The sequence below is a fragment of the Sphingomonas sp. genome, from assembly GCF_013812825.1.
In the GTDB taxonomy this organism is placed as follows: domain Bacteria; phylum Pseudomonadota; class Alphaproteobacteria; order Sphingomonadales; family Sphingomonadaceae; genus Sphingomicrobium.
On the sequence record NZ_JACCSU010000035.1, the window covers coordinates 1 to 48,748 of the forward strand.

48 protein-coding genes, 1 tRNA gene and 1 pseudogene are annotated in these 48,748 nt (G+C 64.9%); 35 read left to right on the forward strand and 15 right to left on the reverse strand.

Annotated features, from left to right (window positions below):
• From H0T81_RS12755 to H0T81_RS04530, 3 genes are all read right to left on the reverse strand, one after another.
• On the reverse strand, positions 1–166 hold a 166-nt coding region (locus tag H0T81_RS12755), incomplete at its 3' end, for a hypothetical protein (RefSeq protein ID WP_366474086.1).
• Between the two features lie 6 nt (positions 167–172).
• A complete protein-coding gene (gene cobS, locus H0T81_RS04525; protein ID WP_294010324.1) occupies positions 173–1,177 on the reverse strand; it encodes a cobaltochelatase subunit CobS in 1,005 nt (334 codons plus the stop codon).
• A gap of 73 nt (positions 1,178–1,250) precedes the next feature.
• Positions 1,251–1,925, reverse strand: coding sequence for a winged helix-turn-helix transcriptional regulator (locus H0T81_RS04530; RefSeq protein WP_294010326.1), 675 nt, complete (start codon positions 1,923–1,925; stop codon positions 1,251–1,253).
• A gap of 64 nt (positions 1,926–1,989) precedes the next feature.
• On the opposite strand from H0T81_RS04530, the gene H0T81_RS04535 reads away from it, so the two are divergent.
• From H0T81_RS04535 to H0T81_RS04570, 8 genes and pseudogenes are all read left to right on the forward strand, one after another.
• Positions 1,990–2,445, forward strand: coding sequence for a VOC family protein (locus H0T81_RS04535; RefSeq protein WP_294010328.1), 456 nt, complete (start codon positions 1,990–1,992; stop codon positions 2,443–2,445).
• Between the two features lie 11 nt (positions 2,446–2,456).
• Complete coding sequence (locus H0T81_RS04540; RefSeq protein ID WP_294010330.1) at positions 2,457–3,131, forward strand: glutathione S-transferase family protein; 675 nt, start codon at positions 2,457–2,459, stop codon at positions 3,129–3,131.
• Positions 3,128–3,481: pseudogene (locus tag H0T81_RS04545) on the forward strand (DUF1428 family protein); the annotation flags it as partial. The gene H0T81_RS04540 and the pseudogene H0T81_RS04545, both read left to right, overlap by 4 nt.
• Positions 3,467–3,865 (forward strand): DUF1428 domain-containing protein, encoded by a 399-nt coding sequence (locus H0T81_RS04550; protein WP_366474087.1) that lies wholly within the window; start codon positions 3,467–3,469, stop codon positions 3,863–3,865. The pseudogene H0T81_RS04545 and the gene H0T81_RS04550, both read left to right, overlap by 15 nt.
• A 25-nt stretch (positions 3,866–3,890) precedes the next feature.
• Positions 3,891–4,388: a VOC family protein gene (locus tag H0T81_RS04555; protein WP_294010332.1), complete on the forward strand. Its 498-nt coding sequence runs from the start codon at positions 3,891–3,893 to the stop codon at positions 4,386–4,388.
• Positions 4,381–5,046 carry a dihydrofolate reductase family protein gene (locus H0T81_RS04560; protein ID WP_294010337.1) on the forward strand — a complete coding sequence of 222 codons (666 nt, stop codon included), beginning with the start codon at positions 4,381–4,383 and terminating at the stop codon, positions 5,044–5,046. The genes H0T81_RS04555 and H0T81_RS04560 overlap by 8 nt, the downstream gene beginning before the upstream one ends.
• Positions 5,043–5,723, forward strand: coding sequence for a glutathione S-transferase family protein (locus tag H0T81_RS04565; RefSeq protein ID WP_294010339.1), 681 nt, complete (start codon positions 5,043–5,045; stop codon positions 5,721–5,723). The genes H0T81_RS04560 and H0T81_RS04565 overlap by 4 nt, the downstream gene beginning before the upstream one ends.
• A 64-nt stretch (positions 5,724–5,787) precedes the next feature.
• The gene (locus H0T81_RS04570; RefSeq protein ID WP_294010341.1) at positions 5,788–6,519 is read left to right on the forward strand and encodes an SIMPL domain-containing protein; all 732 of its coding nucleotides are present in this window, start codon (positions 5,788–5,790) and stop codon (positions 6,517–6,519) included.
• Between the two features lie 30 nt (positions 6,520–6,549).
• On the opposite strand, the gene H0T81_RS04575 is transcribed toward H0T81_RS04570, so the two are convergent.
• Entirely contained in the window at positions 6,550–7,095 is a 546-nt protein-coding gene (locus tag H0T81_RS04575) for a J domain-containing protein (protein WP_294010421.1), read from the reverse strand.
• Between the two features lie 68 nt (positions 7,096–7,163).
• On the opposite strand from H0T81_RS04575, the gene H0T81_RS04580 reads away from it, so the two are divergent.
• The 15 genes from H0T81_RS04580 (at position 7,164) to H0T81_RS04650 (ending at position 21,143) form a co-directional block, all read left to right on the forward strand.
• On the forward strand, positions 7,164–7,460 hold the full coding sequence (locus H0T81_RS04580; RefSeq protein WP_294010343.1) for a BolA family protein: 297 nt from the start codon (positions 7,164–7,166) through the stop codon (positions 7,458–7,460).
• A gap of 5 nt (positions 7,461–7,465) precedes the next feature.
• A complete protein-coding gene (locus H0T81_RS04585; protein ID WP_294010344.1) occupies positions 7,466–8,323 on the forward strand; it encodes a DUF4349 domain-containing protein in 858 nt (285 codons plus the stop codon).
• Positions 8,320–9,222 (forward strand): pirin family protein, encoded by a 903-nt coding sequence (locus H0T81_RS04590; RefSeq protein ID WP_294010345.1) that lies wholly within the window; start codon positions 8,320–8,322, stop codon positions 9,220–9,222. Before H0T81_RS04585 ends, H0T81_RS04590 begins: the two co-directional genes overlap by 4 nt.
• A 62-nt stretch (positions 9,223–9,284) precedes the next feature.
• Complete coding sequence (locus H0T81_RS04595; protein WP_294010347.1) at positions 9,285–10,265, forward strand: alpha/beta hydrolase; 981 nt, start codon at positions 9,285–9,287, stop codon at positions 10,263–10,265.
• A 13-nt stretch (positions 10,266–10,278) separates the two neighbouring features.
• Complete coding sequence (gene nusB, locus H0T81_RS04600) at positions 10,279–10,743, forward strand: transcription antitermination factor NusB (protein WP_294010349.1); 465 nt, start codon at positions 10,279–10,281, stop codon at positions 10,741–10,743.
• On the forward strand, positions 10,743–11,705 hold the full coding sequence (gene thiL / locus H0T81_RS04605; RefSeq protein WP_294010351.1) for a thiamine-phosphate kinase: 963 nt from the start codon (positions 10,743–10,745) through the stop codon (positions 11,703–11,705). The genes nusB and thiL overlap by 1 nt, the downstream gene beginning before the upstream one ends.
• Before the next feature lie 172 nt (positions 11,706–11,877).
• Positions 11,878–14,046 (forward strand): sodium-translocating pyrophosphatase, encoded by a 2,169-nt coding sequence (locus H0T81_RS04610; RefSeq protein WP_294010353.1) that lies wholly within the window; start codon positions 11,878–11,880, stop codon positions 14,044–14,046.
• A 120-nt stretch (positions 14,047–14,166) separates the two neighbouring features.
• Entirely contained in the window at positions 14,167–14,415 is a 249-nt protein-coding gene (gene infA / locus H0T81_RS04615) for a translation initiation factor IF-1 (protein WP_037551703.1), read from the forward strand.
• 10 nt (positions 14,416–14,425) lie between these two features.
• Positions 14,426–14,998 (forward strand): nucleoside triphosphate pyrophosphatase, encoded by a 573-nt coding sequence (locus H0T81_RS04620; protein WP_294010358.1) that lies wholly within the window; start codon positions 14,426–14,428, stop codon positions 14,996–14,998.
• A 13-nt stretch (positions 14,999–15,011) separates the two neighbouring features.
• Entirely contained in the window at positions 15,012–15,935 is a 924-nt protein-coding gene (locus tag H0T81_RS04625) for a ribonuclease (protein WP_294010359.1), read from the forward strand.
• Positions 15,919–16,104 (forward strand): DNA gyrase inhibitor YacG, encoded by a 186-nt coding sequence (yacG, locus tag H0T81_RS04630; RefSeq protein ID WP_294010362.1) that lies wholly within the window; start codon positions 15,919–15,921, stop codon positions 16,102–16,104. The genes H0T81_RS04625 and yacG overlap by 17 nt, the downstream gene beginning before the upstream one ends.
• Positions 16,105–16,159: 55 nt before the next feature.
• A tRNA-Phe gene (locus tag H0T81_RS04635) sits at positions 16,160–16,235 on the forward strand.
• Between the two features lie 55 nt (positions 16,236–16,290).
• On the forward strand, positions 16,291–17,391 hold the full coding sequence (locus H0T81_RS04640) for an NAD-dependent epimerase/dehydratase family protein (protein ID WP_294010364.1): 1,101 nt from the start codon (positions 16,291–16,293) through the stop codon (positions 17,389–17,391).
• Positions 17,392–17,464: 73 nt separating this feature from the next.
• Positions 17,465–18,721 (forward strand): glycosyltransferase family 4 protein, encoded by a 1,257-nt coding sequence (locus H0T81_RS04645; RefSeq protein WP_294010366.1) that lies wholly within the window; start codon positions 17,465–17,467, stop codon positions 18,719–18,721.
• A 472-nt stretch (positions 18,722–19,193) separates the two neighbouring features.
• A complete protein-coding gene (locus tag H0T81_RS04650) occupies positions 19,194–21,143 on the forward strand; it encodes a nucleoside-diphosphate sugar epimerase/dehydratase (protein ID WP_294010369.1) in 1,950 nt (649 codons plus the stop codon).
• Here H0T81_RS04650 and H0T81_RS04655 read toward each other — a convergent pair.
• Positions 21,140–22,114, reverse strand: a complete 975-nt coding sequence (locus H0T81_RS04655; protein ID WP_294010371.1) for a UDP-glucuronic acid decarboxylase family protein — start codon at positions 22,112–22,114, stop codon at positions 21,140–21,142. The genes H0T81_RS04650 and H0T81_RS04655 overlap by 4 nt on opposite strands.
• 92 nt (positions 22,115–22,206) lie before the next feature.
• Between H0T81_RS04655 and H0T81_RS04660 the strand changes: the two genes are divergently transcribed.
• From H0T81_RS04660 to H0T81_RS04670, 3 genes are all read left to right on the forward strand, one after another.
• The gene (locus tag H0T81_RS04660; RefSeq protein WP_294010373.1) at positions 22,207–23,016 is read left to right on the forward strand and encodes a TylF/MycF/NovP-related O-methyltransferase; all 810 of its coding nucleotides are present in this window, start codon (positions 22,207–22,209) and stop codon (positions 23,014–23,016) included.
• Between the two features lie 107 nt (positions 23,017–23,123).
• The gene (locus tag H0T81_RS04665; RefSeq protein ID WP_294010375.1) at positions 23,124–24,638 is read left to right on the forward strand and encodes an O-antigen polymerase; all 1,515 of its coding nucleotides are present in this window, start codon (positions 23,124–23,126) and stop codon (positions 24,636–24,638) included.
• Between the two features lie 39 nt (positions 24,639–24,677).
• The gene (locus H0T81_RS04670) at positions 24,678–25,799 is read left to right on the forward strand and encodes a glycosyltransferase (RefSeq protein WP_294010378.1); all 1,122 of its coding nucleotides are present in this window, start codon (positions 24,678–24,680) and stop codon (positions 25,797–25,799) included.
• Here the strand turns inward: H0T81_RS04670 and H0T81_RS04675 are convergent.
• Positions 25,769–25,966, reverse strand: a complete 198-nt coding sequence (locus tag H0T81_RS04675; protein WP_294010381.1) for a hypothetical protein — start codon at positions 25,964–25,966, stop codon at positions 25,769–25,771. The two genes, H0T81_RS04670 and H0T81_RS04675, sit on opposite strands and share 31 nt — an antisense overlap.
• Here H0T81_RS04675 and H0T81_RS04680 point away from each other — a divergent pair.
• The 3 genes from H0T81_RS04680 (at position 25,928) to H0T81_RS04690 (ending at position 29,036) form a co-directional block, all read left to right on the forward strand.
• On the forward strand, positions 25,928–26,923 hold the full coding sequence (locus tag H0T81_RS04680) for a glycosyltransferase family 4 protein (RefSeq protein ID WP_366474088.1): 996 nt from the start codon (positions 25,928–25,930) through the stop codon (positions 26,921–26,923). The two genes, H0T81_RS04675 and H0T81_RS04680, sit on opposite strands and share 39 nt — an antisense overlap.
• On the forward strand, positions 26,923–28,260 hold the full coding sequence (locus H0T81_RS04685) for a lipopolysaccharide biosynthesis protein (RefSeq protein ID WP_294010386.1): 1,338 nt from the start codon (positions 26,923–26,925) through the stop codon (positions 28,258–28,260). The genes H0T81_RS04680 and H0T81_RS04685 overlap by 1 nt, the downstream gene beginning before the upstream one ends.
• Before the next feature lie 65 nt (positions 28,261–28,325).
• On the forward strand, positions 28,326–29,036 hold the full coding sequence (locus tag H0T81_RS04690; RefSeq protein ID WP_294010388.1) for a TylF/MycF/NovP-related O-methyltransferase: 711 nt from the start codon (positions 28,326–28,328) through the stop codon (positions 29,034–29,036).
• Between the two features lie 33 nt (positions 29,037–29,069).
• Here the strand turns inward: H0T81_RS04690 and H0T81_RS04695 are convergent, their stop codons facing one another.
• Together H0T81_RS04695 and H0T81_RS04700 are read right to left on the reverse strand one after the other, a co-directional pair.
• Positions 29,070–30,518, reverse strand: coding sequence for a hypothetical protein (locus H0T81_RS04695; RefSeq protein WP_294010391.1), 1,449 nt, complete (start codon positions 30,516–30,518; stop codon positions 29,070–29,072).
• Between the two features lie 51 nt (positions 30,519–30,569).
• A complete protein-coding gene (locus tag H0T81_RS04700; protein WP_294010394.1) occupies positions 30,570–31,724 on the reverse strand; it encodes a glycosyltransferase family 4 protein in 1,155 nt (384 codons plus the stop codon).
• Between the two features lie 58 nt (positions 31,725–31,782).
• On the opposite strand from H0T81_RS04700, the gene H0T81_RS04705 reads away from it, so the two are divergent.
• Positions 31,783–32,961 (forward strand): DegT/DnrJ/EryC1/StrS aminotransferase family protein, encoded by a 1,179-nt coding sequence (locus H0T81_RS04705; protein ID WP_294010396.1) that lies wholly within the window; start codon positions 31,783–31,785, stop codon positions 32,959–32,961.
• A gap of 222 nt (positions 32,962–33,183) precedes the next feature.
• Positions 33,184–34,005 (forward strand): class I SAM-dependent methyltransferase, encoded by an 822-nt coding sequence (locus H0T81_RS04710; RefSeq protein ID WP_294010399.1) that lies wholly within the window; start codon positions 33,184–33,186, stop codon positions 34,003–34,005.
• Between the two features lie 95 nt (positions 34,006–34,100).
• Here H0T81_RS04710 and H0T81_RS04715 read toward each other — a convergent pair whose 3' ends face one another.
• Complete coding sequence (locus H0T81_RS04715) at positions 34,101–34,766, reverse strand: sugar transferase (RefSeq protein WP_294010402.1); 666 nt, start codon at positions 34,764–34,766, stop codon at positions 34,101–34,103.
• Between the two features lie 356 nt (positions 34,767–35,122).
• Here H0T81_RS04715 and H0T81_RS04720 point away from each other — a divergent pair, with 356 nt between their 5' ends.
• Together H0T81_RS04720 and H0T81_RS04725 are read left to right on the forward strand one after the other, a co-directional pair.
• Positions 35,123–35,827, forward strand: a complete 705-nt coding sequence (locus H0T81_RS04720; protein ID WP_294010405.1) for a polysaccharide biosynthesis/export family protein — start codon at positions 35,123–35,125, stop codon at positions 35,825–35,827.
• Positions 35,828–35,839: 12 nt separating this feature from the next.
• Positions 35,840–38,101 carry a polysaccharide biosynthesis tyrosine autokinase gene (locus H0T81_RS04725; protein WP_294010408.1) on the forward strand — a complete coding sequence of 754 codons (2,262 nt, stop codon included), beginning with the start codon at positions 35,840–35,842 and terminating at the stop codon, positions 38,099–38,101.
• Between the two features lie 60 nt (positions 38,102–38,161).
• Here H0T81_RS04725 and H0T81_RS04730 read toward each other — a convergent pair whose 3' ends face one another.
• From H0T81_RS04730 to msrA, 4 genes are all read right to left on the reverse strand, one after another.
• A complete protein-coding gene (locus tag H0T81_RS04730; protein WP_294010410.1) occupies positions 38,162–39,163 on the reverse strand; it encodes an NAD-dependent epimerase/dehydratase family protein in 1,002 nt (333 codons plus the stop codon).
• A 131-nt stretch (positions 39,164–39,294) separates the two neighbouring features.
• Positions 39,295–44,970, reverse strand: a complete 5,676-nt coding sequence (locus H0T81_RS04735; protein WP_294010411.1) for a M10 family metallopeptidase C-terminal domain-containing protein — start codon at positions 44,968–44,970, stop codon at positions 39,295–39,297.
• An 88-nt stretch (positions 44,971–45,058) separates the two neighbouring features.
• Positions 45,059–45,439, reverse strand: a complete 381-nt coding sequence (locus H0T81_RS04740; protein WP_294010412.1) for a hypothetical protein — start codon at positions 45,437–45,439, stop codon at positions 45,059–45,061.
• A 181-nt stretch (positions 45,440–45,620) separates the two neighbouring features.
• Positions 45,621–46,232, reverse strand: coding sequence for a peptide-methionine (S)-S-oxide reductase MsrA (gene msrA / locus H0T81_RS04745; protein ID WP_294010414.1), 612 nt, complete (start codon positions 46,230–46,232; stop codon positions 45,621–45,623).
• Positions 46,233–46,364: 132 nt separating this feature from the next.
• Between msrA and H0T81_RS04750 the strand changes: the two genes are divergently transcribed.
• Positions 46,365–46,556: a DUF3008 family protein gene (locus H0T81_RS04750; protein WP_294010415.1), complete on the forward strand. Its 192-nt coding sequence runs from the start codon at positions 46,365–46,367 to the stop codon at positions 46,554–46,556.
• A 10-nt stretch (positions 46,557–46,566) separates the two neighbouring features.
• Here the strand turns inward: H0T81_RS04750 and H0T81_RS04755 are convergent, their stop codons facing one another.
• Together H0T81_RS04755 and H0T81_RS04760 are read right to left on the reverse strand one after the other, a co-directional pair.
• Positions 46,567–47,292: an anti-sigma factor gene (locus H0T81_RS04755; RefSeq protein ID WP_294010416.1), complete on the reverse strand. Its 726-nt coding sequence runs from the start codon at positions 47,290–47,292 to the stop codon at positions 46,567–46,569.
• Positions 47,289–47,783 carry an RNA polymerase sigma factor gene (locus H0T81_RS04760; protein ID WP_294010418.1) on the reverse strand — a complete coding sequence of 165 codons (495 nt, stop codon included), beginning with the start codon at positions 47,781–47,783 and terminating at the stop codon, positions 47,289–47,291. The genes H0T81_RS04755 and H0T81_RS04760 overlap by 4 nt, the downstream gene beginning before the upstream one ends.
• Before the next feature lie 71 nt (positions 47,784–47,854).
• Between H0T81_RS04760 and H0T81_RS04765 the strand changes: the two genes are divergently transcribed.
• On the forward strand, positions 47,855–48,748 hold an 894-nt coding region (locus H0T81_RS04765), incomplete at its 3' end, for a S8 family serine peptidase (protein ID WP_366474085.1).

Genomic DNA, 48,748 nt, shown 5'->3' on the forward strand with positions numbered 1-48,748 from the left:
GCCGCGGCTCGAGCGACGGCCCGGGCAGCGGCACCCGCGCGATCTTGCCCGACGGCGGCGCGACCTCCGAGGCGAACACCACCTCGACCTCGGGATCGCGGGCGATCGCCCGCGCCGCGCCGGCCAGCGCTCGGCGGAACTTGTCGAGTGGAGCCGGCTGGGTCATCGACCCTTACGCCTTTCCGACCACGCTCTCCGGCAGGTCGGTCCCGAAAACGCGCTGATAATATTCGGCGATCAGCGGCCGCTCGGACTCGTCGCACTTGTTGAGGAACGACACTCGGAAAGCGAAGCCGATGTCGCCGAAAATCAGCGCATTCTGAGCCCAGGTGATCACCGTTCGCGGGCTCATCACGGTCGAGATGTCGCCGTTGATGAAGCCCTGCCGCGACAGCTCGGCGACCTTGATCATCTTGTCGACCTCGGCCTTGCCGTCGGGGTGGTCATATTCGCCCGACTTGGCGAGCACGATCTGCGCCTCGACCGCCGCCGGCAGATAGTTGAGCGTGGTGACGATGTTCCAGCGGTCCATCTGCCCCTGGTTGATCGCCTGGGTGCCGTGATAGAGGCCGGTCGTGTCGCCAAGGCCGATGGTGTTGGTCGTCGCGAACAGCCGGAACCAGGGGTTTGGGCGGATCACCCGGTTCTGGTCGAGCAGGGTCAGCTTGCCCTCGACCTCCAGCACCCGCTGGATGACGAACATCACGTCCGGGCGGCCGGCGTCATATTCGTCGAACACCAGCGCGACCGGATGCTGCAGCGCCCATGGCAGCAGCCCTTCGCGAAACTCGGTCACCTGCTGGCCGTCCCTGAGGATGATCGCGTCGCGGCCGACAAGGTCGATGCGGCTGATGTGGGCATCGAGGTTGATTCGGATGGTCGGCCAGTTCAATCGCGCCGCGACCTGCTCGATGTGGGTCGACTTTCCGGTGCCGTGATAGCCCTGGATCATCACCCGGCGGTTGCGGGCAAAGCCGGCGCAGATCGCCAGCGTCGTGTCGGGGTCGAACACATAGGCCGGGTCGAGGTCGGGGACTCGCTCGTCGGCTTCGCTGAACGCCGGCACTTCCATGTCGCTGTCGATCCCGAACAGGTCGCGCACCTTTGCGATCTTGTCGGGCGACGCCATCACGGTGTCGCTTCGGCTCTCGGGATCGACGTTGGAAAGATCGTTCATGACTCGGGGCCTTAAGCCAGGGGCGCCTTTGCCTCAACAAGCGTACGCCTCAATAAGGCGCCTCAATGTGGGATCAGCCTACCTTTGGCGGCAGCGGGAAGAGCGTTGTGAAACGCTTCCCAAGCTCCATGTCTCCCTCGACCCCGATCGAGTCAAGCGGAGCGCCGCCATAGACCACCGCGGCGAGAGCGGTCGGGGCGGCCGTAAAGACCACGTCGCAGCCGTCGGGCGGACCGCGCTCCACCGTGATTTCCCCGTCATGCAGGCGAGCGACATAGCCGCTTTCGCCGAAGCGGAAGCCGATCCGGGCGTCGATGCCGCGGGCGTTGTCTCGGTCGATCATCGTTCGGAACGACAGCAGGATCGAGACGCCGCTGATCGGCAGAGTCGGGTCGTGCCGCGGCGAGCGCGCCGCCCAGCGGCCGAGCGCCTGGACGATCGGCTCGGCCTCGAGCCCCCAGTCGGTGGCCCCGTAAACCTGGACCGAGGCCGGCGGCGGCAGCCGCGACTTTCGCGCCAGGCCGCGCCGTTCGAGCTCGACCAGCCGCTGGGCGAGCACATTCGAGCTGATCCCGGGAAGGTCGGCCTTGAGCTCGGAAAAGCGCCGGGGTCCAAGCATCAGTTCACGCAGCACCAAGAGCGCCCAGCGCTCGCCGATCAGATCGAGCGCGTGGGCGGTTCCGCAGGCGTCGTCATAGCAGCGCTTTGCCTCGCTTTGCCGCTCCTCGGTTAGTTTATCTAACTGCACGGTTGCAATTTAGGAGCAACGCCGCCAAAAGGCAAGCGAATCGAGTCGCACGAAGGGGAAGCCAATGTCCCGAATGATCTTCATCAACCTGCCGGTCACCGACCTGGCCCGGTCAATCCGCTTCTACGAGGCGATCGGCGGCCGCAAGGAGCCGAAATTCTCCAACGAGCAGGCGGCGATGATCATGTTGTCGGACAGCATCAACGTGATGCTTCTGACCCGCGACTTCTATGCGACCTTCACGGCCAAGCCGATCGCCGACGCGAATCGCACCAGCCAGGTGATCCTGGCGCTGTCCGCCGACAGCCGGGAATCGGTCGACGCAATGGTCGACGCCGCGGTGTCGGCCGGCGGCAAGGCCGACCCGGGCCCGAAGCAGGACATGGCCGGGCTGATGTACGGCCGCAGCTTCGAGGATCCGGACGGCCACCATTGGGAGCCGATGTGGATGGACTCCAAGGCCGCCGAGCAGGGCGCGTCGGCGTTCGACGAGACCATGGCCACCGCCGATCGCCACTGAGGAGCACGCCAATGCCCGTCGATCCCAGTGCCGAGATTGAAATCACCGCCTTCGCCTGGGTGCCGGATTTCGCCAAAGGGCTGGTCCGCGACCTTCGAGTCCGCTGGGCGCTGGAGGAGATCGGCCTGCCCTATCGGGTGCGCCTGCTCCACGGCGAGCGGCCGCCGGAATATTATCTCGAACAGCCGTTCGGCCAGGTTCCCGCGTACCGGGATCCCGAAGTCCAGCTGTTCGAGAGCGGCGCCATTCTGATCCACCTCGGCCTGAAGGACGAGCGGCTGCTGCCGACGGCAATCGAGCCGAGGATGCGCGGCATCGCCTGGCTGATCTCGGCGCTCAACAGCGTCGAGCCGATGTTCTTCGAGCTCATCAACATCGACATTTTCAACAAGGGCCAGGCGTGGACCGAAGAGCGCCGGCCGCAGGTTCTCGACCGCATCCGAGCGCGGCTCGCGCTGCTCGCCGAGGCGCTCGGCGACCGCGACTGGTTCGAGGGCCGCTTTTCAATCGGCAATCTGATGATGGCGACCGTCCTTCGGAACCTGCGCCACACCGACCTCGTCGCCGAGCAGCCCAGGCTCGCGGCGTTCCTCGAGCGAAGCCAGCAGCGCCCGGCGTTCCAGCGGGCGCTCGCCGACCAGCTCGAAGTCTTCAAGCAACACCAACCGGAAGGAGCAGCAGCATGACCTATTTCGAGGGATTCATCGCCCCCGTCCCCGAGGCCAACAAGGAGGCTTATCGCAAGCATGCCGCCGACGCGGCGCCGATCTTCCAGGAGTTCGGAGTGAAGCGGCATGTCGAGGCCTGGGACAGCGATATTTACGAAGGCAAGGTCACCGACTTTCGAATGGCGGTGAACGCCAAGCCGGACGAGAAAGTGGTCTTCGCCTGGTTCGAATATCCGTCGAAGGAAGTTCGCGACTCGGTCAACCAGAAGATGATGAGCGATCCGCGCATGAAGGAGATGGGCGAGACCATGCCGTTCGACGGCAAGCGCATGATCTACGGTGGCTTCGAGGCCATTGTCGAGGAAGGCAGCGAGCGCGGCGATTATGTCGACGGGTTCGTCGTCCCGGTCCCCGACGGCAAGGTCGACGCCTATCGCGAGCTCGCCTCGAGAATGGCGAAGGTCTTCCGGGATTTCGGCGCGACCCGCATCGTCGAGGCGCTGTCGAACGACGTCCCCAAGGGCGAAGTCACAGATTTCTATCGCGCCGTGAAGGCCGAGGACGGCGAGAAAATCGTCTTCTCCTTCATCGAATGGCCCGACAAGGAAATCCGCGACCAGGCCTGGAAACAGATCATGGCCGACGAGAGCCTGAAGCCCGAAGGCGAGATGCCGTTCTCCGGCCAGCGCATGTTCTGGGGCGGCTTCGAGACCATCCACGACACCGCCGAGGCGCAATTGGCGCACGCCTGACCCGCTCGGGCGAAGGAGACGAGACATGTCCGACAAGCTTGTGACTTGCCTGTGGTTCGACAAGGGCGAGGCGCGCAAGGTCGCCGAATTCTACGCATCGGTGTTTCCCGACAGCCGCGTGGGCAAGGTCAACACCGCGCCCGGCGACTTTCCGGGCGGCGAGCAGGGCGAGGAGCTGACGGTCGAATTCACGGTGCTCGGCCGGCCATTCATCGGCCTCAACGGCGGCCCCAACTTCAAGGCCAATGAGTCGGTGAGCTTCATGGTCATGACCGACGGCCAGGCGGAAACCGACCGCTATTGGGATGCGATCGTTGGTCAGGGCGGCGAGGAAAGCGCTTGCGGCTGGTGCAAGGACAAATGGGGCTTTTCCTGGCAGATCACGCCGCGCGTTCTGATCGACGCCACCACCAATCCCGACAATGCCGTCGCCAAGCGCGCGTTCGAAGCGATGATGACGATGCGCAAGATCGACGTCGCCAAGATCGAGGCGGCGGTGCGCGGCGAAGCGGTCGATGCGTAAGATCATCGGCGCCGCGTTCGTCTCGCTGGACGGGGTCATGCAGGCACCCGGCGGTCCGACCGAGGACCCGACCGGCGGGTTCGACAAAGGCGGCTGGCTGGCGCCGTTCTTCGATCAAGAAACCGGCGAGGCGATCGACAGGATTTTCCACGAGCCGTTCGACCTGCTGCTCGGCCGCCGGACCTATGACATCTTCGCCGCTTACTGGCCCTATGCGGAAGGCGAGAGCAAGCCGATGGGCGAGATGTTCGACCGCATCGGCAAATATGTGGTCACGCGCAGCGGCGCCCCACTCGAGTGGCAGAACAGCCATAGGCTCGAGAGCCTGGATGCGCTGGCCGAGCTCAAGCGAACCGAGGGGCCGGATCTGGTGATCCAGGGCAGCAGCACGCTCTATCCGCAGCTGCTCGCCGCCGGCCTGCTCGACCGGCTGACGCTGATGAGCTTCCGCCTGGTTCTCGGTAAAGGGAAACGCCTGTTCGGCGAGGGCACCCCGGCCCGGACAATGAAAATTGTCGACCACAAAGCCTCCGCGAACGGAAACATCATCGCCACCTATGAACCGGACGGCGAGGTCGAGACCGGCAGCTTCGCATCGCCCGACCCCTCCGCGGCCGAGCTCGAACGGCGCGAGAAGGTGGAGGCGGGCAGCTGGTGACGCTCGCGCTCTACGGCCACCCTTTCTCGTCCTACACCTGGAAGGCGCTGGTCGCGCTTTACGCCAACGGCACGCCGTTCGAGTTCCGCGAAATCGATCCGTCCGTGCCGAAGTACGAAAGCTTCACCGGCAAGGCGCATCCGTCGGGCCAGTTCCCGGTGCTGGCGGACGGCGACGCGGTCGTCGTCGAGACGAGCGCGATCATCGAGCACCTCGCGGTCCATCACCCTGGTCCCGCCCCGCTTATCCCGGCCGATCCGGCCAAGGCCGCGGTGGCGCGGATGATCGACCGGGTGTTCGACCAATATGTGATGGGCAACATGCAGCGGGTCATCGCGGCCTACTTCGTCGACAAGGACGATCCTGCAGCGGGCGGGATGAGGGACGAGCCGTTCGCGCCCGAGATTGCGGCTGGAAAGGCGGGGCTTCGGCGGGCCTATGCCTGGCTCGAGCGGTGGCTGTCCGAAAACGCGCTGCCGCCGCACGTCTCGCTCGTGACCTGCGCCGCCGCGCCATCGCTGTTCTACGCCGACTGGATCGAGCCGATCCCCGGCGACTGCCCGCGCCTCGCCGCCTTGCGCACCGAGCTGCTTGCCCTGCCGGAGGTGGTGCGCTGCGTCGAGGATGCGCGCCCCTACCGCCCCTTCTTCCCGTTTGGAGCGCCTGACCGCGACTGATGATCGGCAGCGGTTGACCACCCCGTGTTACACTATATCATGCAGGCTTTTCGGGGAGCTTGCCATGCGCATCGTCGTCGTCGTCGCCCTTGCCGCCGCATCCCTGGCCGCCTGCGACCGGGCGGCACCCGATCCACGCGGAGTGGGCCGCAACGAAACCCTGCTGACGGTCAGCGCCAGCGGCCGAGCCGACACCCGCCCCGACGAGGCGCGGCTGCAGCTCGGGGTCCAGTCGCAGGCGGGCAGCGCCGGCGAAGCGAGCCGCCGCAACCGCGAGAAGATGGACAAGGTGACCGCCGAGCTCACTCGCCTCGGGGTCAAGTCCGAAGCAATCCAGACCCGCAATCTCAGCCTGCAACGGATCGATCATGGCCCCGAGCGCGGCCGATTCCGAGCCTACAACACGGTCGAGGTCATGCTTCGCGACATGACCAAGGTGGGTGATGCGGTAACGGCCGTCACCGAGGCCGGCGCCAACGTGCTGTCCGGGCCCGACCTTCGGGTGTCGAACCGCGAAGCCGCCAACCGGTCCGCCTACGCCGAAGCCTACAAGGCCGCGCGGGCGCGAGCCGAGGCCTATGCGTCGGCGGCCGACCTCGAGATCGCGCGCGTGCTGGCGATTTACGACGGCGGCGAGAGAAATGTGCCGCCGCCTTATGCGCGCTACGGCAGCAGCATGGACGCGGTCGCCCAGACCGCCGCTCCGCCACCGCCTCAGGAGGCGGCGCCGTTCAGTCCCGGAGTCAACATAACCGAGGTCCAGGTGCGGGTCGATTTCGCGCTCGCCGAGAAATGATCGGGCGGCACGGAATCAGGCGCCAAGGAATCAGGCGAACGCGGTCGCTTTCCTGAGCAGCTGGTAGGCGTCGATCACCTCGCCGAGCCGGGTTTCGTGGCTTCGGTCCCCGCCATTCTTGTCGGGGTGGTAGCGGCGGACCAGTTTCGAATAGCGGTTGCGCAGCGCGTGGCGGTCGCAATCCTCGCCCAGGCCGAGCACCGACAGAGCGCGCCGCTCGGGCTTCGAGAAGCGGGGAGAGCTCCCTTCGCGAGCATGGCGGAACCGCGCCGCGATCGCGTCGAGCGGATCGGCGAAATCGCTCCACACGGGGGTGGCTCCGGCCGTCGGCGAGAAAGCCCTGACCGAGCGCTCCCAGCCGCCATAGGGGGTTTGGGCGGCCGAAATCTCCTCCGGGCTCATGCCGTTGAAATAATTGTAGGCCGAATTGTGCTCGCGGACATGGTCGAGGCACAGGAAGCGCCAATTGCCCGGCCCGTTGAAATTGGCCGGCTCGAGCGGCGCCTTATATTCGCCGGGCTCGCCGCAGCCCGCGACCGCGCAGCGATCCCTCGCGCCCTCGACCCGCCCGTGCATTCTTTGATTGCGCGACGCCACCGACCGTCCCAGCTTCCTCACTTCCTCAGCCGGCCTATATAGGCGAAATGAACGCACCTTCCACCGGTCCGGTGGCAAGCGAAATGCTTCGCCGGCTAGCCGCCCTTTCCCCGAGCCGCCTCGAGCTGGTCGACGACAGCGAGGAGCACCGCGGCCACGGCGGCTACAACCCGTCGGGCGAAAGCCATTTCACGCTCCGGATCGAAAGCCCCGTCTTTGCCGGCAAGTCGCGCCTCGAGCGGCAGCGCATGGTCCACAAGGCGCTCGGCGACCTGCTCGACGAGCGCGTCCACGCGCTGTCGATCACGGCTCGGGTGCCAACCGAGGATGATGAGGGGAGTTAAATCCAATGCAAACGAAGATCGGATTGTGCCTCGCTGCTAGCCTTGCGTTTGTCTCCTGTTCCGGCCCCGGGGGCGAAGAGGCCACGCACGAAGATCTTGCCTCTCCGCAGGTTTCCCCGACCGCTGCGCCGGGCGTCGCCTTCAGGTTCAGCTACGATTACTCCCTCGACGATGGCATGATCTCGAAGGTGCAGGAAGCCCATGCCGCCGCCTGCGAGAAGCTCGGCGTTGCTCGATGCCGGATCACCGGTCTTCGTTATCAGATCGACGATGAGGACCGGGTCAGTGGAATGCTGCAAGTTAAGCTCGATCCGCGGATTGCACGCCAGTTTGGCAAGCAGGCGACGGCCACCGTCGAGCAAAATGACGGAAAGCTGGTCACCGCCGAATTCAACGGCGAGGATGTCGGCTCGCAAATCAGCACCACCCAAGAGCGGCAGGCGGACCTGCGGGCTCGCATCACCGAAATCGAACGGCGCCTTGCATCGCTGAATGCTGGGGACCGAGAGGCCACGCAACTGCAAGCACAACTCGAGCAGCTCCGCCGCGAGCTGAGCGAAGGACGGGCGCAGATTGCCGGAGGGCAGCAGCGGCTAGCCAACACGCCCATGACGTTCAATTATTTCGGCGAGGGCGGAATCGCCGGCTTTGACGAAAACCCGATCGAGCAGTCCTGGCGTCTGATGGTGGAGAGCTTCGTGGTCATGGTGAGCGTGCTGCTCAAGGTGATCGGAGCCCTTCTGCCTTGGGCCATCTTGCTGGCCCTGCTCATGCTGTTGTGGCGGTCTCGCCCGATGCTCGCTGTTAGAAGTTGGTGGCGGCGACGCATGGGCAACACCGACGAGCAAGAGTCAGGCACATGACGGTCGATACCCCTGTGCTCCAGACCATCGCTCCGGTCACCCACGACCTTGGCGACTTCAAGGTCCGGCGCGCGCTTCCGACCAGGGAGCGGACGATGGTCGGTCCGTTCATCTTCGTCGACGAGTTCGGTCCGGCGCGCCTGCCGCCCGGCCATGGGATGGACGTGCGGCCGCACCCGCACATCAATCTCGCCACCGTCACCTACTTGTTTGACGGAGCGATCGAACACCGCGACTCGCTGGGCTCGCGCCAGGTGGTCGAGCCGGGCGCGGTCAACTTGATGACCGCGGGCAAGGGGATCGTCCATTCCGAGCGCTCGCCGGCCGACAGCCGCGCCGCCGGCCCGAGCCTCTACGGGATGCAGACCTGGCTGGCGCTTCCCGACGGGCGCGAGGAGGTCGACCCGGCGTTCGACCATGTTCCCGGCGACGGGCTCCCGCTGGTCGAACAAGGCGGCGCTTCGGCGCGAGTGCTGATGGGCACGCTGTGGGGCGCGAGCGCGGCGACTCCGTGCCACTCGCCGACCATCTACGCCGACATCGTCCTCACCGCCCAGGCCAGCATTCCGATCGACGCCGACGCCGACGAGCGCGCGCTGATGCTGGTCGGCGGCGAGGCGGAGCTCGACGGAGTGCCGCTCGAGCCGTACGCGCTCTACGTGCTGGCGCCGGGCCACTCGGCGCGGCTGTCGAGCTCGAGCGAGGCCCGAGCGATGCTGATGGGCGGCGGCGCGTTCGCCACTCCGCGCCACGTGTTCTGGAATTTCGTCTCCTCGTCGCGCGAGCGGATCAACCAGGCCAAGGAAGACTGGAAAGCGATGCGCTTCCCGCTGATCCCCGGCGACGACGAGGAGTTCATCCCGCTTCCGGCCGTGCCGACGACCGTCAGCTATCCGTAATTAGCCCCTCCCCTCGATGGGGAGGGGTTGGGGTGGGGTGGCGTTCGACGTAGAGTAAGGTCATGTCGCGCAGCGTTTCCGGAGAGACCACCCCCACCCAACCCTCCCCCATCGAGGGGGAGGGCTTTAGCGCCGAATTCCGCCGAATCCGCCTGGCCACCGGGGTGACCCTCAACGTCGCGCTCGCCGGCGACCCGCACTCGAAGCCGGTGATCCTGCTCCACGGCTTTCCCGAATCGCATCGCACCTGGCGGGGAGTCGCGCCGCTGCTGGAGGACCGCTTCCGCCTGGTGATGCCCGACCTGCGCGGCTTTGCCGGATCCGACCGGCCGCAGGAGGTCGACGCCTATCAGATGAAGATCATCGTCGAGGACATCTTCGCGCTCGCCGACGCGTTGTCGATCGAGCGATTCGCGCTGGTCGGCCACGACTGGGGCGGGGCGGCGGCCTGGGCGGCGGCGATCCGCGGCAATCCGCGGATCGAGCGCCTCGCGATCGTCAATTCGCCCCACCCGGTGATCTTCCAGAAGAGCCTGATCGAAAGCGCCGAGCAGCGCTCCGCGTCGCAGTACATCAACGCCTTCCGAGCCCCGGGCTTCGAGAAACTGGTCGAGGCGATGGGCTATGACGAATTCTTTGAGAAAAGCTTCGGCGCCCATGTCGACCTGGCGCTGATCCCCGAAGCCGAGAAACGCCAGTACATCGCCGAATGGTCGCAGCCCGGGGCGCTGACGGCGATGCTCAACTGGTACCGGGCGGCGCCGCTGGTCGTCCCGCCGCCGCTGGTCACGGTGCCGATTCCCGATTGGGTCCTGGCTGCATTCCCGAAGGTTCGAATCCCGACCCTCGTCGTGTGGGGCATGCGCGACCGGGCTTTGCTCCCGGTCCAGCTCGAAGGGCTCGAGCGGCTAGTCGAGGATCTGACGGTCGTGCGCCTGCCCGACGCGGGCCATTTCGCGCCGTGGGAAGCGCCGGAGCCGGTGGCGCAGGCGCTTGAGCACTTCCTCGAGCGCGAACCCGCCGCTACAGCGCCCATCCGATGAGCAGCGCTGTCCGATGAGCAACCCTGGCCGTTCCCGCTCGCGTTCCGCAGCCCGCCTGGCCGCCGTGCAGGCCCTGTACCAGCAGGAAATGGAGGGAACCCCGGTCGCGCAACTGCTCAAGGAATTCCACGACCACCGCCTCGGCGCGATGATCGAGGACGCGCAATATGTCGACGCCGAGCGCGAGTTCTTCGACGATCTGGTGACTGGGGTCGGGTCGCGCTGCGCCGAGATCGACGCGGCCATTTCGGCCCGCCTCGCGGCCGGCTGGAGCATCGAGCGCCTCGACCGCCCGATGCGCGCGATCCTACGCGCCGGCGCCTACGAGCTGCTCGCCCGGCGCGACGTCCCGGTCGGCTCGGTCATCTCCGAATATGTCGATGTCGCCCACGCTTTCTACGACAAGCGCGAGAGCGGCTTCGTCAACGGACTGCTCGACGCGATCGCCAAAGAAGCGCGGGCCGCTCCCGCGAGCTGATGAACGAGGCCGAAGCGATCGAGCGGCTGCGGCGGTTCGCGACCGATCCCGCGGCACGGGGCCTCGCCGACGATGCGGCGCTGTTCGAGGGATTGGTGATCACCCACGACAGCATTGCGGAAGGCGTGCACTTCCTGCCCGGCGATCCAGCCGGAAGCGTCGGATGGAAGCTCGTCGCCGTGAACCTGTCCGACCTCGCTGGAAAAGGGGCGACGCCGGCCGCCGCCGTTCTGTCGCTGACCATCAGCAGCGACAGCATTTGGGACGAAGCCTTCCTCAGCGGAGTGGAAGCCGCTTGCACCAGCTACAGCTTGCCGCTGATCGGCGGCGACACCATCGCCCTGCCCGATCAGGCTCCGCGCGTGTTCGGCCTGACGGCGATCGGCCGCGCCGGGCCGAGGACTCCGTCGCGCGGCGGTGCCAGCCCGGGCGACCGGCTGTGGCTGGTCGGCACGGTCGGGGATTCGGCATTGGGGCTGGCGCAGCTCCTCGAAAATCGAAAAGCCGCCGGACTCCTTGTCGACAGCTATCGGCAGCCGATCCCGCAACTGGCGGCGGGCCAGGCACTGGCGCCGCACGCGAGCGCGATGATGGACGTATCCGACGGCCTGCTGCTCGACGCCCGGCGGCTCGCCGCGGCGAGCGGCTGCAGCGCGGTGATCGATCTCGACACCCTGCCGCTGTCGGAATCCTTCACCGCCGAACGCGGCGATGGGCTCGAGGCGCGGCTGTTCGCAGCGACCGGCGGCGACGATTATGCGTTGCTCGCAGCGCTGCCGGACGGGCTCGACCCCTTAACTCTTTCTTTACCTTTGGAGACCAGCATCCGCGCCATCGGGAATCTCGAGGCTGGCGGCGAAATCCTTCGGATCGTCAGCGGAAGTGAGCCCGTCGCGCTGCCGGAGGTGCTTGGTCATGAACATCGCGGCAATCCCGCTTCGCCAGTGGCTGGTCGCTTTTAGCGGCCTCGCTTCGGGCATGGCCGTCGCGCTCCTGATCAACTGACAGTCCGGCACCCTCGCCCGCTTCTCGGGCAGGTTGCAACCCGCCATTTCCCCACATAAAGGGGCGCGAATCCGCCGGCTGCTCCAGCATCGCCGGCTTTTCTGATTTGCCGCCAAACGGGGATTACCAATGGACCTGCTTTTGATCGCGATCGCCTGCGGCGTCGTCGCTGTGCTGTACGGCATCCTGACCAGCCGCCAGGTGCTCGCCGCATCGCCGGGCAACCAGAAGATGATCGACGTCGCCGGCGCCATCCAGGAAGGCGCGTCCGCCTACCTGCGCCGCCAGTACACCGCGATCACCGTCGTCGGCGTCGTCGTTGCCGGCCTCGTTTTCGGCTTCCTCGGCGTGCTTCCGGCGATTGCCTTCATCATCGGCGCGTTCCTGTCGGGAGTCACCGGCTTCATCGGCATGAACATTTCGGTGCGCGCCAACGTGCGCACCGCCGAAGCCGCGCGCACCAGCCTGCAACGCGGATTGACCGTCGCCTTTCGCGCCGGAGCAGTGACCGGAATGCTGGTTGCCGGCCTCGCCCTGCTCGCCATCTCGGTCCTGTTCTGGTTCCTCACCGGCCCGGGCGGCTATGAGCCGAACGACCGGGCGGTCGTCACCGCGCTGACCGCGCTGGCGCTCGGAGCGAGCCTGGTGTCGATCTTCGCCCGTCTCGGCGGCGGAATCTTCACCAAGGCCGCCGACGTCGGCGCCGACCTGGTCGGCAAGGTCGAAGCCGGAATCCCCGAGGACGACCCGCGCAACCCGGCGGTGATCGCGGACAATGTCGGCGACAATGTCGGTGACTGCGCGGGAATGGCGGCCGACCTGTTCGAAACCTACGTCGTTACCGTCGGCGCGACGATGGTGCTAATCGCCTTGCTCGTCAGCACCAGCCCGGCGCAGATGCTGGCGCTGATGACGCTGCCGCTGATCATCGGGGGCGTGTGCATCCTGACGTCGATCGCCGGCACCTTTTTCGTCCGCCTGGGCCGGAAAGAATCGATCATGGGCGCCCTCTACAAGGGCTTCTGGATCACCGCTGCATTGTCGGTCGTGGCCATCTGGGCGGTGATGGCCCTGACCCTGGGCGATCTCGGCGCGGTGATCGGCAGCGCCCGCGAAGCCGCCGGGGCGGACGTCGATCCGACGGTTGCCCGCGAAGCGGTCGAGGGCGGCTTCAACGGCTGGGACCTGTTCTGGTGCTCGATCGTCGGGCTTGCGGTCACCGGACTCATTGTCTGGATCACCGAATATTACACCGGCACCAATTATCGGCCGGTCCAGTCGATCGCCAGGGCGTCGCAGACGGGCCACGGAACCAACGTCATCCAGGGGCTCGCGATCAGCCTGGAATCGACGGCTCTGCCGACGCTGGTGATCTGCATCGGCATCATCCTTTCCTATCAGCTCGCGGGCCTCATCGGCATCGCCTTCGCCGCCACGGCCATGCTCGCGCTGGCCGGAGTGGTCGTTGCGCTCGATGCCTATGGGCCGGTCACCGACAACGCCGGCGGAATCGCCGAAATGTCGGGCATGGAGGACGAGGTCCGAACGCGGACCGACGCGCTCGACGCGGTCGGCAACACCACCAAGGCGGTGACCAAGGGCTATGCGATCGGCTCCGCCGCGCTTGGCGCCCTGGTGCTGTTCGGCGCCTACACCACCGACCTCGAGCATTATGCGAGCGAGCTCGGAGTCGGTGCGGGTGGAATCGATTTCTCGCTGTCCAACCCGTACGTCGTCGTCGGCCTGCTGCTGGGCGCCTTGCTGCCCTATCTGTTCGGCGCCATGGGCATGACCGCGGTGGGCCGCGCGGCCGGCAACGTCGTTCTCGACGTGCGCGAGCAGTTCCGCTCCAATCCCGGCATCATGGACGGCACGTCGCGGCCCAATTACGCGCGGACCGTCGACCTCGTCACCAAGGCGGCGATCCGCGAGATGATTGTCCCCTCGCTGCTTCCGGTCCTCAGCCCGATCGTCGTCTTCTTCGGAATCGCCGCGATCGCCGGCCGCGACCAGGGTTTCGCGGCGCTTGGAGCGCTGCTGCTTGGAGTGATCGTGTCGGGCCTGTTCGTCGCCATTTCGATGACCAGCGGCGGCGGCGCCTGGGACAATGCCAAGAAATATATCGAGGACGGCAATTACGGCGGCAAGGGATCGGAGGCGCACAAGGCCGCGGTCACCGGGGACACGGTCGGCGACCCGTACAAGGACACCGCCGGCCCGGCGGTCAACCCGATGATCAAGATCACCAACATCGTCGCCTTGCTGCTGCTCGCGGCGCTCGCCGGCGGAGCGGCCTGAGGCAGCCGCTGCCGAATGCGACCCGAACTTTGACCGGCGTCGTTTCGCCACCGCCTTCCCTTTTGGCACCTGCCAGAGTAAGGCTCCGCGACTTTTTTCCACCGATTGCAGCGAGGTTGAATGGCCAAGGAAGAACTTCTCGAGATGCGCGGAAAGGTGGTCGAGCTGCTGCCCAATGCGATGTTCCGCGTCGAGCTCGAGAACGGCCATGAGATTCTCGGGCACACGGCTGGCAAGATGCGCAAGAACCGGATCCGGGTGCTGACCGGCGACGAGGTGCTGGTCGAGCTCACTCCCTACGATTTGACCAAGGGGCGCATCACCTATCGCTTCATGCCCGGCCGAGCCGGACCGCCCGGATATCCCTAGGAGCCCCTGAATGCGGCTGATTCTCGCTTCGGCGAGTCCGCGCCGCCTCGACCTGCTCGCCCGGATCGGAGTCGTTCCCGACGCGGTCGTCCCGGCCGAGATCGACGAAAAGGTCGCCACGGGCGAGCTGCCGCGCGACCATGCGCGGCGCCTGGCGATCGAGAAAGCCGAGGCGGTCGCCGCGCTGCAGCCCGAAGCGCTGGTGCTCGCCGCCGACACGGTGGTCGCGGTCGGGCGGCGGATCCTGCCCAAGGTCGAGGACGAGGCGACCTTGCGCGCGTGCATGGCGCTGCTTTCCGGTCGTCGGCACCGGGTCCTGACCGGGGTCGCGCTGGCGGCGCCGGGCGGCTCGACCCGCACTCGCCTGGTGGAAACGAGGATCGCGATGAAGCGCCTGTCGGCCGAGGAGATGGATTTTTACGCCGCCCACGGCGAATGGCGCGGCAAAGCCGGCGGCTATGCGCTCCAGGGCTATGGCGAGGTCTATGTGCGCCACATCGCCGGCAGCTATTCCAATGTCGTCGGGCTGCCGCTCGCTGAAACCCGGCTGCTGCTCAAAGCCGCGGGCTACCCGCTTGGCTGAGCACGTCATTGAGATGGGGATTGGAGAGGTCCGCTATGCCCTTGTCGAGGATGGCGAGATCATAGAGGCCCGGATTGCACCCGAAGGCACCGTCACCGCCGGAACGGTGCTCCATGCCCAATTGATCGAAGTTGGCCACAGCGGCCGCAACGCCGTGGCGGTGGCGGAGGGCGAGGAATATCTGCTGCCGGAAGGAGCACCGGGTGTGACGGTGGGCGCGACCTTCCCGATTGTGGTGACGCGTGAGAAGATTCCCGGCGCCGAGCAGTGGAAGCGGCCGCTGGCGCGGCCCACGGCTGTGAACTTCGTTGGCAACCAGTCGGACGAACGAACGGTCGCCATGCCCGATCGCGACCGGCTGGGGGAATTTGGCTGGGAGGACTTGCTCGACGAGGCTCGAGAGGCGATCGTCCCCTTCGTCGGCGGCGAACTGCGCGTTTCCGTCACTCCGGCGATGACCTTGATCGACGTCGACGGCGCGATTTCGCCTGGCGAGTTGGCAATGGCGGGAGCGCGGGCGGCGGCGAGGGCAATCCGGCGCCATGGCATTGGCGGGTCGATTGGGATCGACCTGCCAACTGTAAAAGGCAGGAGCGAGCGCAACGCGTTGGGCGAAGCAATCGATGCCATCCTGCCCAAACCCTTCGAGCGGACAGCCGTCAACGGCTTCGGCTTCCTGCAAATTGTTCGCCCGCGGAGGCACGCGTCGATGTTCGAGCTGGCCGCCGATCGCGCCCCGTTCGAGGCGCGGGCGTTGTTGCGGCGAGCGGGCCGCGAAACGGGCGCGCTTCGCTTGGCGGCCCACCCAAAAGTGATCGCCGTAATCGAGAGCCATTCCGACTGGATAGCCTTACTCGCCCGGCAAGTCGGCGGCGCCGTCGGGTTGCGGGCCGATGCATTGCTTCCCATTTCGGCGGGCCATGCCGAGCCCGCCTAAAGCCAAGCCCTGCCCGCTCTGCGGCAAGCCCGCGGCACAGGCGCACGCTCCATTCTGCAGCCGCGGCTGCAAGGACCGCGACCTGTTGAAATGGCTCGGCGAAGGCTATCGGATTGCGGGTCCTCCGGCCGACCCCGAGAGGGTGGACAGCGAAGACGGCGAGGGTTAGGGACCGCCGCGCTCGAGCGGGCTTCCACGCTCGTCAGCGCCGCCCGAAAAGTTGGGCCCAGGTAGCTCAGTTGGTAGAGCACGTGACTGAAAATCACGGTGTCGGTGGTTCGATTCCGCCCCTGGGCACCATCTTTGTACGTAACTATAACAGGAAGAAGGGGCGCAAGTTTTGGGCGAACGAGTATTGGTCACCGGGGGCGCGGGCTTCATCGGCCGCGCCGTCACCACCGAGCTTCTTGCCAGAGGCAACCAGGTTCGTGTTCTCGACAGCTTGATTGAGCAGGTTCACGGCGACTGCGAGTACCCGCAAGACCTGCCTGCCGACGCCGAGCTGATCCGCGGCGACATCCGCAACAAGAACATCGTCGCTCGGGCGCTGAGGAACGTCGACAGCGTTGTCCACCTCGCCGCCGAAGTCGGTGTCGGTCAGTCGATGTACGCGGTCGAGCGTTACACCTCGGTCAACGAAGTCGGCTCGGCGGTGCTGTTCGAAGCGCTAATCGAGCAGCCTGTGCGGCGCGTCGTCACCGCTTCGTCGATGAGCATCTATGGCGAAGGCCTGTACGTCGATGCAGACGGCAATCGGGTCGAAGACGCCGAGCGGCAGCCGCGCACCTCGTCCGACCAGAGCTGGGAGCCGCTCGACGCACAGGGCCGGCCGCTGCGACCGGTGCCGACGCCCGAATGGAAGCGCCCGAGCCTCTCGTCGATCTACGCGCTCGGCAAATATGTGCAGGAACGCCAGACGCTGATGATGACCCGCGCCTACGCAATGGAGGGCGTGTGCCTGCGCCTGTTCAATGTCTACGGTCCGGGCCAGGCGCTTTCCAACCCCTACACCGGCGTGCTTGCGATCTTCGCCTCGCGGCTCTTGAACGGCCAGCCGCCGTTGATTTTCGAGGATGGCGAGCAGCGGCGGGACTTCGTCCATGTCGGCGACGTCGCGCGGGCGTTTGCCGATGCGCTCGTCTCCCCGCATGCCGATGGCGAGGTGTTCAACATCGGCTCGGGCAACGACCGCAGTGTCGCGAACGTGGCGGGCGCGCTCGCGCAGGCGATGAATTGCGACGGCGTTGGGCCGGAGATCGCCGGCAAGTCGCGCATCGGCGACATCCGCCACTGCTTCTGCGACGGCAGCAAGGCCGCCGCGCAGCTCGGTTTCACCGTGCGGGTGGATTTCCAGCAGGGTCTCGCCGAGCTTGCCGAGTGGGTCGCCAGCCAGACCGCCGACGACCGGGTCGACCAGGCCCGCGCCGAGCTCGAGGCGCGAGGGCTGGTCGCATGAACGCCCGGTCGATCAACATCACCCAAGTGGACCTTTTCGAAGCCGTCAGCACGCGCTGATAACCATGCAATCCATGTCCGCGAAGCGGGTCCTGTACCACATGGCCTATCCCCAGCGCCTGGCGGGGGCCAACCGGGCAATGGTCCGTCTGGTGCGGAACCTTCCACCGGAATACGAGCCCGTCGTGGTGCTGACGGGCGAGGGAATGGCGGCGGACGAGTTTCGTGAAGCAGGCGTGGAAACCTGCGTCCGCAACCCGGGGCCGATGCTGAGCCGGTACGGAAAAGCCATGCTCCAGTGGTCCGCGAGCCAGACCGCGAAGGCGGCCGCTACCGAGCTGGTTCCGTATACGCTGCGAATGGTGCGCTTCATGCGCGCCAGGAACATCGCCCTGGTCCACGCGTCAGACGGGCGCTCGGCGCTGCTGGTGGGCGCCGCCGCGCGGCTGGCCGGGCGGCCGCTGGTGACGCACGTGCACGGCGACCTTCCGTTCAGCGGAATCGGGGTGCTCCCGCTGCTCCATTTGTCGCACCGGATCGTCGCCTGCGCGCATGCGGTGGCGGCCGGACTTCCCGCGGCGGCCCGCCGCAAGACGACGGTGGTCCACTACGGGACCGAGGACGTGGCGGAGGGAGTCGCCCCGGCTCCGTCCCTGGCCGCATACCGGGCCGACGGCCGGGTAGTCGTGGCGTGCATCGCGTCCGTGGTGCCCTTCAAGGGGCATGCGTACCTGCTGGACGCGGTGGCCGAGCTCAACGAGCGCGGCCTGCGCGACCGTGCCGTCTTCGTCTGCGTGGGCGACTTTCCGGAGGAGTACGGGGAGTACCAGCAGTGGCTGCTCCGTAAAAAGGCGGAGCGGAAGCTGGACAACGTGGTGTTCGCGGGCTGGCAGTCGGATCCGTTCGGATTCTACGCAGGCGCGGACCTGTGCGTGCTTCCGTCGGTTCGCTCGGCCCGGCTGGCCATGGGCAGCCGGGTGCTGGACGTGCGCGGGAACGAGGGGTTGCCGGTCAGCCACATCGAAGCCATGTGGTTCGGCCTTCCACTGGTAGCAACCGACATCGGCGGCGTGCGCGAGCTGGTGATCGAGGGCGTAAACGGAACCGTGGTCCCGCCGGGGGATGCCGGAGCCCTGGCCGGGGCGCTGGAAGCGCTGATCCGCGACCCGCAGCTGCGCGCGCGGATGGGTGCCGCGGCGCGCCCGATGGCGGAGCAGCGGTTCTCGCTCCGTGCCTTCGTCCAGGGCATCACGGACGTGTATGCCGGGTTGCTGGGCACCGGAGGCACGCGGGTGCAAGGGGAACCGGGCGGAGAGGCGGGGCGGGGATGAGCGCCGGAACGCCGCGCGCGGTATACAGCAATTTACTGTTGCCGGGGTCGGCGGAGCACCCTCCATCTAGCTTGCAAAGCCGATAGCCCAACTTCGCGGATGTGTTCCCCCATCCGGCCAATTTTTGGCCGATGTGGGATCGCACACGAGGCCTGCGAAAATAGGGTGCTTATTGCTGCGAACGACGGACGTGGCTCTCCGGCCTCAAAAATGACCCGGCTTCTCGCGAGACAAGTGCGGATTTCCGGGATAACTGCGTCTGGGACCAACAAAGTATCGAACGCGTCTCGGCGAGCGGATAAACGAATGGTGCACCATTCCAGATCCGGCTCCCTGCGCGGCCGCGCTGATGCGGACGAGCAACAGCTGGCCGGAGAAGTGGAACCGATTTGTCACGCGGCCGTCATTGCCTCGGTATAGCGGCTCCGATAGGTTCGCGCCGCCGAGATCCTGAGAAAGAGGCGAAACTCGAGTGAACCCCGTCCTCAAATTCATCCGGCGGACTGCCGAGCTGCCGCGCGGCGCGCGAGCGGCCCTGGTGGCACTCATCGACATTGTCCTGTGCACGGCGGCGGCGCTGTTTGCCTTCTGGCTGCGGCTTGGCGAGTGGTACCTGTTCGACGAGCCGGTCCTGATTTTCCTGGCGATCGCGATCCCGACCTGGCTGACAATTGCGATCAGCACCAAGACGTACCGGTCGCTGGTCCGGTTTTCGGGCGCCGAAACCATCCGGCAATTGGCCATTCGCTGTGGCCTGATGTCGCTCGTGCTCGCGGTGATCCTGGTGCCGTTGCGGGTGCAAGGCATCCCGCGGACGCTCGCCGTGCTGCATCCGCTGGTCTTCATGCTGGCGCTGGCCGGCAGCCGGCTGGGCCTCAGTTCGCTGCTGCTTCAAGCGCTTTACAGCGGGCCGCTGCGGCAGAAGCGCAAGCGAGTCCTGATTTACGGCGCCGGTTCGGCCGGGCAGCAGCTGGCCAATTCGGTCCGCGAGGATCCGCAGATTCGGGTGATCGGGTTTGTCGATGAAAATCCGTTCCTGTCCAACCGTTCGGTCGAGGGAAAATCGATTTGGCACACCGATGAGCTCGAGCGAATCCTCGCGCTTGAGGATGTCGACGAGGTCTTCCTTGCACTGTCGACCGCGAGCCGGTCGACGCGACGCCAGATCGTCGAACGCCTTCGGGTCAGCGCTCCCACCGTGCGAGTACGGATGCTTCCAAGCATCTCCGAGATCGCCTTCGAGCAGGTCTCGATCAACGACCTGCGCGACGTCCAGATCGAGGAGCTTCTCGGTCGAGACGAGGTCGCCCCCGATCCGGATCTGATGGTTCGCAACATCGCTGGAAAGTGCGTGATGGTCACGGGGGCCGGCGGATCGATCGGCAGCGAGCTGTGCCGGCAGATCATCATCCAGCAACCGCAAACGCTCGTCCTGATCGAGCGGTCGGAGCACGCCCTTTATCTGATCGACGCCGAACTCAGGGAGCTCAAGGAGCGCGAAGGCCTGAACGTGCAAACCGTGCCCGAACTGGCCGATGTGGCTCTGCCCGCCGAATGCACTCGTGCCTTTGAAATGTGGCGCCCGGACACCGTGTTCCATGCCGCCGCCTACAAGCATGTTCCACTGATCGAGGGAAATCCCCTCCAGGGGATCCGCAACAACGTGTTCGGGACGTTGAACGTCTGCCTGGCCGCCGAAGCGGTCGGGACCGGCACCTTCATCCTGGTGAGCACCGACAAGGCGGTTCGGCCAACCAGCGTCATGGGCGCGTCCAAACGGATCTGCGAGCTGATCATCCAGGCCCGGGCCAAAGCCCAGCCGGCAATGACCTACAGCGGCGTGCGATTTGGCAACGTGCTCGGTTCGAGCGGCTCGGTCGTCCCGCTGTTCCGGCGGCAGATCGAGAAGGGCGGGCCGGTCACCGTCACCCACGCGGACGTCACCCGCTATTTCATGACGATTCCCGAGGCGTCACAGCTCGTTATCCAGGCCGGGGCCCTGGCCGAGGACGGCGACATATTCCTCCTCGACATGGGCGATCCCGTCCGGGTCCGCGATCTTGCCCGCTCGATGATCGAGCTGAGCGGCCTGTCGGTCCGCGATGAATCCAATCCGGACGGGGACATCGAGATCACCGAAATCGGTCTTCGCCCGGGAGAGAAACTCTACGAGGAGCTGCTGATCCAGGAGGGCGGACATCCGACTTCGCATCCGCGGATCGTCCGGGCGCGGGAGTCGATGATCGACTGGCTTCATCTTCAGCAGCGCCTGCAGAAGCTCGGCGAAGCGATTGATCAGGGTCATGAAGACAATGCGATGAATCTGCTTCGTCTGCTGGTTCCGGGCTACCCAGGAATGCCCGAGGAGCGCGTGACGCCGCCGATCGATCCGCCGCTCGAGCGCAACGTATCGATGAACTAGGCGGGCGCGGCGGCCGCGGCCAGCTCCCGGAAATAGGCAATGGTGTGGCGCAACCCGTCCTCGAGCGGAGTCCGAGCTTGCCACCCAAGCAGGGTGCGGGCCTTGGTGATGTCGGGCTTGCGCTGCCGCGGGTCGTCGGCCGGAAGCTTGGCGTGGACCAGGTCGGAGTCCGAACCGGTAATCGCAATCACCTGCTGGGCAAGTTCCGCAATGGTGAATTCCACGGGATTGCCGAGGTTGATCGGGCCGGTGACGTCGTTGGGCGACTGCATCAGCGCGATCAGTCCATCGATCAGATCGTCGACATAACAGAAGGAGCGGGTCTGCTCGCCGTCGCCGTAGATGGTAATCGGCTCGCCGTTGAGCGCCTGGATAATGAAGTTCGAGACCACCCGCCCGTCGGCCGGGTGCATCCTCGGCCCGTAGGTATTGAAGATGCGCGCGACCTTGATCCGCAGCCGGTGCTGGCGGAAATAATCGAAGAACAGGGTTTCGGCGCACCGCTTGCCCTCGTCGTAGCAGGAACGCGGGCCGATCGGGTTCACATTGCCCCAATATTCCTCCGTTTGAGGATGGACCGCGGGATCGCCGTAGACCTCGCTGGTCGAGGCCTGGAGGATCTTGCAGCCGAGGCGCTTGGCGAGCCCCAGCATGTTGATCGCGCCGTGCACCGAGGTCTTGGTCGTCTGGACCGGGTCGTGCTGGTAATGGATTGGGGAGGCCGGGCAGGCGAGGTTATAGATTTCGTCCACCTCGACGAACAGCGGGAAGGTGACGTCGTGCCGCAGGAACTCGAAGTGCGGCTGCCCGAGCAGGTGGGCGACATTCTGCTTGGTCCCGGTGAACAGATTGTCGACGCAAAGAACCTCATGGCCCTCATCGACCAGCCGTTCACACAGGTGCGAGCCGAGAAAGCCAGCGCCCCCCGTCACCATCACCCACTTGCGTAAGCTGTATCCCGCTCGCGCCATTGTCGAATTACTCCAGACCCCTTCGCGCCAGCCTATGGAGATCGGCTCCTGGGGCCGCAAGACCCTGTGGCTTGACAAGGCCAAGGCAAGTGATGAAGCCCCCCGCCAATCCCCGCCGTGCCTTTTTCCCGGGCAGCCAGTTCAAGTTGGAGCCGCGCGAGCGTATGCGTTCCTTCCTCGCCCGTCACCTGACGACTTTAGGGCAACAATTCACCGGGCTTCAGGGGCTGATCCCCGAACTCGGGCCAGACGACAGGGAATTGCTGGCCGCCGCTCGCGGGCTGTCGATGACCTCGCCGATCGCGCGATGGGAGTTCATCCAGGCGATCCGCCACGTCGAGGCCAACGGCATCGCCGGTGACATCGTCGAGTGCGGCGTGTGGCGGGGCGGACATCTCGTCATCGCCGGATTGCTGAGACAGCGCCTGGGCTTCGACCGTCAAATCTGGGCGTTCGACACATTTGCCGGAATGACCGCGCCCAGCGAGGCCGACTTCAAACCGGGCGAAGATCTGGACGTAAAAAGGAAGTACGCCACCCTGGACCGGGGCGATCGGAACGAATGGTGCCTTGCGTCCGAGGAGGAGGTCCTGCGTAACTTCGAGGCCCGCGTCGGCAACCGCGATCTCAAAACGATCAAGGGCCCGGTGGAAGAGACCCTGGCGAAACCAGAAAACCTGCCAGAGCGCATCGCGATCCTGCGCCTGGACACCGACTTTTATGAAAGCACCAAGGCGGAACTGAACATTCTCTACCCTCGCCTGTCGCCGGGCGGAGTGATGATTGTGGACGATTATGGCGAATGGGCCGGAGCCCGCAAAGCGGTTGACGAATATTTTGCCGGGCAGCCCATCTGGCTGCACTATGTGACCCAGTCCGTCCGGTTGATGATCAAACCATGAGCACACGCCCGTCTCCCAGGCCATCGTGGACATTGCGAAGCGCAGCCGCCGTCGACACGCAGTCGGTCCCGCGTGTCTTTCAGGTGGTGCTAATAGCCTATGTCCTGTTGACCGGCGAGCTCGTCAAAGGCGTTCAGGCGGCGCTGTTCGGCCTTCAAGGGGGTGGGGACGCGGCGTTTACCGCGGCCACTGTCATCGCCGTCGCGACTGACCTCGCTCGGATTGCTCCACTTCTCTATTATGCCCGACATCCGCTCGGGATCCTCCATCCGCTCATCCTGACGGCGGTCCTTTGGCCGTTGCTGGTCGCGATGCCTCGAACCATCGAGGAGCTAGGCGGATTTGGCGGACTGCTGCTCGGCGAACAGGTTGGCCCACCCTTTTATTCGGGTTTGGGATGGCTGCCGGGCCCAGAAATTTGGCAGGCGGTGGCGTGGTCCAACCTGTGCGAGCTGATCGCGCTGCTGTCGATTTATGTCGGATATTCCCTGGTCCGCGACCGCCGCGTGATCGCGGCCAATAGCGCGACGCGGGGGGTGAAAAAGGAGTTCGACGGCAAGCGTCTCCGCATACTGGCAATCGGCCTCATCGCCGTCAGCGTGGGCGTCCTTCTGGTCCTGATCTCGCTCCGCGGCGGACTTGCTCTGCATTTGGCGGACATGGCTCGCGGCCGGTTTCGCTCCATGGCCGGGCTCGGCCCACTCGTCGCAGCGGTCGACCTGGGTCTTATCGCCCTAATCGTCTGGGTGGCGGCGCGGCCTAATGATGTCAAACGGCCGATCTTCCTCATCCTGATGATTGGTGCTGCCGTCGCCCAGTTCATCAGCAACGGCGCTCGTACCTCCGCGTTTGTAGTCTTCATGCTCGTCGGCCTCACCTGGGCATTGCGGACACGGCGAATCCCCTGGCGCATCGCGCTGATCATGATGCCCGTTTTCTTTCTGTCGCTTGGAGCGCTGAACATCATCCGGTCGTCGGGTCTCGTCGGCGAAACCGCGGCGGAAGCGATTCAGGGGACCAATACCCGCGATATCTTGAGCCAGGCCCAGGAAGAAATTGACCTTCGGCGGTCCGTGCAATCGACCGTGCCGGTAATCTGGGAAGGTCACCACCTGATGGGTGGTCCGCTCTGGGGATCGACCTACGCCGCCGCGGTCCTTGCTTTCGTTCCTCGTTGGATATGGTCGGAGAAGCCGCGAGGGCCGGGCTCGATCTACGCCCAGACCTTTCTCGGCGAAGTCCGGGAGGGAATGGCTGTCCCCGTCAACTCTACGGCCGAGGAATATTGGAACTTCGGTATCCTCGGCGTGATCCTGATTTCCGTTCTGTATGGAGCGCTCATCCATCACGCGCACAACTTCTACATCCGGAGCCCCGACAATCCATTCGTCGTGACCGCCTTCGCATTGTTCGTGTCGTCCTTTAGCCCGTCGACCGACCAGCTTGTGCTCTTCCAGCAGCAGGTGGTGATGTTACTGATGGTCCTTGGAGTCGCGTCATTGTTCGCGTCGAGATGGCGAAGCGACACGTCCCACTATTCACCCTCGTATCGGGCGGCTCTAAGCAGGCCTCATGCGCTTCCTTACCGCCGACCCGAGGCCAGTACTCCGGCTGGATCCTGAATGGGCCATCCGACGCCCCGCAAACCCAGAGTCCTGCACGTGCTGAAGAGTCTGCCGCTGGGCGGAATCGAGACTTGGCTGATGCACGTCTTGCGCCGTGACCGGGATTCCTTCGTCCAGCACGAGCTGTTGCTGATGGTGGAGGAGCCCGGAGTCTATGAACCGGAGGCGAGAGAGCTCGGGATCACGATCCACAAGCTGCCGAAAACGGGCAACTGGCTGCGGTGGTTCGCGGACCTTCGGAGATTCCTCAAGGCTGAGGGCCCTTTCGACCTGGTTCATTCCCACGCGGCCTATGCGGTCGGAGCGCCGATCGTCGCGATCGCCGCGCTGGCCGGAGTCCCGAGCCGGATCGCCCATCAGCATGAGGCGCGCAGCCTCGGCGCGGATTTCCAGTCGCTGCGCCAGCGGCTGATCCGGCGCGGTGCGATGTCGCTTTACCCGTGGGCGGCCACCCGGCGGATCGGAATAACGGAAACCGCCATCGAGGAAATCGCCGGCAAGGCCTGGCGCCGGAAAAAGGACTGCTCGATCCTGCTCTACGGCTTCGACTATTCAAACTTGGATGGTGCCGCGGACCGGGCCCGGGCCTTGCGAAGCGACCTCGGACTCGACGCCAGCCATCGAGTGATCGGTCATGTCGGCCGCTTCGCCCCGGTGAAGAATCACCCGTTTCTGCTGCGGACGTTCGCCAAGGTTGCCCAAGCCGATCCGACGGTTCGGCTCGTCCTGGTTGGGGAAGGTTCGCTCGAACCCGAAATGAAAACGCTCGCACGGGATCTCGGGGTCGGCGACCAGGTCCGCTTTGCCAGCTCGACCCAAGACATCGCGGCGTACATGGCCTTGTTCGACCTGTTCCTTTTTCCGTCGTTCAGCGAAGGCCTCGGAATTGTATGCGTCGAGGCGCAGGCCGCGGGAACTCGCGTGCTGGCGTCCGATACCGTGCCTCGCGAGGCGGCTGTCGTGCCCGACGGAGTCGAGTTTCTGCCGCTGGCGAAGGGGGAGGAGGCGTGGGCGGCACGGGTCCGCGAACTGCTTGCCCTGCCGAAGCCCGACCCCATGGAGTGGCGTCGCCAGGTCGAGCAAAGTGCATTCGGCCTCGATCGATGCGTCCGCGACCTGCACGATATCTACCGCGAGCAGATCAGTTCACGCGCATGAAACAGCCGGTTGTTTTCGCGGTCCTGCAAACAGGCGCGCTCGCCAATGGCGGCCTGCAAAGCATCACGGAAGTGATGCGGAGGCTGAAGTCCCACCGCCCGATCGTGCTCACCAACCTCGACAGCGAAATGTCCCAGTCGTGGCGAGGTCACGGAATCGAGGTCCATGTGGTTCCTGAACAGGCCTCTGCGGGAATCAAGAGCAATCCACTGGGCACCATTCGGACCTATCGTCGATTTCATCACTCGTTGACCCGCATCCTCGCAGCCAGCCGAGCGCAGGTCGTTCACGCCAATGATCCGCTCGCGTTCCAGCTTTCCCTGACGGCCGTGAAGCGGTCGCGGGAAACGCGGATTGCGCTCAATCTTCGCGACACGCTCGACCCGGACCGCCGGCCCCCGCGCCTCAAGTATCGAACGATGTTCGCCGCCGCCGATCACGTGCTTTATTTGTCGAACGACATGGCGGAGAGATGGCGGCAGGTCGCTCCGAATGCGATGCGATCGTGCAGCGTCACTTATTCGATCGTCGATCCCGATCGCTTCGCGGCCTCCCCGGTCCCGAGCCGCGACAAGCGGATGGTGCTCGTGGCGGGCATATTCCGGCCGAAAAAAGGGCAGCTCGAGTTCATTCGCGGCGTCGTCCCGATGCTCGCCGCGAACAACATCGAAACCTGGTTCGCCGGCGATTTCGATCCGCACGCGAACGCCTATGCGGCGGCCTGTGCGGCGGCGGCCGAGCCCCATGCCTCCCATGTTCAATTCCTCGGTTTTCAGACGGACCTGCCCGGCTTGATGCGCCAGGCATCCGTGGTGGCGATCCCGTCTCGCCATGAGGGGCTGATGAGGGGCATGATCGAAGCGATGAGCTGCGGCCGGCCGGTCGTCAGCTTCGATGTCTGTTCGGCGCGTGAAATCCTCGAGGACAAGTCCGGCGGCGCGGGCGTCGTCGTCCGGTCGGGCGATCTTTCGGGAATGGCCGAGGCTCTGGTCCGCTATGCGACGGACGCGGCAGCAGCGAGCGCTGCCGGCCGCGTCGGAAGCGCAGCGGCCCGCGACCTGTTTGACGCGGACAAGGTGGTTGAGCGCTACGAGCGCGTTTACCGTGAACTTGGTCAGGATTGATGGGCGCGCAGCTCACCGGGAAGCCCGATCTCGGCGCGACGGCCGTCTATCGGCGGCTGGCGCGCAATTCTGCTTTTCTCGGCGCGGGCACCATCGCCTCGGCGCTGTTCATGATGCTCGCCGTGGTCCTGAACGCGCGCGCGCTTTCGCCGCGAGAGTTCGGGCTTCTGGTGCTGTTCCAATCGGCGACCGTGATGATCGCCACGGTGATGTCCTTCGCGACCCAGCAGCCGGTGATCAAGCTCGGCGCGACGGCTCTGGCCGAGGGCGACTTGCCGCGGCTCGGGCGGATCGTTGGCCTGGGGTTATTGATCGATGCCTTTGCCGCCGTCACGGCGACGATCGCCGCGTTCGTCTTTCTCGCGGCCGGCCGCGGCCTGATCGGTCTTCCGGATGAGCAGCTGGGCCTCGCCGCGCTTTTCGCCGCCAGCCTGCTGTTCACCGGCTATCTGACCTCGAACGGGATTTTCCGGCTCCTCGACCGCTTCGGCCTGCTCAGCCTCATCCAGACCGCTAGTGCGGCCGCCATCCTCTTCGCAACCGCCTACCTCTATGCGTCGGGCGCTCGCTTCGAGGCCTATTGCTGGGCGTGGGCAATCTTCTACGCGCTGAACGGGCTGCTGCCGCTTGTCATTGGTCTCTATCTCGCCCGCCGCGCCGGGATTCCGATCGCCTTTTCAACGAGCAGGATGCGTCCGGGCGAGATGTCGACGTTCCTCGCCTATTGCTGGACGACCTGGGGCATGGCGACCGTCGAAGCCGTGCGCACGAACGGCGATTCCCTGCTCGTCGGTGCGGCCGTATCGGTTGAGGGCGCCGGCATCTACAATGTCGCCAAGCAGCTCGCCGGCGTCCTGCGCAAGATGAACACGGTCTATGCGTCGGCCATGTTCCCCGAAGTTTCGGCGCTGTCCGCCCACGGCGAAGTCGACAGCGCGGTCCGGGTTCGCCGGCGCCTGCTGTGGATCAGCGGACTGATCGGCGTGGCGGCGGTCGCCGCCGTGGCCCTGCTCGGGCGGCTCGTTCTCATGGTCCTGTTCGGAGAGCGGTTCGAAGCCGCTTACCTGCCGCTGATCATCCTGACCGCGGCCGCCGCCTGCCAGCTGATCAGCCACACCCTGTCGATGTACGTCCAGGTCTATGTCGGGCCCCATCAGCTCTTCCGCGTCTATCTGTTGGGCATGGCCGTGTTCCTGGTCGCGGTCTTCCCGCTGACGTCGCTGCTCTCGATCACCGGAACGGCCTTGGCCAATCTGCTGTTCGCGCTGGCGATGATCTATCTATGTCATTGGCAGTTGCGGAAAATCGATTTGGCCGGGAAGGCGAAACCGGCGTGACTCAGGTCGTCAAGCCGACGCAGAAAAACATTGCGCCCAGTGCGAGGAAAAGGGATCGGGATCGAATGCGTACAAGCCTCCGTTACGGTCTTCACCCGATTCTACCAGCGCGCCTCGGTTTCCGCCGGCTGCTCGCCAGAACCAACCCCGACCTGTCGTCCGTACTCGACGCGACCGACCCGTTCGCGCTCGCCCCGTCGCGCTCGCGAGTCACGCTCGCCCGCGTCGCGCATGAGGTGCTCGACCGGAAGGTGCCCGGCGATTTCGTCGAGTTCGGAGTCCATCGAGGCGGCACGGCGGGGGTTCTTGCGTCCATCCTGCGAACGGAGCCTGAGCGGACTTTGCACCTGTTCGACCGCTGGGGGGATCTGCCCGAGCCCACCGAGGAAGATGGCGATATGAAGGTCCGCTATGCACGGGACAACATCCCGGAAAAGCTGGCCGATCTTCGCACCCGCCCGCCCCTGGAGTCGCTCCGCACCTTGATGGAGCGGATGCAGTTCGACCGAGTGAAATATTATCAGGGCTGGTACGACGACACGATCGCCACCTATTCGGGCGAGCCGATCGCGTTCGCTTCGGTCGACTGCGACTATTACGATTCGGTCAAGCTGGTGCTCGACTTCATCCGCGACCGTGCATCGCCGGGCTGCGTCATCCTGGTCGATGATTATGGCGACGATTGGCCCGGAGCGAAAAAGGCGACCGACGACTTCTGCGCTCGGCATGGGCTGACGTCGGAGGTTGTGATCAACCAGGCCCTCGTGCGGTTCTAGGACCCTAAGCGGGAAACCCCTTGGTTTCCCTAGTCACTGGCCATTTTGGCGCAGCGCCGACCCGGCGAAGCGCGGCAGAACCGGAGAGTCGACCGACACATCGCCGAGCGTCACGCGGGAATCGCTCCAGATTCCGCCGCCGCCAAGCGACGCAGGGGGATTTCGGCCGACCCGAACGAGGTGCGCGCGCCGAAGAGTGACCGCATCGTCGAGGCCGGCCCCGATCAGGACCCCGCCAAATCGCGATCCGCGGCCGGTGACATCGAGGCTGATGTTGCTCATCTGCCCCTTGCGCGAACCGGACTTTTCGATTCGGACGATGTGATCGATCGGATATCCCGGCGCGGCGGCGCTGTGGTCGGCCCCGTCGTAGGGGTCGGTGAACGCAATCTGGAGATCAATCCCTTCGATCCGCGCTTCCGCGCCCTGTTCGAACAGCACCAGTTCGACGGCGGCGCTGTGCTGAACGCCCTGGCTCTTCGCCCGGGCGCGTATCGCCAGGTTCCGTCCGACCACATTGCGGATGACGGCTCCTCGCGCCGCGTTCATCTTGACGCCGAAAAGGAAAAGCTCGCCGGCTAGGTCGACGAGGGTCAGATTGTCGAGCCGGACATCTTCGACCAGCCCGTTGCGCCAGTCATAAATCAGCGCTCCGGGCTTGAAGTAGACAAGCGACCTGCAGCGGTCGGCGGCAACATTGCTGACGCTCACGTTGCGCACCGCGCCCTGGAAATTCGACGACCGACCGTCGGTGCCGATCTCCGACCCGAATGAGGCGATCGCGTAAAAACCGCGAACGGTGCCGTCGCGGATAACGATATTCTGGGTCGAGTTGCCGAGGCCCTTGAGTGCGAACGCGTCGTCGGCGCCGACTCGCTCGGACATGCTCGATTCGAACTCGAACTGCTCGAACAGATGGTCGCGGCCGGCGACCATCATGCCGTTGCTCGATCCCTTCAGCCGAAGACCGGTCGAGCGGCAGAAAGCGGATGGCTGGCGCAGATAGAACAGATAGCCGCCGGCAACTGGCTCCTTGACCAGCGAGACATTGCGAAGGGTGCAATTGCGGCCGGAAATATCGAGCGCATAGCTCTCTCGATCGCCCCGGCGATCGATGATTCCAAGACCGTCGATTCGGCACCCGTCGCTGCGTTCGAGGACGGTGACCCGGCCGTTGACCAGCCATGCTCCCGGCCCGTGGAGCGTGACTCCATTGCCGGAGACGATGATGTTGCCGCACTCATAGACTTCTGGAATATGGACGGTCCCGCCGCCCCTTGCTTGGACGGCGTCGACCGCTCGCTGGATCGCTGCCGTATTGTCGCGCCCGGGGGCCGATACGGCTCCGAATTCTCGAACCGACACCGTTGGTCCCGAGGCCGCGGGCAATTGCGCCGCGCCGCTCGCCGCACAGGCGATGGTGGTTACGGCGCCGCCCTGCAGCAATTGGCGGCGGCTAATGGGAAAGGCGGCGTCGAACATGACCTGGACCTAGTACCTCCAACTTGAGTCTGGGCTGAACCCGGCCGACAACTAGCTTGCGTTCGCCGACAAGTGCTCGAGCAGCGTCTGCGTGACCTGACCGACCTCGAACCGGCGCTCGCACAACCTGCGGCTCTGCGTTCCCATCCGCGCGCGCATCGAGGGATCGGAGGCGAGACGCTGCATCGCTTCTTCCAACGCATTGGCCTCGCGAGGAGGCACGAGGAAGCCGTTTTCGGCGTCGACGACCGTTTCGCGGCATCCCGGCATGTCGGTGGTGATGACCGGGCGGCCCATCGCCATTGCCTCGAGCGTGCTCCTCGGAGTGCCCTCGCGGTAGTAGGAGGGAAGCACGAAGATGCTCGCCTGGGCGATGGCCGGACGAACGTCCGCCAGGTGCCCGAGATATTCGAGGCCGGCGGCTTGCCAGCCGTTGACTTCGTCGACTCCGACTCCGTCGGGGCCTTCGTCGTGGTATCCGGCAAGCAGGAAACGACAATCCGGGCGCCGGGACCGAAGGGCGAGCCCCGCCTGGGCGTATTCGCGCACGCCCTTGGTGCCGAGCAACCGGCTGACCATCAGGAAAACGGGAGCATCCGGCAGCGGAGCAACGGCGAACTGTTCAATGTCGACACCGGAGCCATTGACCAGCCGCGCCTTGGACGGGTCGGTCAGGCAGCCGGTCGCGAGGAAGTCGGCGCGATCGTCCGGGTTCTGGAAGATCACGACATCGTTTCGGGAGGTCGCCAGCCGATAGAGCAACCGCGAGACGAGCGAAATGAGCCTGCGCTTCAGGCCGCCGCCCTCGGTGAACGCATAGCCGAGCCCGGTAATCAGCGAGGCGGAGCGGACGCCGACGCTGCCCGCGGCCAACGAGGCCCATATGTTCGGTTTGCTGGTGTAGCTGACGACGAGCTCCGCGCCGATGCGGCGAATGAGCTTCCGGATGCTCAAGGCGTAGCGCAGGTCGGACAGCGGCCCGATGCCGGTTCGAGCCAGCGGAACCTGGTGCGCCGTGGCGCCCATCCCCGCCAACTTGGAGACCAGTGCTTCGTCGAAGTCCGGCGCGGTCACGTGCACCTCGTGCCCCGCTGCAACGAGCTCCTCGATCAGCCGGGCGCGGAATTTGATCAGGGACTGGCCGTAGGAGCTGTTGAGGAGCACGACGAGGCCGGCGCGCGGTGCTTGCTTCTCGTTCGCGGACATAATGCTTTGGCACCACTCGGCACTGGGACTATCGCGCGAAAACCGGAAGGAGCCCAGAATGCTGAATACCTCGGTCGCGCCGTGGCCTAGCTATAGTGAGGAGGAACGGCAAGCCGTTGCCCGGGTGCTCGAATCCGGTCGGGTCAATTACTGGACGGGCGAGGAGACGCGCCAGTTCGAACGGGAATTCGCCGAGTGGGCCGGAGCGGCCCGGGCGGTCGCCGTCTTCAACGGGACCGTGGCCCTGGATCTCGCTCTCCAGGCGCTCGGCATCGGTCAGGGCGACGAGGTGATCGTCACTCCGCGGACCTTCATCGCCTCGGTGTCCTGCGTGATGAATGCCGGCGCGACGCCGGTCTTCGCCGACGTCGACCCCGACAGCGGGAACATTTCGCCCGCCACGGTGGAGCAGCTGATAACTGAACGGACGCGGGCGATCCTCCCGGTCCATCTCGGCGGCTGGCCGTGCGAGATGGGCCTGTTCCGAGCGCTCGCCGACGAGCGCGGCCTGTTGATCATCGAGGACTGCGCCCAGGCTCACGGCGCAACGGTCGACGGCCGCATGGTTGGCACCTTCGGCGAGATCGGCGCCTGGTCCTTTTGCCAGGACAAGATCATGACGACCGGCGGCGAAGGGGGCATGGTGACGACCGACGACGAGGAACTGTGGTCGAGCATGTGGTCCTACAAGGACCACGGCAAGAGCTGGGAGGCGGTCTACAAGCGCGAGCACCCGCCCGGCTACCGCTGGCTCCACGAGAGCGTCGGGACCAACTGGCGGATGATCGAGGCGCAAGCTGCGCTGGGCCGAATCCAGCTGCGCCGGATGACCGACTGGACCGCTCGGCGAACCGCCAACGCCCGCGCGTACATCGAGGTGCTCGGGCGCTTCAGCTCAGCGGTGCGGGTGCCCGAGCCGCGCGACGGACTGACCCACGCCTACTACCGGCTCTACGCCTACGTTCGTCCCGACGGACTCCGCTCCGGCTGGAGCCGTGACCGGATCGTCGCCGAACTGAATGCGCTCGACGTTCCGGCCTTCCATGGCGGCTGCTCGGAGGTCTATCTCGAAAAAGCGTTCGACGGCACGGGGCTGCGTCCGCCAGGGCGCCTACCAGTCGCTCGCGAGCTCGGCGAGACGAGCATCGCCTTCCTCACCCATCCGACGCTCACCAACGAAGACCTCGAGCGGACCGCGGCCGCGATCGGTGCGGTCTTCGCGGATGCGGCGGCATGAGCGATGAATGACTGGGATACAGGCTTACTTACGACGGAGTTCACGGAAGATTGCTATCGGCTCGGCACGCCTCCCGCTGTTGCTTCGACGCGCTCGTGCTTCCTCTCTCGTTAGAGCGTTCGCAGATAGTTGAGGATACTAGACGAGCTCAGCTTGTTGAGCCAAGGAATGAAATCTGTCCCGATCAGACGGGGCCCGTAAACAGTTCGGACAGGAGAAGCGATGTCGAGCGCACCCAAGAGTAGTTATCGGGATCTAATACTGGAACACTATCGGAAGGAAGCCGAAAAGCACGGGCAGGACGCGTCGAGCACCATGCGTGACGAAATCACGCGGGGCCGCGAAGTGACGGCAGTGCTTCGTGTCGTGGATTGGCTTAGTGCGCGCGAGAAGAAGCTTGCGAACCTGGTCGATATTGGCTGCGGTAATGGTTACCTTCTCGAGGTGCTCCGGGAGAGGCACCCACAATTGGAGCTCACCGGACTCGAGTACACGCCTGAGCTCGTCGAGATCGCGCGGGAGCGAAACGTGGAGAGATGCCCAGTGGTAGAGGGAGATGTCCGCGATCTTCCCTTCGACGATGACTCCTTCGACGCAGTCGTTACCGAACGTTGCATAATCAACATCATGGACCAAGAAGATCAGGCAAGGTCACTCCGGGAAGTGGGGCGTATCCTGCGGAGCGGCGGCTACTATCTCTGCATTGAGGCCTTCACGGACGGCCTGCAACAACTTAACCAAGCGCGCGCTGAACTCGGCCTTCTACCGAACGAGCAACCCTACCATAACATTTGGTTTGACAAGGAATGGTTCCTGCAGACCATCGCAGAGCAATTCGATATCGTGGATCTCGACAGTGAAGACGATCGCAGCCTGCCTGTCCCGAATTTCCTATCATCCCACTATTTTGTGAGTAGAGCAGTTTACCCGGCTGTGACCCAGGCCGAAATCGTCTATAATTCTCACTTCGTGAAGTTTTTGTCGTTTCTTCCTCCCATCGGGAATTACGCCCCGATCCAGTTCTGGCTTCTGCAGAAGAGGTGAGAAGGAAAGGGGTGGTCTCTCATGGGGCCTGGCATCATCCATGACTGCCGGAATGAGGAAGTTTTTACCCCGGGTTCCGCGTCAAGCACGGGTCATTACGAGTTGTCCTCTTTCCGATCCCTGGTCAGCGCAGGATCAAGCTTTCCGTCGGCGGACTCCGCTTGTTCGCCAGTCCCCATGAATTCCGGCATTGTTGTAGCGCCCTCGGCAGTTATGCCCTTCGCGCTGACCACCTTCGACACTGTCATTAGCAAGATCTTGAGGTCGAGGAGGAATGACCTGTTGTCTACGTACCATATATCGAGCGCGAATTTTTCGTCCCACGTGAGGCCGTTGCGCCCATTCACTTGTGCCCAGCCGGTCAATCCCGGCTTGACAAGATGCCTTCTCGCTTGCTCCCGCGTGTAGCGATCCATGTAGCTCATCAGCAGCGGTCGCGGTCCTACCAGGCTCATGTCACCTTTGAGGATGTTCCACAATTCCGGAAGTTCATCGAGGCTAGTGGCGCGGAGGAATCTTCCAAGGGGTGTTAGCCGCAGAGCGTCTGACTCAAGCCCAGAGCCGATAGCCGATGTAGTGCTCATCGTTCGGAATTTGACGAGCTCAAACGGCTTGCCGTGAAAGCCGGGACGCACTTGCCGGAATAGTACTGGAGATCCCATAGCTATTCGGACCGAGAGAGCGATGGCCAAAAGGCATGGTAAAAGGACTACGAATCCCGTCGCAGCCGCGATAACGTCAAAGAGCCGTTTAACGAACATTTAGCTAGATCTTCCGAAGGACGAGGATAGCTGTGTGCGCTCATACCAAAGGTATTGCGCTTTGTGGCTAGCCCAAGTTTGCTGCCACAAATCGGCAGCGGTAAATCACGCGAACGGCGCGCGCGATCAGGCCCGAATTATGTGCGGTCATCCTGTTCACGGTCAAGCAAGCAGATAGGGCGGCCGCTCCTCACGGACTTGTGGTCCACTGTGGCGCTCTTGCAACGCCCGGAGCGACAAACTTGATGTCGCACCGGAATCGGCTCTAAAGCGCGCGTCTTGTGCTCTAAAGCGCGCGTCTTGTGTTGTGATCGCCGACTGATTTGCCGTCGGCCGGTCGTTAGGGGTATTCTCAAGTGCGTAATCCGCTTGTTCTGTTGATCGCCTGTCTCGCGGCTGGACTGGCCGGCTGCTCGTCCAATCCGATGATCGGCCCCCAAAGCTCGGCGGTCACGGTCTCACAATCGCTGCCGCCCCCGGACCAGACCGGGATGGCGCTTGACCTCAGCAACTATCGGATCGGCCCGCTCGATGTCATCCGCGTCGAGATATTCGGGGCCCCCGAGCTGACCCGCGAGGCGGAAGTCGACGCGGCCGGGAATTTCTCCGTGCCACTGGCCGGGCCTGTTCAGGCGGCCGGTAGAAGTCCCGCCGAGCTCAGCGACGCGATCGCCGAGAGATTGCGCGGCCGCTACCTCAAATCGCCCCAGGTCTCGGTCAACATCGTCAAGGCGCAGAGCAAGACCTTCACTGTCGACGGCGCCGTGCGCCAGCCTGGAAATTACGCGATTGTCGGCAAGATGACCCTGCAGCAGGCGATTGCGACCGCCCGGGGCGCCGACGAGGCCGCGAACCTCAACAACGTCGTGATCTTCCGGACCGTCAACAACCGCAAAGCCGCCGCTCTGTACAGCTTGAAGGCCATCCGTGCCGGTCAGCTCGAGGATCCGCAAATTTACGGCAATGACATTGTCGTGGTCGGGGAAAGCGCCGCGCGCAAGTTCCTCAGGGACTTCGGGAACATGTTCCCGGTCCTCGGCCAGTTCGTTCCGGTTTTGTAAGGACCAGCTGTCTTGAACGATTATTTGCCGCCACCGTCGCTGCCCGCATTGCCCCAATCGGGCGGCGAGCTGGCAATCCCGCACTATGACGCGACCGGTTTTGCCCCGCTCGAACAGGAGGAATCGACGCTCCGCCATTATTGGCGGATCCTCTACAAGCGACGCTATCTAGTCCTGGCGCTCACCGCCCTCGGCTTGGCGGCAGGAATCTTCATCTCGATGATGACCCGGCCGGAATATGCCGGCACCGTCATGGTCCAGGTCGCTCGCGAAGAAGCCAAGGTCCTCAACATCGAAGGTGTCGAGCAGGATGGCGGCGGTACGCGGTTCGATGCCGAATTCTACCAGACGCAATATGCCTTGTTGAAGAGTCGTTCGCTTTCGGAACTGGTCGTTCGCGATCTCGGATTGGCAGACAACCCTCTGTTCCTGGCTGATTTCGACGAAACCAAGGTCGACCAGGTTCGCGCTTTGCCCAGAGCCCAGCGTTTCGCGATGGCGACCAAGGCGGTCAACAAGAACACCATGGTGACGCCGATCCGCCTGTCGAGCATCATCAACGTCACCTATAACTCGCCCAATCCGCAGATGGCCGCGACGATTGCGAATGCGATCGCGCGGCATTTCGTCGAATCCAACCTGACCCGACGGTACGAGGCGGCCGCTTACGCGAGACAATTCCTCCAGACCCGGCTGAACCAGGTTCGGGCGAGGCTGGAGGAGTCGGAGCGCAAGGCGGTCCAATACGCCCAGCAGCAAGGGCTGATCAAAATCCGCACCGGCCAGGGTGAGGCTGCCTCCGAGCAATCGATCCTCGCCAACGACCTCGCCAGCCTGAGCGATCAGCTGGCCCTGGCTCGGGCGCAACGGGCGCAGGCGGAAGCCCAGTACCGGGCCGGCACCGGAGGCAATATCGCCGCTCAGTCCCTGGGCAACGTGACCCTGACGGACCTGCGCAGGGAGCGGGCCGAACTGCTCGGCCAGCTGAGCAAGCTCGAAAGCGACTTCGGGCCTGAATATCCAACCGTGGTCGCGCTTCGCTCGCAGATTTCAGAGCTGGAGCGCCAAATGGCTCGCGAGGAAGGCCGAGTCAGCTCGTCGGTCACCCAGGACCTGGGTGGCCGCTATCGTCAGGCCCTGGCAACCGAGCGGTCGATCCAAGCGCGGGTCGATGGCTTGAAGTCGCAGCTTCTGGGCGAGCAGGGCCGGTCGATCCAGTTCAACATCATCCAGCGCGACGTCGACACCAACCGCGCGCTCTATGACGCGCTGCTGCAGCGGTTCAAGGAAGTCGGGATTGCCGGCGGCATCGGGACCAACAACATCTCGATCGTCGACAAGGCGCTTCCGCCGGCTCGTCCATTCAAGCCCAATCTCCCGCTCAATCTCGCCGTTGGCTTGATACTCGGCTTGCTTTTGGGCGCCGCCGCCGCGGTCGTGCTCGAGAACATGGAAGACGCCGCGCTGCAGCCAGGCGACGTCCATCGCAAGCTTGGCGTACCCTTGCTTGGAGTAACGCCGAGGCAAACGGGCGAAGTCGATGTCCTCGCGACGCTCAGAGAGCCGAAGTCGCCGTTGGCGGAAGCCTATTTCTCGATCCTGACTTCGCTCCAGTTCTCGACACCGCATGGGACACCCAAATCCATTATGTTCACGAGTGCCCAGGCGCAGGAGGGCAAATCGACCAGCTCACTGGCGCTGGCCCTGAGCCTGGTGAGTGTCGGGGCAAGGGTCCTGCTGATCGATGCGGACATGAGGAACCCGTCGATCCACAAGATCTTCGGCAAGTCCCTAGGCGCCGGTCTCAGCAATCTCCTGACCGGCAACGGGCAGCTGACCGACCATATGCAGGACAGCAGCACGCCCAACCTGTCGATCCTCATGGCCGGGCAGATTCCGCCCAACCCTGCGGAGCTATTGTCCGCGGAGGCGATCGTCCGGCTGATCGACGAAGCGGCAAAGCGGTTCGACCACATTGTCGTCGACGGCCCGCCGGTGCTCGGCCTTGCCGATGCGCCGCTGCTGTCGCGAGCGGTCGAGGCGACGGTCCTCGTGGTGGAGGCGGGCCGGACTCCGACCACTCGAGCGCGGCACGCCATCGAGCGCTTGTTCGGGGTCCGGACACACGTCATCGGGGCGGTCCTGACCAAGTTCGATCTCAAGACCACCGGCTACGGCTACGGCTACGGCTATGGCTACGAGTATCAGTACGGCCGGACGGAAAATCGCGAGCCGGCGCTGGCCAACAAACTGGGCAAGCTGCTCTCGCGGTAGCTGGATTATCCCGTATCGATGAGCCGGCCGTTAGGGACGGCTCCGGTCTCCCCGCTCTCGCTAGTCTAACTCGTGGTAGCGCTTGTACCATTGGGTGAATCGCGGCACCCCCTCCCGGATGCTGGTTTTCGGCTCGAAACCGTGATCGTTCCGGATGGCGCTGATGTCGGCAAAGGTGTCCATGACATCGCCGGGCTGCATGGGCAGCACCTTCGTGTTCGCCTTTCGGCCGAGATTTTCCTCGAGGATCCCGATCAGCTCCATCAGCTCCTCGGAGCGGTGATTGCCGATATTGTACACGGCGTGCGGTGAGACGCTTCCGCCGGGCTTTTCCTGCTGGTCGTCGACCGGCGGCGAATCGAGGCAGGCGAGGACTCCTGCGACGACGTCGTCGATGTAGGTAAAATCGCGGCGCATGGCGCCGCCGTTGAACAAGTCCAGTGGTTCTCCGGACAGGATTGCCTTGGTGAACAGCCATACCGCCATGTCGGGACGGCCCCAGGGCCCATAAACGGTGAAAAAGCGAAGCCCCGTCATCGGCAGCCTGAATAGGCTGGAATAGCTTTCGCTCATCAGCTCGTCGGCCTTCTTGGTGGCGGCGTAGAGTGAAATGGGACGGTCGGTCCGATCCTCGACCCGAAACGGGAGGGAGGTGTTGGAACCGTACACCGAGGACGATGAAGCATAGACCAGATGCTTCAGTTCGCGATGGCGCGCGAGTTCCAATATGTTGAGATGTCCGACCCCATTCGATCGCACATAGGACGCCGGATTCACCAGTCCGTATCGAACCCCGACCTGAGCCCCCAGATGGACCAGTCTTTCAAAGTCGACGCCCTCGACGACCGAGGCCAGCTCCGCCGAATCGGCGAAATCGGCGCGAAGGAAAGTAAAGGCATTCCCGAACTCTTCTTCGAGGGCGGCGATACGAGCCTGTTTGAGGCCCGGATCGTAATAGGGGTTGAGATTGTCGACGCCGAGGATCTGCTCGCCCCTGGCCAGCAGCGCCTTCGATACGTGATAGCCGATGAATCCAGCAGCGCCGGTGACGAAAATGACCATGGAGTCTCCTAGCGGTCGGCCCAGGATCGTCCTGTTGCGTCGAGCGCGCTCAGGTCAACCCACCGCGTCGGATATCGCCGCTCGACTGGTCATGCGGAGCGAGACCGCCGCCGCCGATCGTCGGCTTAAATTCAAGCCACGGGCTGCGCGTCGTGATGTCCGGAAAACGCCTGAGCAGAGGGTCCGAAGGGATCGACGACGACGGCGGACTGGAGCCATGCGACCGCGGTGAAGGCCCCATGGCCGGTACCGAGCCCGGCCGCGACCTGAGCCAGATGACCGGCACCCGCTGCCGCCGAATGGTCGGGGGCGAGCTGATCGAGCAGAGCGTCGATGGGTCCGCCGGCCTCTCCGCCGGCGAGCGCGTCCAAGAGGACCTTGCTGACGAGTTGGTTTTGCTGACTACCCTCGGCGGTACCGGTCAAAGCCTGCAGTTGCTCGGCCGACGGCATGGCAACACCATCGGCGACCAGTGCCTGGGCGGACGGTTCGCCCGCGAACGGAACCTCGGTTCCCTGCGGCAAGGCGGCCGGCGGCGCCGCGTCGGCCCTCGCCAGTATGTCGGCGGCGGGCGCCAGGCTGGGCTCGTGGCCGGCGAAATTGCTCGATCCGGCGACGACAAGGTCGAGCGCTTCGCGGGTTTCGCCGGTCAGCGCCGCCTGGCTGTCGGAGCCGATCTCGAGAGCTGATGTGTCCAGCGTTCCGATTGCGAGGCTGGAAGCCGCGGACTCCGACAGCGACGGATCGCTTGAATCGGCGGGCGCCTTCGCCGCGGCAGGTAGCGCCGCCATGCCGGCAGCCGCGACCGCACCGGCCATCATCGTGGTCTGGGCCGCCGAGCGGGCGACGGTGAGTTCGCTCGCCGAGCCGCCCGACAAATAGCGGATGGTAACCGATGCCGACCCCGAAACATTGGCGATGGTCGACCAGTTGTCGCCGCCGCCGTTCGTGTCGACCTGAAGCTGGCCGCCGGCGACCTTCACATAGCCGCCCGCCACCAGGTCGGTGCCTGCGGCGACGGCCAGGATCTGGGTGATGTCGACAATCTCGCCACCGGCATAGTCGCCAATGATCGCGATATTGCCGGGGCCGCTCAGCGCCAGGCTAGAGAGGACGAAGACGTCGTTGCCGCCGCCTCCTACGAGATAGTCTGCGCCGCCGCCGCCAGTCAGGACGTTGGCTCCCTCGTTGCCGTAAAGGCTCTGGCCAAGCGCATTGCCGGTCAGGTTGATGGCAGCATTGCCCTCCGCCGCGGCCAAGGTCTCGACGCTGTCCCCTTCGCGCAAGGCGAAGTTCTGGGCGGCGATCACCAGGTCATCACCCTGGCCGGCGAGCTCGTTCACCCAGTCGAGCGAATCGACATGGTAATAAATGTCGTTACCCTGGCCGCCGGCGAGATGGTCGGCGCCGGCACCCCCGATCAGAACGTCGTTGCCGCCGAACCCGACCAGATGATCATTGCCCCCGCCGCCATTGAGCGTGTTGGCGCCCTGGCTGCCGTAGAGGCTCTGGCCAAATTCGTTGCCGGTGAGGTTAACCGGATCTAGACTGTCCTGGTTAAGGGCGACCAGAGTCTCGATCGCGGTCCCGTCGCGCAGGATGTAGCTGTCGGCAACGACGATCATGTCGTCGCCGCCGCCCACCAGCTCGATGACGATGTCGCTCTGGTCGGTATAGTAGCGGTCGTCGCCGCCGCCGCCGGCCATGTAATCGGCGCCGCCATGGCCGATCAAAGTGTTGGCTCCCTCGTTGCCGTAGAGGCTCTGGGCAAGCTCGTTGCCGGTCAGGTTGATGGCAGCATTGCCCTCCGCCGCGGCCATTGTCTCGACGCTTTCACCCTCGCGCAGGGCGAAGTTCTGGGCGGCGACCACCAGGTCGTCGCCCTGGCCGGCGAGCTCGTTCACCCAGTCGAGCGAATCGACGAGGTAATAGATGTCGTTGCCCTGGCCGCCAGCGAGATGGTCGGCGCCGGCACCGCCGATCAGGAGGTCGGCGCCGCCGAGCCCGACCAGGTGATCGTTGCCCCCGCCGCCGTTGAGCGTGTTGGCGCCCTGGCTGCCATAGAGGCTCTGGCCAAATTCGTTGCCGGTCAGGTTGACCGGAGTCAGGCTGTCCTGGTTGAGGGCGGCCAGAGTCTCGATCGCGGTCCCGTCGCGCAGGATGTAGCTGTCGGCAACCAGGATCAAGTCGTCGCCGCCGCCGACGAGCTCGACCACCAGGTCGCTCTGGTCGGTATAGTAGCGGTCGTCGCCGCCGCCGCCGGCCATGTAATCGGCGCCGCCCAGCCCGATCAACGTGTTGGCTCCGTCGTTGCCGTAGAGGCTCTGGCCAAATTCGTTGCCGGTCAGGTTGATCGGATCGGTCGCCGACCCGTTGACGGTGGAAAGGACTTCGACGGAAACCCCGCTAGCGAGCGCATAGCTGACACTGGCCAACACCCAGTCGTCACCCTGGCCGATGAGCTCCGTCACCACATCGCCCGCATCGTCGACAAAGTATTTGTCGTCGCCAGTGCCGCCGTTCATCACGTCGGCTCCGGCCCCGCCATTCAAAGTGTCGTTGCCGGCATTGCCGTTGAGCGTGTCGTTGCCGTCAAAGCCGTTCAGCGTGTCGTTGCCCGGGCCGCCGTTGAGCGTGTCATCGCCCGGCCCGCCATTGAGCGTCTGCCCAGTTGACAGCGTCAGCTGCACGCCGCCGCCCGAAGCGGCGCTGGCGGTCAGCGTTCCGGACAAAGCCGAACCGAAGGTGAGCGAGCCGCCGGTATAGGTCAGAGTGTTGCCGCTCATCGAGAAATTGAAGGTCGCCGCGTTGGCGTCGGTGATGACGATCTTGTCGCCCCCCGTGAACTCGGTGATCGTGTCGCCGTTCAGGCCCGACGCCGTGTCGCGGAAGCTGTCGTCGCCCGCGCCGCCGGCCAGAGTGTCGGCGCCAAGGCGGCCGGTGAGTGTGTCGTTGCCGTCGCCGCCCGACAGCGAATCAAAGCCGGCACCGCCGGTCAGAACGTCATTGCCGCCACCGCCACCAAAGCTGATGGGCGCGTCGCCGGCGGTCATGACGTCGTCGAAGGCAGTTCCCGAGATCGCCTCGATATTGACAAGAGTATCCACGCCGACGTTGGCGGCATCGCCCGATCCAGAGGAACGAACCTGACCGGTGGCAAGTCGCATATCGACCACGATGCCCGCCAATGCATCCGCATAAATGACCTGGTCGCCTTCAAAGGCTTGGTAAGACCCGCCCGTGCCGCCGTCATAATAATCGTTGCCGGGCGAACCGTAGATGATGTCTTCGTCCGCCTCCCCGTAGACGGTATCGTTACCCGGACCATCATGGATGATTTCGGGAAAGGTGAACCCGCCGGCTCCGGCATGAATGATGTCGTCTCCGTCGCCGCCGTAAAGAAAATCCCGACCATCGCCGCCATTCAACGTGTCGTTGCCGGCATTGCCGTAGAGCGTGTCCTCGCCGTCAAAGCCGTTCAGCGTGTCGTTGCCCGGGCCGCCGTTGAGCGTGTCATTGCCCGGGCCGCCATTGAGCGTCTGCCCAGTTGACAGCGTCAGCTGCACTCCGCCGCCCGAAGCGGCGCTGGCGGTCAGCGTTCCGGACAAAGCCGAACCGAAGGTGAGCGAGCCGCCGGTGTAGGTCAGAGTGTTGCCGCTCATCGAGAAATTGAAGGTCGCGGCGTTGGCGTCGGTGATGACGATCTTGTCGCTCCCCGTGAACTCGGTGATCGTGTCGCCGTTCAGGCCCGACGCCGTGTCGCGGAAGCTGTCGTCGCCCGCGCCGCCCGTGAGCGTGTCATTACCAGCGGCCCCGGTCAGGATGTCGTCGCCGCCGCCGCCGTTCAGCGTGTCGTTCCCACCCGAGCCATTGAGCTCGTTGGCGCCGCTGCTGCCGGTCAGAGTGTCGGCAAATGCACCGCCGGTGACGTTTTCGATGTTCAGAAGCTGGTCGATCCCGATCTGTGCATCCCAGTTGACGGTCGAAGAGGCGGTTCCGGCCTCGAGATTGACCGTGACCCCGGCAGCCGCATCGTCATAGAACACTCGATCAAAGCCTGCTCCGCCGTCCATCGAGTCCTGATCAAACCCGCCCCTTAGAATGTCGTTGCCGAGACCGCCGACGAGCGTGTCATTGCCGTCGCCGCCGTAGAGTTGGTCGTCGCCGTCGCCGCCATCGAGCATGTCAATTTCGATGCCGCCGTGCAGGACATCGTTGCCGATCCCGCCGTACAGATTGTCATTGCCGTCACCACCGTCGAGGCTGTCATTTCCGTCCTCGCCATAGAGCGAGTCGTACCCAGAAGCCCCGGTCAACGTGTCGTCGCCGCCTCCGCCATAGACCTTGTCGTCGCCGCCGTAGCCTTCCAGGACATTTGCCAGGCCGTTTCCGATCAAAGTGTCAGCGTGAGTTGATCCCCTCAGATTTTCGATCGAGGTCAGGGTATCAGTGCCCGATCCGCCCGTGTTTTGGGCGCCGCCAATTGCGAGACTCACCGTAATCCCCGACAGGTCATTGGAGTACCAGACCGTGTCGTTCCCGGCGCCCCCGTCCATTGTGTCGTTGCCGCCATTGCCCTGGAGCATATTATTCGCCGCGTTGCCGATCAGCGTGTCGTTGCCGCTGCCGCCAACTGCGTTTTCGATGATGACGCCTCGCGCAATGCTGAGATTGCCGACGCCGTTCGCCACGTTCGAGAAGGTCTCCGGATTGAGGTTGATCAGCTGGTTCGTGCCGAAGTTGGAATATTCGATCCAGTCATTCCCTCCGGAGTCGAAGATGGTCAGGGCAACATTGGGATAGTTATTCACATTATAGATGCCGTCGCCGTACGTCCCGTAGGTCGTGTCCCCCACCCGCGTGGTGGTCGAGAGACCGTACAGCGTGGACATCGCAAGGATGTCCGCCATCATCGGAGTCGCGGCAAAATTGTGGGTGAATCCCTGCCCGGCGAAGTAGGTGTTCTCCGTCTGGCTGAAATAGGACATGACGCTGGTCGCCCAGGCATCGTTCTGGAACAGCGCGTCGTACGGGTATGTCGCGTCGCCGTTGTAATTGCCGGCGTGGCCAAGGCCGAGCGCGTGGCCGATCTCATGGACGTAGGTCTGGAACGAGTAGCTGTTCAGGCTTGTGCCGTTACTCGTCAGCCACTGGGTCGAGACGTTGACGTGGGACGAGGTGATGATGCCTGCTGACCAACTGCTGTTGGAGAAAGCTCCGGCCTCGTTGTCGTCGAACGTCATCTGGCCGCCCGAGGTCACTTCGACAAACTGGACGCCGATGACGTCGCTCCACGTCTTTAGAGCCTCGCGCGCGAGATTCTGCCCAGCGGCCGTCAGCGCGGTGAGATTGACGGTGATCGAGCCGCCCTGGGTGACGTTGAAACGGTGGTCGTCTCCGCCCCAATAGCCCTCGACCAGCTGATTGGCGATCTGGTCCATGGTCGCCAGCGGGGGCGGCGTGTAGACGCTGACCGACACCGTATAGTTGCCGGTATAGCCTTCGTTCCAGGCGCCGACGTCGATGTAATATGTGCCGGTGTAAGACGCTGTGAACGACACCTGGGAATCGCGGTTGGTGCCCGAAGTGATGTCGTCGTTTTCAAACAGCAAATTGCCGCCGGCGTCGCGAATACGAAGATAGGGGTCTTCGAGCGTCGTGCCGTCGACGAAGACGGTGATCGACTGGCCGGCCGTCAGGGTGATTCGGAACCAGTCATGATCGCCGAGTATCTCGAGCGTGCCGCTGACCGTGCCGCCAACCGAGATTGACGACGTCGTACTGCTGTTACCTGGAACGTCCGGCAATTTTCCACTCCCCACCCCGAAGGCTGGCTAACCCGATCCCCGTTGTCCTTGGGTCGGGAAAGTCAGCCCAAGCTCTGACAAGCCGCAGTTAACGTTGCGCCAATTGATCGGCGAGCGCCGCGGCGAAGCGCTCGAACGAGTTACCCGTAAGGTCGCGGTCCATGGACGCGAAATTGTGCTCCGGCAGCCTTTGCCCCTCGCTCGTGACGGTCGCGGCGAGCCGCGACGAGGACAGCACCTTGACGTCGACCGTAAACTCGACGCCCGGCGCCCTTGCCGCGGCGGCGCGCTGGATCGCCGTGCACAGGGCTGCGGCCCCGCCCGATTCGGCGGGCAGTTTGTCCCCATCCACGACCCGGCAAGCGGGTCTTTGGATGCTCGGTGATTCCATAGCGCACGCGCCCCCGGCCAAGGATGCGACCACCACGATCAGTACCGATTCTGGAATGATCCGCCACATCCGCTGCATTCAGCAATCCTAAGATGAGCTATCGTCAACATCAATTAATTTTCAGTGATTTAGTTTGACCAACTTGGCGGAAGCTTCCTCGACTCTGAGTGCAAGCGCGACGTTCATCGCCTGATAGGCGGTTTTTTGCGCAAGGCCCGGTGCGGATGCGCTTCATGCCGCGCCTGGCTCGAGCCGTGAGTCAGGCCTTCCAGAGCTGCGGATAGGCGCGCTTGAGCTTGGCGAGCTTGGGGCGATCGTGGACGACGATGTACGGATGGTACGGGTTGCGGCGCATGAAGTCCTGGTGGCTCGCCTCGGCCGGGTAGAAAGCGCCAGCTTCGATCCGGGTGGCGATCGGCTTTGAATAGAGGCGCGACGAGCGCAGCTGGACGAGGAAGCGCTCCGCGAGCTGCTTCTGCGCCGCGCTCTGCGGGAAGATCGCCGAGCGGTAGCTGGGGCCGACGTCGGGGCCCTGGCGGTTCATCTGGGTCGGGTCGTGAGCGACGGTCGTGTAGATCTTGAGCAATTGCGCGTAACTGATCTGCTTGGGGTCATAGGTGATCCGGATCGCCTCGGCGTGCCGGGTGCGCTCGCTGCTGACCGCCGCATAATTGGCGTCGCGAGCGCTGCCGCCGGCATAGCCCGAGACGACGTTTCGCACGCCCTTCACATGCTCGAACACCGCTTCCATGCCCCAGAAGCAGCCGCCGGCGAGGACCGCCCGCTCGAGGCGTTGCGGAGCGGCCTGCGCGGTCCCGGCGAGCAGGCAGAGCAATGCCAGGGCGGCTGCGCGGCTGATTTTTCGGGTCATTTCAATTCCATTCGATGGGCTGCTTTCGCGGCGGCATAGTGTTTAACACATTGCTGGGTGCTGACGAGAAACCGGGAACGGCCCGTCGCCCTCCGCGGTTGAGGTGCTGTCCATGACAAGCGGAGCAGCGACATGCCAGCCAAGTCCAAAGCACAGCAGAAGGCCGCTGGAGCGGCCCTGTCCGCAAAGCGCGGCGACACCCCGAAGAGCAAGCTCAAGGGCGCGTCGAAGCAGATGGCGGAGTCGATGAGCGAAAAGGAGCTCGACAAGATGGCGTCGACCAAGCGCAAGGGGAAACCCGAGCGCGTCGGCAAGAAGAAGTAGCCGCCGGGCCCTAGCGCCAGCCGCGCGCCTTGGCCGCTCGCTCCTGCTCGGCGTCGAACGGTTCGCCGGCGATCGCCGAGTCGATCAGGACGGCGAGGTTCGGATCGGGGCCGGCGGCCATGCGGTAATCGCCGCCTTGGCCTTCGGGCGCCGCGAACAGCCCGCGCAGCCGCCAGTCGCTGCCGTCGCGGCACGCAAATCCGCTCGAGCGCTGGTCGCTGAAGCTTCGACAGATTGTTCCGGCCTGGTCGCGGAATGTGAGGCCGATGCGCACGGAGCCCGCCTCGCCCGCGCTCGCCAGCTGCCGCTCGAGCGAGTCGTCGAGCGCTGCGGCCGCGTACATCTTGCCGCCGCGGATCTCGACCGGCGAAGCGCCGCGCTCGCCGTCGAGCATCGTCCCGAGACCGATGCCGAGCGCCAGAGTCGCGGCGATCGCCGCCCACTGCGGCACCGGGAGCCAGGAGCCGCGCCCGTTGCGCGCCCGACTGCGCGCGCCGAAATCGACGATCTCGGCGCCCGATGGCCTGGCCGCCTGCGCCAGCCGGTCCGGCACCGGCTCGCCGGCGACCGTGTCGAACGCTTCGCGCACCCGCGTTTCGAACGCTCGATGCTGCTCGGCCATGCGCGCAAGCCGCGGATCGGCTGCGACCTCGGCCTCCACCTCGGCCGCTTCGGCCGAGTCGAGCTCGCCGTCGAGCCAGGCGAAGAATTTGCTGTCGTCAATTGCCATCGTCACTCACCCATCAGTCGCAGCAGCGCGGTGCGGCCGCGCACCAGCCGGCTCGACACCGTGCCAATCGGCAGGTCGAGCAGTTCGGCCGCTTCGCGATATCCAAAGCCCTCGATCAGGATCAGCGCGACGACCTCGCGCTGCTCGCCGGGGAGCCGATCCATCGCGGCCATCGCCCGGTGCAGATCGATCGCCGCCTCGATCTCGTCGCGCGGGTCGTGGCCCAATGTCTCGGACTCCTGGGCCGGAGCTTCCACTCGGTCCTGGCGGTTGCGCGAGCGGACCGTGTCGATCCACAGGTTGCGCATGATCTTGTAGAGCCAGCTGTCGAGCCGCGTCCCCGGCTGCCACTGCGCTCTGGCGCGCAGCGCTCGCTCGATCGTCATCTGGGTCAGGTCGTCGGCGTCCGACGGGCTCCGGCTGAGTCCGTGCGCAAAGCGCCGCAACCGCGGAAGCAGCGCGACAAGCTCGTCCTCGAACGATTGTGATAGGCTCATTCGTCCCCATGTGGATGAAACGACGCCTCGGCACCGTTTCATCCCAAGAGGCATTAGAAATGGGTCCGTCGATGTCCAGCTTTGTTCGCCGTGCCGTCATTGCCGTGTCAGCCGTGGCGCTGGTCGCCGGGAGCGCGCCTGCGCAGCTGCTCCCGACGCTCGGTTTGCCCCAGGTCAGTGTCCCGGTCCCCAATGTGCCGGTGGCCGGCCCCGTCGCGCAGGAAGTCCTCGGCACCCGCGAGGCGCGCCAGGCGATCAGTCCGACGCTCGACGCGGTACGCGGCCTGCCGGACGGGATCGCCGAATCCGGCGAGGCGACCCTTCTCCAGCTGCGCCGGTTGCGCCTGCAGCAGCTGATCCGCGACTATCCGCGGCAATTGGAAAGCGACGGCGGCGGGCAGCCCGTGACGCGCGGCCGACTGATCGCCATCGATCCGGATCCCGGCTCGCTGCAGCTCGCCGCGAGCGCAGGCTTCTTCCCGCTGACCGAGGAACGCCATTCCGAGCTTGGAGTTCGAGTCGTCCACTTGCGGGTACCGCGCGGCCTGGGCACCCGCGAAGCGCTTCGGCGGCTGCGGACCGTGGCGCCGCGGCTCGAAGCCGATTTCGATCATGTGTTCGAACCGGCGGGCGGCAACCTGCTGCCGGTCGCCGCGGCGCTCGCGGCGCAGGGCTCGGCGAGCGGGCCCACGATCGGCATGATCGACGGCGGAGTCGCCTCGCACCCATCGCTGGCCAGCGCATCGATCGAGCAGAACGGCTTTTCGGGCGCGCCGCAGCCGACCGGCCACGGCACCGCCGTCGCGTCGCTGCTGGTCGGCAGTCACGGCCCGTTCCGCGGCGCGGCGCGCGGTTCGTCGCTGCTGGTCGCCGACGTTTACGGCGGCAGCCGCGCCGCCGGTTCGGCGACGACGGTGGTTCGGGCGCTCGCCTGGCTCGCCAGCAGGCGGCCCGGAGTCATCAAC

Excerpts from the sequence above, each read along its gene's own strand:
- cobS (WP_294010324.1), bottom strand. The coding sequence starts at position 1,177 with ATGAACGATCTTTCCAACGTCGATCCCGAGAGCCGAAGCGACACCGTG.
- H0T81_RS04535 (WP_294010328.1), top strand. The coding sequence starts at position 1,990 with ATGTCCCGAATGATCTTCATCAACCTGCCGGTCACCGACCTGGCCCGG.
- H0T81_RS04540 (WP_294010330.1), top strand. The coding sequence starts at position 2,457 with ATGCCCGTCGATCCCAGTGCCGAGATTGAAATCACCGCCTTCGCCTGG.
- H0T81_RS04555 (WP_294010332.1), top strand. The coding sequence starts at position 3,891 with ATGTCCGACAAGCTTGTGACTTGCCTGTGGTTCGACAAGGGCGAGGCG.
- H0T81_RS04560 (WP_294010337.1), top strand. The coding sequence starts at position 4,381 with ATGCGTAAGATCATCGGCGCCGCGTTCGTCTCGCTGGACGGGGTCATG.
- H0T81_RS04570 (WP_294010341.1), top strand. The coding sequence starts at position 5,788 with ATGCGCATCGTCGTCGTCGTCGCCCTTGCCGCCGCATCCCTGGCCGCC.
- H0T81_RS04575 (WP_294010421.1), bottom strand. The coding sequence starts at position 7,095 with ATGCACGGGCGGGTCGAGGGCGCGAGGGATCGCTGCGCGGTCGCGGGC.
- H0T81_RS04580 (WP_294010343.1), top strand. The coding sequence starts at position 7,164 with ATGAACGCACCTTCCACCGGTCCGGTGGCAAGCGAAATGCTTCGCCGG.
- H0T81_RS04585 (WP_294010344.1), top strand. The coding sequence starts at position 7,466 with ATGCAAACGAAGATCGGATTGTGCCTCGCTGCTAGCCTTGCGTTTGTC.
- H0T81_RS04590 (WP_294010345.1), top strand. The coding sequence starts at position 8,320 with ATGACGGTCGATACCCCTGTGCTCCAGACCATCGCTCCGGTCACCCAC.
- H0T81_RS04595 (WP_294010347.1), top strand. The coding sequence starts at position 9,285 with ATGTCGCGCAGCGTTTCCGGAGAGACCACCCCCACCCAACCCTCCCCC.
- nusB (WP_294010349.1), top strand. The coding sequence starts at position 10,279 with ATGAGCAACCCTGGCCGTTCCCGCTCGCGTTCCGCAGCCCGCCTGGCC.
- thiL (WP_294010351.1), top strand. The coding sequence starts at position 10,743 with ATGAACGAGGCCGAAGCGATCGAGCGGCTGCGGCGGTTCGCGACCGAT.
- H0T81_RS04610 (WP_294010353.1), top strand. The coding sequence starts at position 11,878 with ATGGACCTGCTTTTGATCGCGATCGCCTGCGGCGTCGTCGCTGTGCTG.
- infA (WP_037551703.1), top strand. The coding sequence starts at position 14,167 with ATGGCCAAGGAAGAACTTCTCGAGATGCGCGGAAAGGTGGTCGAGCTG.
- H0T81_RS04620 (WP_294010358.1), top strand. The coding sequence starts at position 14,426 with ATGCGGCTGATTCTCGCTTCGGCGAGTCCGCGCCGCCTCGACCTGCTC.
- H0T81_RS04625 (WP_294010359.1), top strand. The coding sequence starts at position 15,012 with ATGGGGATTGGAGAGGTCCGCTATGCCCTTGTCGAGGATGGCGAGATC.
- yacG (WP_294010362.1), top strand. The coding sequence starts at position 15,919 with ATGCCGAGCCCGCCTAAAGCCAAGCCCTGCCCGCTCTGCGGCAAGCCC.
- H0T81_RS04645 (WP_294010366.1), top strand. The coding sequence starts at position 17,465 with ATGTCCGCGAAGCGGGTCCTGTACCACATGGCCTATCCCCAGCGCCTG.
- H0T81_RS04655 (WP_294010371.1), bottom strand. The coding sequence starts at position 22,114 with ATGGCGCGAGCGGGATACAGCTTACGCAAGTGGGTGATGGTGACGGGG.
- H0T81_RS04660 (WP_294010373.1), top strand. The coding sequence starts at position 22,207 with ATGAAGCCCCCCGCCAATCCCCGCCGTGCCTTTTTCCCGGGCAGCCAG.
- H0T81_RS04680 (WP_366474088.1), top strand. The coding sequence starts at position 25,928 with ATGTCCCAGTCGTGGCGAGGTCACGGAATCGAGGTCCATGTGGTTCCT.
- H0T81_RS04675 (WP_294010381.1), bottom strand. The coding sequence starts at position 25,966 with ATGGACCTCGATTCCGTGACCTCGCCACGACTGGGACATTTCGCTGTC.
- H0T81_RS04685 (WP_294010386.1), top strand. The coding sequence starts at position 26,923 with ATGGGCGCGCAGCTCACCGGGAAGCCCGATCTCGGCGCGACGGCCGTC.
- H0T81_RS04690 (WP_294010388.1), top strand. The coding sequence starts at position 28,326 with ATGCGTACAAGCCTCCGTTACGGTCTTCACCCGATTCTACCAGCGCGC.
- H0T81_RS04695 (WP_294010391.1), bottom strand. The coding sequence starts at position 30,518 with ATGTTCGACGCCGCCTTTCCCATTAGCCGCCGCCAATTGCTGCAGGGC.
- H0T81_RS04700 (WP_294010394.1), bottom strand. The coding sequence starts at position 31,724 with ATGTCCGCGAACGAGAAGCAAGCACCGCGCGCCGGCCTCGTCGTGCTC.
- H0T81_RS04705 (WP_294010396.1), top strand. The coding sequence starts at position 31,783 with ATGCTGAATACCTCGGTCGCGCCGTGGCCTAGCTATAGTGAGGAGGAA.
- H0T81_RS04710 (WP_294010399.1), top strand. The coding sequence starts at position 33,184 with ATGTCGAGCGCACCCAAGAGTAGTTATCGGGATCTAATACTGGAACAC.
- H0T81_RS04715 (WP_294010402.1), bottom strand. The coding sequence starts at position 34,766 with ATGTTCGTTAAACGGCTCTTTGACGTTATCGCGGCTGCGACGGGATTC.
- H0T81_RS04730 (WP_294010410.1), bottom strand. The coding sequence starts at position 39,163 with ATGGTCATTTTCGTCACCGGCGCTGCTGGATTCATCGGCTATCACGTA.
- H0T81_RS04740 (WP_294010412.1), bottom strand. The coding sequence starts at position 45,439 with ATGCAGCGGATGTGGCGGATCATTCCAGAATCGGTACTGATCGTGGTG.
- msrA (WP_294010414.1), bottom strand. The coding sequence starts at position 46,232 with ATGACCCGAAAAATCAGCCGCGCAGCCGCCCTGGCATTGCTCTGCCTG.
- H0T81_RS04750 (WP_294010415.1), top strand. The coding sequence starts at position 46,365 with ATGCCAGCCAAGTCCAAAGCACAGCAGAAGGCCGCTGGAGCGGCCCTG.
- H0T81_RS04760 (WP_294010418.1), bottom strand. The coding sequence starts at position 47,783 with ATGAGCCTATCACAATCGTTCGAGGACGAGCTTGTCGCGCTGCTTCCG.